Below are 57,288 nucleotides of genomic sequence, written 5' to 3'. Positions count from 1 at the left end.
ATCCGGGCGAGGTCTTCAAGCTGGTACCGTTCGCCCGGCGGAACCATGGTCGTGGGCGATCTGACCGGCGTCGGCCGGGACACCAAGGAATTTAGCGACCAGAATAAAGGAAAGCAGCGACGCCGGAAGCTTAGGATCATTGCCGCTCGTTGGGTCTGCGGCCTCGTCAGGCGCTTTCGCAATCGCAATGGTCATGACCCCAACTTCACACCCAGCCAGAACATCCGGGATCTCATCCCGGAACCATGCAGGATTTGCTTGGCTCGGCTAATTCATCCACTCGCGCAGATCCAGACAACAACTTAACCACGGATAACACGATCGCTTACATCTGAAGCTCGTTCGGGTGCTCAGCGACGTGTCAGGTGCCCGGGAGGGCCTGGACTATGATGCGCCTGGCCGGATCGACATGGCGCTCCTCACGCGATTTCTACAATTCGACGACTACGAATTCTACCTGTGCGGCCCAGCCCAGTTCACTCAAGCATTGTATGATGGACTGCGAGAGTACAACATCGCGGACGGCAGAATCCACGCCGAGCCGTTCGGGCCCTCTTCGCTGAAGCGGACCGCCGATCTCGGCGCGACGGTGCCTGCGAACGAGACGATGAAATCCTGATTTGCTCCGCCGTGCCTGCAGAGCTGGCGGGGCAAGACGACAATCGAATTCAACTCGCCCTTTGAGGGCGGCGCTTCTCAACACCGGAAGACCGCCGCATCCCACGCAACAGTCTCTTTCTGAGTTTCGCCATCCAAACACGCAGCACATCGATCACCCTCAACGCACGATCAAAGGAGAATTGAAATGTCTCGCCCCCCGCTGCCGCCATTCAACGAACAGAGCGCCATCGAGAAGGTCCGATTGGCCGAGGATGGCTGGAATAGCCGCGATCCCGCCAAGGTCGCGCTGGCTTATACTGTCGACACCCACTGGCGCAATCGTGCGGAGTTCGCCAACGGCCGCGAGGAGGCACAGGCCTTTCTGACCCGCAAGTGGAATAGGGAGCTCGATTATCGATTGATCAAGGAGCTCTGGACGTTCGCCGGCAACCGCATTGCAGTGCGCTTTGCCTATGAGTATCACGACGACAGCGGCCAGTGGTTTCGTGCCTACGGTAACGAGAACTGGGAATTTGCTGAGGATGGCTTGATGCGCACACGTCACGCGAGCATCAACGAACACCCAATCTCCGAATCCGAACGGAAGTTTCGTTGGCCGCTGGGCCGCCGGCCCGACGATCATCCGGGGCTGAGCTATTTCGGCTTCTAGCAACTCAGAGCGTTTTCTCGATCTCAAGCTCACCGATGAAGAGATTGCCAGGCTTTCGCCGCTTCGCCTGCCGCTAACGCACAAGCGCCTCGATATCGCCTATGGCAGCAATGAGCTCCCGGCAATCGTCTGCGATTCAATCAACCATCCTCGAGGCGCTGCGACGCCCTGACGGCATTCTGGTGGAGGCTGCCGGCCGGCTGCTGGACTAAAAGCGCGAAAACAACCCCATGCACAGTAGGAATGTCGTTGTTTCCAAAGACAAATCCACATCGTTTCTGAAGGCGGATCCACGTCAGGCAAATTCACCTCGCGTGTGGCTTTGACTCGTCGGGCAAAACAGGGGCAGAATGCCATCATCGCCTCGACTGTCCCGTCCTCGCATCAAGCCAGACCTGTTCTCCCGCGACCCGGACCGGATAGAGCCGCAACGGCGCACTTGGCCAACCCGAAGAGATGCAGCCGTCGTGCAGATCGAACGATGCTGCGTGACGGGGACAAAACAGCTGGCCTGCCGCCACGTGCCCTAAACTAAGGTCCGCCTGTTCGTGCGGGCACGCGCGCTCGCACGCGGCGACCTCGCCATCGTTCCAGATCACGAGCATGTCGAGCCCGGCCACGCGCACGCAAACGATCGTCTCTGCCTTCAGCCGATCCAGATCACAGACCGCGATCCACCCCGGTTCGTCTGGACGGACCGTCACATCATCCACCAAGATAGGCCTTCCGCACATGCTCGTTCTCGATCAGCTCGGCGCCGGCCCCGGACAGCACGATGCGGCCGTTCTCGAGCAGGTAGGCGTGATCGCACATGTCAAGCGCGGCGAACGCGTTCTGCTCGACCAGGAGCACCGTGGTGCCGGCATCGCGGATGCGGCGGATGATCGCAAAGGTCCGCTCGACGATGTTGGGGGCAAGCCCGAGCGATGGCTCGTCGAACATGATCAGCCGCGGCCGCGACATCAGCGCGCGCCCGATCGCGAGCATCTGCTGCTCGCCGCCGGACAGCGTGCCGGCGGCTTGCCGGCGCCGTTCGGCAAGCCGCGGGAATTCCGCATAGATGCGATCGCGATCGGCTGCGATCTCGCCGGAGCCGCTGCGCAAGTAAGCGCCCATGTCGAGATTTTCCTCGACACTCATGTGCGGGAACACCCGCCGCCCTTCCGGGCAATGCGCGATCCCGCTCGCCAGCACGCGTGGCGGCCGGGCTCCCGTGATGTCGAGGCCATCGAAACGCATCTGACCGGAGCGCGGCGGCACCAGACCCGAAATGGCCCGCAGCGTGGTGCTCTTGCCGGCGCCGTTGGCGCCGATCAGGGCCACCAGCTGACCGGCCTTCACATCCAGCGAGATGCCGCGCAGCGCGGTGACGCCGCCATAGCCGCACACCATATCGCGGATCTCAAGCACGTGCCGCCCCATGGCCGAGATAGGCCTCGATCACGGCCGGATCGTTGCGAATGACCTCGGGCGTCCCCTCGGCGATGATGCGGCCGTAGTTCAGCACCACGATGCGGTCCGAGACCGTCATCACCATCGGCATGTCGTGCTCGACCAGCAGGATCGTGATGCCGCGGCCGCGGATGCCGCGGATGAGCTCGACGAACCGGTGCGTCTCCGAGGCATTCATGCCCGAGACCGGCTCGTCGAGCAGCAGCATCGAGGGTTCCGCGGCGAGCGCGAGCGCGACGCCGACCAGACGCTGTTCGCCATAGGAGAGCGAGCCGGCCGCATCGTGGGCGCGGCGTTCAAGGCCGACCCATTCCATCAGCTCGCTTGCGCGCTGTCGCAGCTTGCGCTCAGAGGCGCGTGCGCGCGGCAGCCCGAGGATGGCATCGACCAGCCCGACCCTGCCCTGACGATGCAACCCGATCAGGAGATTGTCGTACACAGTGTCGTTGGGAAAAACGCTGGTGCGTTGGAACGTCCGGATCAGGCCGAGATCGGCGATCTGATGCGGCTTCAATCCGTTGAGCGCGGTGCCCTGATAGGTGACGCGCCCGGCGCTGGGCTCCAGGAAGCCGGTCATGACGTTGAAAGCTGTGGTCTTGCCGGCGCCGTTCGGCCCGATCAGACTGAGGATCTCGCCCTCGCCCACAGTGAAACTCATGTCGGAGATCGCGACGAGGCCGCCGAAGCGCACCGCAACCTGCTCGATCGTCATGGCGACCGTCATCACACCCGCTCCTTGACGCCGGTCTCGGCGAGCGCGACCGGTGCCAGCGGTGTCTTCCCGCTTCGTCTTGCGGCAAAGCGCTGGGCCAGCGACGGAACGATGCCGCGCGGCAGCACGAACAGAATGGCGATCAGCACGCCGCCATAGGCGATCCACTGCCCTTCGGGGGCCATGATTGGACGCAGCGCGACCGGCAGCAGCCCGAAGATCAGGCCTCCGACGACGGGACCGGCCAGCGAGCCCTTGCCGCCGCTGATGACCATGATCACCATGGTGACGGTGTTGATGAAGGCAAACACTTCGGGATCGATGATCCGGATATAGTGGGCATAGAGGCTGCCGGCCGCGCCTGCGATCGCGGCCGATATCACCGCCGCCAGCGTCAGCGTCCTCGTCACGTCGATGCCGACGGAGACCGCCAGCGTTTCATTCTCCATCAGTCCGCGCATCGCCCGGCCGAAATGCGAATGAACGAGGCGCGCGATCAGGAGATAGGCTATCAGCCCCACCGCCAGCACGAGGTAATAGTTCTGCAGCTTGGTGCGCAGCGTCAGCTCGCCAACGCCAGCCAAAGGCAGCGCAATCGAGGGAACGTTGGTCAGCGCCAGCGGCCCTTGCGTCAGTTCGACCCAATTCAACGCGACCAGCCGGACGACCTCGGCAAAGGAGATCGTCACGATGACGAAATAGGCGCCGCGGACGCGGAACGAGAGCAGCCCGACGAAATAGCCGCACGTTCCGGCGAACAGGATCGCGAGCACGAATCCCAGGATCGGCGGCCAGGGCTCATGAACCAGCCGGAAGCCGCCGGGCAGCCCGATGTCGAAGCCGAGCGATGTCAGTGCGCTGACATAGGCGCCGATGCCGAAGAAGGCGATGTGACCGAGACTCAGTTGGCCGGTGAAGCCGAGCAGCAGGTTGAGACTCATCGCGCCGATGACGAAGATCCCGGTCGTGATCAGCGCATTCAGGAGATAGGGATCGCGCAGCCAGAGCGGCACCGAAGCCAGAGCTGCGACGGCAAGAATGGTGAGAGCTGCCCTCATCCGACGCGCTCCGAGCGTGCGAACAGGCCGGTCGGCTTAAAGATCAGGACTGCGATGATAATCACGAAGCCCATGGCGTCGCGGTAGCCGGACGAGACATAGCCGGCGCCAAGCTCCTCGGCCAAGGCCAGGATGAAGCCGCCGATCACCGCTCCCGTGATGTTGCCGAGGCCGCCGAGGATGACGATGGCGAACGCCTTGACTGCGGCGAGGTCGCCCATCTGCGGGAAGATCACATAGACCGGCCCGAGCAGCGCGCCTGCGGCAGCCGCAAGACTGGAGCCGATGGCGAAGGTGGAGGTGTAGATGAGATCGACATTGACCCCCATCAGCGACGCCGTGTCGTGGTCCTGAAACGTTGCCCTCATCGCACGGCCAAGTCTGGTCCGGTTGATCAGCAGGTAGGTCACCAGGATCAGGAATGCCGCCGCTGCCAGCACGAACAGGCGCAGCCAGGACACCGAGACCGGTCCGAGCACCAGCGGGGCCTCGGGAAACGGCGTTGCCACCGATTTCGCGACGCCGCCCCAGATCCACAACGCGCCCGATTGCATCGCGATCCAGGCGCCGATCATGACCAGCATCGTGGTGTCGATGTCGGAGCCGCGCAGCGGCCTCAGCAGTGTCAGCTCGATGGCCGCACCTAACAGCCATCCGGCCAGCACGGCGACGGGCAACGCCAGGAAGAAGTTCAGCCCGAGCTGATGCACCACGATGAACATGATGTAGGCGCCGAACGTGTAAAGCACGCCATGCGTGAAGTTCACGACGTTCATGATGCCGAAGATCAGCGTGAGCCCGATGCCCAGCAGCGCATAGGTGCCGCCGAGCACGAGCATGTTGACCAGATGCTGTAGAAACTCGCTCAAAGCCGTTCCCGAATGACCCGTAGTAAAGCAGGGCTATCGCACATGACAGCGCGAGGCTGCCGGATGAGCTCGGCCTGCATGGTTCGAGACGCCCGCTTTGGCGGGCTCCTCACCATGAGGGTCTAATATCTCGCCGCAAAACGCGACCTCATCCTGAGGGCCCGCCGTAGGCGGGCGTCTCGAAGGATGGGCCGCAGGCAAGCTGCCCGCCGCGCTTTTCTTCATATGCGATAGCCCTGCGTAGTAAGGCGAGAGTGGCGATGTGCCGCCCTCGCCTGTGACTGGCCGACACTAGAGCGTCTTCATCTCGACCTTGCCCTCGTTGATCTCGATCAGATAGACGTTCGGCTGGCTCTGCCCGCTTTCCTTGCCTTCGGGACCGGATTTGCGGAACACGATGTCGCCGTTGAGCCCCTTCAGCTTGATGTCCCAGAACGCAGCCTTGATCGCCGCGGGTTCGGCCTTGCCCGCCTTCTCGATCGCGGCTGCCACGGTGCGGATACCGTCATAGCCGCGGAAGCTCTCGGTGCAGCCGGCGAACTCGAAGCCGCGCTTCTTCCATTCGGCAATGAAGTAGCTAGTGGCTTCCGGGTTCGGCGTCTTGTCCGGGAACCACGGCAGGAAGGTCGTCAGATGCATGGTGCCGTTGGCCGCGGCTCCCGCCTGCGCGATGATCTGGTCCGGGTTCTGCGAGCCGCCGGTGGTGATGATGCGCTTCTTCAGCCCCAGCGCGGCCGCCTGCTTGAAGATCAGCGTCAACTGATCGACCGCGGTGGTGACGATGACGGTCTCCGAATCCGAGCTCTTGATCTTGGAGAGCTGCGCGCTCATGTCCTGCGCGCCCTGGTCCATGGTCTCGACCAGGCCGATGCTGATGCCCTTGTCCTTCATCATCTTGCTGAAGTCCTCGGCGGTGCCTCGGCCCCAGTCGTTGTTGATGACGAGGAAATCGACCTTCTTCAATGCGAGCTTGTCGACGATTCCCTTGAACGCCGCGGCCTCGACCGCCGAGGGCGGCGAGATGCGGAAGATGAAGGGATTGCCTGTCGTGGTGATCTTGCCCGAGGACGAGGTCTCGACCACCATCGGCGTTTCGTATTCGATCAGCTTCGGCATCACGGCGAGCGTCAGACTCGACCCCCAGGCGCCCATCAGGACCGGCACCTTGTCGCTGGTGATGAGCTTTTCGGCAACGGCGGCCGCTTCGGTCGGATTGCTCTTGTTGTCCTCAATCACGAGCTCGATCTTCTTGCCGAGAATACCGCCCTTGGCGTTGATCTCGTCGGCAGCGATCTTGGCACCATTGACGACGTAGGTGCCGGACGCCGCGAACGCGCCGGTGAGCGGTTCGTTGACGCCGATCTTGATGGTCTGCGCCGCGGCCGCGCCGGCGAACAGGGCTGCCGCCAGCGCGACTGCCGGAACAAGTCCGAGTGCTCGTGTCATTCTGTCTCTCCAAATCCCACGCTGTTGATCTCTGGGCAGTCCAAGCTTCGTCACTCTGCGGTGTGTGAACACACCGATCCGTCATCCCGGCTCGCCCCTGCGGCCAAAGAAGCGCGCGACCCGGGCGCGCAAAATGTCGGAGACAATCGACCAGCCGCTGAGCTCCGCCGGGGCCAACTGCCCCGGCGACGCACCCGACATGTGCCGGTCGAGATTGTCCGCAAAATCCGCAACCAGCCGTCTGGCGAGATCGCGCACCAGGCCGGGACGGCCGACCTGCGCGAGCATTCCCGTGAGCGCGTAGCCGATCGACAGTTCGACCGCGGTCGCCGTGCCGTCATCGATCGGCAGCAGGCGATAACGGATCTCTCCCTGCGTCGCCGAACGGCTACGCCGGTCGGTGCCGATGCCAACGATACGGCCGGACAGCTTCGCGGGATCGCGTTCGACACGCGCGGCCCCCTCGAAGACCGCCGCGATCGGCCCGAGCCTGACGCGGATCGCACCTTCGACGCGCTCCCGGCTCGGCGGCGCCGTCAGCGACACGCCGGGCAGGCAGGCGGCGATGCCCGCGATGTCATCGAACATCGCAAACACTTTTGCCGGCGCGTAAGGCAGCGTGAAGCGCTGCTCCAGAACGGTTGCAGGAGTGAAGTCCGGAATGACAGCCGGGGCGATACCGTCCGACGCCGCCGCGAACTCCTGCCGCACAGGCCGCAGCGGCTGTTCGTTGCCGCCAGGCGCAGCCCACCCCGAGCCGGCGGGACCAAGGATGGTCCGGCCGCCACCCGGTTGCGGCGCGATGTTGCGCGCGCGCCGCGTCTCGATCACCGATTGCACCGCCCGCACGATCCCGACATAGCCGGTGCAGCGGCAGAGATTGCCGCTCAGGCCGACGCGGATCCGCCGCTCGTCAGCATCCGGCAGACGCAGCACCAGATCGCGTGCGGAGACCAGCATCCCCGGGGTGCAATAGCCACATTGCAAGGCGTGCTCCCGGGTGAAGGCGGCACGAAGCTCGACCGTGACCTCGTCCTCGTCGAGGCCTTCGATCGTGGTGATGTCGGCGCCCTCGCAGGCGACGGCATAAGTGATGCAGGAGCGCGCCGGCACGCCGTCGAGCAGCACGGTACAGGCGCCGCAAACGCCGTGCTCGCAGCCGAGATGGGTGCCGGTCAAGTCGAGCTTGTCGCGGACGAAATCGGCAAGACTGGTGCGCGGCTCAGCCAGCACCTCCACCGCACGCCGGTTGACGTTGAGGGCGATGCTGTTCATGCCGCAGCCTCGTGAACGGCACGTTTCAACACGCTCACATGAATATGCCGCTGTACGGCGTCGCCGATGCCGGCCTTCACAAGCAGGATATCCGCGACGCGGGCGTCAAAGCGCTGCTTGTAATCGGCTGCGACGCGCCCGCCGAACAGCTCCCCCGCATCGGTCACGACGATCGGCGGCGTGTCGATCGCACCGATCACGATGCGGGCGGTGGCGGCGGCCGGATCGACCAGGACCGCGCCGATGGCGTGCGCAAACTCGCCGGTCTTGCGGCAACTCTTGGCATAGCCCCAATGCGCCGAGCCGGCTCGCGCCGGCACATGAATGGCCTCGACGATCTCGCCGGCCTGCAGCGCCGATTCGAGGGCGCCGACCACGAACGCCTCGATGGCCAGCGTGCGTGCGCCGGCAAGGCTGCGCAGCGTCAACCGCGCCCCCAGAGCTGCGAGCGCCGAGACCCAGTCCGCGGCGGGATCGGCATGGCTGAGCGACCCGCCGATCGTGCCGCGGTTGCGCACCGCACGATAGGCGATGTTGGCGGCAACGCCGCGCATGGCGCCACACGTCACATCCGGCGTACGCCCGTCCTCGATATCGGCATGCGTGACCAGCGCGCCGAGCACGAGCTCGTCGCCGCAAATCTCTGCCCGCTTGAGGTCGGCAAGGCCGGAGATGTCGACGACCAGCTCCGGTTGCACTAGCCGTAAGTTCAGCATCGGCCCGAGCGATTGGCCACCCGCGATGATCTTCGCCGATCCGTTCGCCGCAAGCATCGCCAGCGCCGCGTTGAGATCGCGTGGACGCTCATAGAAGAATGGCGCGGGTTTCATGCCGCATTCCTTTCTGCGGCGCGCGCGGCCAGTACCGCCTCGACCACGCGGCGTGGCGTAATCGGAGACTGCATCATCTCGACGCCGAGCGGCCGCAGCGCATCGTTGACGGCGTTGGCGATCGCGGCAGGCGGCGCAATCGCACCGCCCTCGCCGATACCTTTGACGCCGAACTGCGTGTAGGGCGACGGGGTCTCCATGTGGTCGAGACGCGCCGTCGGAACTTCGGTCGCGCCGGGAAGCAGATAGTCGGCAAGCGTCGTCGCCAGCGGCTGGCCGGAGGTATCGAACGGCATCTCTTCGTACAGCGCCGTGCCGATCCCCTGGGCGAGGCCGCCATAGATCTGGCCGTCGACGACCATCGGGTTGACCAGCACGCCGCCGTCCTCGACGATCACGTAGTCGAGGATCTCGATCTCGCCGACATCAGGATCGACAGCAACGACGGCGGCATGCGCGGCATAGCTGAACGTGCCGCTGTCGCGCACGGGCTTGTAGCCCTGGGTCACTTCCAGTCCGCCGGGATCGACGTCGGCTGGCAGATCCTGCGGGCGGCGATACCAGGTATGGGCGATCGCCTGGAGGCTGACGCTGCCGTTGACGCCGCGCACCTCGCCATTCTGCAACACCACCGAGGCCGGGTCGTGCTGCAACAGTTTGGCGCCGATGCGCCTCGCACGTTCGCCGAGCTCGCGGCAGGCGGCCGCCACCGCACCGCCCGCCATGACCATCGAACGCGAGCCCCAGGTGCCGGTCGAATACGGCGTCATCGCAGTATCGCCGAGGATGATGCGCACCTTTGCGACGTCTATTCCCAGCATCTCATGCGCGACCTGCGCGAGCGTCGTCTCCATGCCCTGTCCGTGCGAATGCACGCCGACGCGCAGCTCGAGGCCGCCGTCCGGCGTCAGGCGCGCCGATGCCTGCTCATGGCCCGGGACCATCGGAATGCCCCAGCCGGCATACACCGACGTGCCATGCGCTGCCTGCTCGCAATAGATGGAGACGCCGACGCCGATCCGGCGGCCGTCAGCCTCACCCTGGCTTTGCTTGGCGCGAACGGCAGCCACGTCGACCGCGGCGAGCGCGCGCCGCATGGCTTGCGGATAATCGCCGCTGTCGAAGTGCTTCCTAGTGATGTTGTCGAACGGCATCTGCTCCGGCCGCACCAGATTGCGCAGCCGCACTTCGCCGGGTTCAAGACCAGTCTCCGCCGCCACGAGGTCGAGCATCAATTCCAGCGCGAAGCACACGCCGGTGCGCGCCACGCCGCGATAAGGCAGGATCGGACACTTGTTGGTGGCGACCGAGAAGGTGCGGCAACGATAGGCCGGCATCCGATAGGGGCCGGGCAGGATGCTCGCCACCTGCGCGGCTTCGAGGCAAGCCGAGAACGGATAAGACGAATAGGCGCCGGAATCCACCGTCGCCTCGCAATCGATGCCGCGCAATGTGCCGTCGCGATCGGCATAGACCGTGATCCTGTAGTGGTGCTCCCTGCAGTTGGAGCTGGCAACGAGATGCTCGCGGCGATCCTCGATCCAGCGCACGGGATGGCCGCAGCGCATCGTCAGCCAGGACAGGCAGACCTCTTCAGGCAGCAGAATTCCCTTGTGTCCAAATCCGCCGCCGACATCGGGCGAGATGACGCGGATCCGGCCCTCCTCCATGCCAAGGCATTCAGCAAGGCCGCTGCGCGTGATGTGCGGCATCTGGGCTGCGGAATGCAGCGTGAGCTGATCGAGCCGCCCGTCGAAGCTCGCGACCACGCCGCGGCCTTCAAGCGGCGACATGCATTGCCGTGCGGTCGAGATCTCGCGCGTCACCTTGATCGGCGCGTCCAGGGCGGCGGAGATATCGACCTCGTAATTGGTTTCGAGAAAGACGTTGTCGCCCCAATGCTCGTGCACCAGGGCCGAGCCCGGGTCGCGCGCCTTCAGCATGTCGTAAACCGCAGGCAGTTCCTCGAGGTCGAGCGTCACCGATGCCGCAATGTCCTCGGCCTCGGCCCGAGTCGGCGCGACACACATCGCGACGAGCTCGCCGACCTGGCGCACCTTGCCGGAGGCCAGCATCGGCTGCTCCGAGATCTTGAAGCCCGGAAGCGCCGATATAGCGCGGATCGGGCTGACACCGGAAATATCCGCCGCCGTGAAGACGTTGCCGCGATAGCGCTCGGGCACGTCGATGCCGCGGATCCGCGCATGCGCCAGCGGACTGCGCACGAAGGCGACGTCTTGAAGACCCACGACGCGAATGTCGGCAACGAACTGGCCGCGGCCGCGCATCAGCCGGTCGTCCTCCTTGCGCGGCAGCCGTGCGCCCACGCCCTGCCCAGACCCGCCAGAAGGAAACTTTCGCTCGCTGCGCACGCCGGCGCTCTCCTTCAAATGGGCCTACGCCGCGACAGCCTGTGGCAAGATCGGCGCGACCGCGTCAAACCGCGTGCCGGCGCGCAGGCAGAACGCCGGCTGAAGCAGACGCTCGGCGATGACTTCGTTCTTCTCGTTGTCGCGCAGCACGAAGCGGCCGTTCCGTTCCGTGAGCACGGAGATGTCCGCATCCCGGCCGATCTTGAGCGCGCCGATCTCCTCGCTGCGGCCGAGCATTTTGGCCGGATTGGAGGTGACCATCGGCACCACTTGCTCGAGCGACAGGCCGAGCGCCATCATCGAGCTCATTGCCTGGACCAGGCTGAACTTGGCCTGCCCGGCAAAGGGATGGTTCTCCTCGTCCTCGTGCTCGTCGGGAGTCCCGGCCGGCGCGGGCACATGGGTGTTGTAGCCGTGAATGTCGGCGCCCAGCGTGGTCGGAACGATGCCGGCGGCAATCGCTTTCTTGGCGAGGCGATACGAAAAATGGCTGCCGTGACCGACGTCGACCTTCAGGCCGCGATCGAGTGCCGCCTGGATCACCGGATGCACCTCGCCCTCGCGATTGACGAAGCCGCCGGGATGACGCGTGAACGGATGCGCGAGGATGTCGCCCTCGCGCAGCAGCGGAATCACGCGGGTCAGGATGGTGTCCGCGTCTTCACCATTGGCGCCGCTCTCGGGCAGACCCCAGAGCTGGCCGAAATGCACATAGACCGGCAGATCGGCGCGCCTGCCGATCTCCGCCGCCATCTCGATGACGCGAATGCCCCAGCGCGCGAAGCCGCCGATCTCGGCATGAGCCTTGATGCCGCGCACGATATCGAGATTGGCCATCGCCGATTTGACGGTCGCATCTATGTCGACGCCGTCGGGACTGTAGAGCTTCGGATAGTAGTGCCCCTCAAGTCCGCCGACGAGATAGGCGGACAGAAAGGCATAGACGCGCGAGGTCGCCTGCTCCGCGATGAAATGACGAAAGCCAGGCAGCGTCATGCAGGATGGACCACCCTGATCGACCAGCGTCGTCACGCCCGACTGCACACCGACCATGTCGGCGTTCATGCCAAAGCGGCCGGAAACATATTGATAGACATGCGCGTGGGTGTCGATCAGCCCGGGTAGCACGAGCTTGCCGCCGACGTCGACCACCTCCCTGGCGCTGGTCGGCAGAATGTCGGATGCGACCGCCGCGATTTTGCCGTTACGGATGGCGACGTCCCTGATGCCGTCCACGCCGGACGCCGGACAGATCACGCGGCCGCCTCGCAGCAGAAGGTCGAAGCTGGCAGTGACGGACATGGCGCTGACGGACATGACGCTCTCCTCTACTTCCGCAGGCGGGTGGCTCCGCCCGAATGCGAAGCATGCTTCGTATTTTGACAGGAGCAAACTTCGTGCCATCATCGGATGGTGGCGAGCGCACTCGAATCGAGCTAAGCGCGGCGGAGTTACAGGGCTGGGAGGGCGTGCAGTGCGGCAAGCAAAGAAACGTCGCAGCGGGGGCAAGCATCGCCCCTGGCCATTGTCCCAACGTCCCGGCTATCTGATCCGGCGGCTGCACCAGATTCACGTCGCGCTGTTTCAGGAAGCATGCAGCGCGTTCGAGGTCACACCACTGCAATACAGCCTGCTCTCCGCATTGGCGGTGCGCAAAACCGCCGATCAGACCACTTTGGCGGCCGATATCGCGCTGGATCGGACGACAACGACCGGCGCACTGAAGCGGCTCGCCGTGCGCGGCCTGGTCGAGCGCGCCGTCAACAAGGACGATCGCAGGGCGCGATTGTGCCGGTTGACGCCGGCAGGCGCCGCCCTGCTGGTCAAGATCGAGGGCCCGGCGCGAGAGGCGCACCGCGCGACGCTCGGTGATTTGAGCGTGCGGGAACAAACATTGTTCGTCGAAATGATGCAGCGCATCGTCGCCGGCAACCCCAGCCGCGACAACGCTACTGCCCTATTCGATTAGCCGCCGACATCACGCGGCTGCCGCACTTTTGAGTTGGGCTGCCCAATTTATCATCGTACCGCTGCCCGCCGACGTAACACCGCGGACTTCATGCGGGCCCGCAGCCGGGACGCAAATGCCCCACGCCATGGTCCAGCGAAGCGGCACGTGAGGTTGGCCGGCGCTTGAAAATTCAGGCGCAATCCGATGTCGCACCGGCACCATCAAGCGGCCGCACAAGCCCTGCTCCGGCAAGTCGGCGCGCAATGGCACGATTTATGCTGCGACGATACGAAGCGTGCTTCGTATTGGGGGATGATGTCATGACGGATTCCGAACTTCGCGCCGACGTTCACAGCATCGAGCCAATTCCTGATGCGGACCGGGACTCGACGGGACCGCAGCAGATGTGGATCTGGGCGGGAGCCAATATTGCTCCGGTCAACTGGGCGCTCGGCGCCCTCGGCATCATCCTCAAGCTCGGCCTGATGGAGACGATCGCGGTCATCGTGCTCGGCAACATCGTCGGCTGCGCGATCTTCGCCGCCTTCACCGTGATGGGGCACAAGACCGGCGTCAACCAGATGGTGCTCAGCCGATCCGCGTTCGGCGTCCGCGGCGCCTACCTGCCAAGCATCCTGATGTTCGTGATGACCTTGGGCTGGATCGGCGTGAACACCTACTTCCCGGTGAAGATTTCGATCGGCATCCTCGGCCAGTTCGGCGTTCCCGACACCTGGCTGATCGAGATCGTCATCATCACGGTGGTGATGGCCGCTCAGGTCCTGATCGGGGTCTACGGCTTCTACGCGATCCGCACCTTCGAGAAATACACGGTGCCGCCGACTATCGCCATCATGGTGCTGATGAGCATTTTGGCGTGGACCCGGCCGGGTGTCGTCAATTGGGGACTGGCAACGTCGCTGCCGCCCGGTGCGCACCTTGCGATGCTGACCCTGCTCACGACGGCGATCGGTGTCGGCTGGGGCATTTCCTGGGTCACCTGGGCTTCCGACTATTCGCGCTTCGTGCCGAAGAACGTGCCTGCGAAATCCGTGTTCTGGTACAGCTATATCGGCATGTTCGTGCCGACGGTCTGGCTCGGCATTCTCGGCGCCACCATCGCCTCGACCACGCTCGACACCGATCCGGCCAAGATGGTCAGCGCGGTGTTCGGCGGTCCGGTCAGCATCCTGGTCCTGCTGATGGTGCTGCATGGCCCGATCGCCACCAACATCCTCAACGTCTACTCGGCGACACTGGCGGCCCTGAGCGCGGGGCTCAAGTTCTCGCGGTTCTGGCTCACGGTTATCGTCGGCATCGCCGGCTATCTGGTCACGCTGTACTTCATCTTCGCGCCGTCTTTCGCCAAGGCGTTCGACAACTGGATGATCAGCCTGCTGCTGTGGATGAGCCCGTGGGCCGGCGTGGTGCTCGCGGACTTCTTCGTCAAGCGGAAGGGCAAGATCGACGTCGCCGAGCTTTATCGCTCGCCCGAGACCAGCGCCTATGGCGACATCAACTGGGCCGGCATGATCGCCTTCCTTGCCGGTCTCGTCGCCGGTTGGCTGGTGGAAGACGGCCTGGTCGGCGCGCTGCAGGGACCGATCTCGATCAACTTGCTCGGCGGCGCCGATCTGAGCTGGCTGTTCGGAATCGGGGTCTCGGGCCTCGTGTATCTTGGGCTGAGCAAGCGTGTCACCTCGCCGTCCTCGATCGTTGCGAGCGGCGCTGGACGGTGAAGGCGGATCATGGACTTCGTGCTTCGATCCACGCCCGGAAACGTCCAGTGGGGACTGTGGGATGGACGGCTCAAGCCGGTACTCCGGATCGCATCCGGGGACCGCGTCACCATCGAAACGCTGTCGGGCGAGCCGGACGATCTGCCTGATTCCTCGCTCGGCTTTGACATCGTGCCCGGACATGCCGACGTGCTGGCAAGCACGTTTCGCGGTCCGGGCCCGCATCTGCTCACCGGACCGATCCACATCGAGGGCGCCGAGCCTGGCGATGTCCTCGAGGTGCGCGTGCTGAATATCGAACTGCGCTGCAATTGGGGCTGGAATCTCCAGGTCCCCATGCTCGGCACGCTGCCGGAGGATTTTCCCGAGCTCCGCCGCATCCACATTCCGCTGGACCGCGCACGCAACGTGGCCAAGCTCCCGTGGGGACAGGAGCTGCCGCTCGCCCCGTTCTTCGGCAATTTCGGCGTCGCACCGCCGCCGGCATGGGGCCGGCTGTCCTCAAAGGAGCCGCGGGCCTTTGGCGGCAACATGGACAACAAGGAGCTCGGTGCGGGCAGCACGGTCTATTTTCCGGTGTTCGTGCCGGGCGCGCTGTTCTCCGCGGGCGACGGTCACGCGCTTCAGGGCGACGGCGAAGTCTGCCTGACCGCGATCGAGGCCGCGCTTACCGGCACCTTCGAATTCCATGTTCGCCGCGATCTTCGCCTCGCCTCGCCGCGCGCCGAAACGGCGTCCGACTGGATCACCATGGGGTTCGATGAAGATCTCGATGATGCGGCCAAGGCGGCGCTGCGCGACATGATCGCGCTGATCCGCGAGCACAGCGGGCTCGGTGCGCAGGACGCCTATACGCTTTGCTCGATCGCGGCCGACCTTCGGGTCACACAAATGGTCGACGGCAACAAGGGCATCCACTGCGTCCTGGCAAAATCCCGCATGCCCTGATCGCTCGGACGATGGCTAGAACTGCACGGCTGTTCGACAGATGCGGCATCATCGATAAATCAGCCAGCTTAGCCATCCACGGCTGCGATCCGGCAAATAGACGGCAGGCAAAGTTCCGCAGCAACGTGTCGAGCCCAATCAGATCAAGCTCGACTTGCCGCGGCTCAGCACTTCGCCCGCACCCTTGTCGCCGACGATCTTGCCATGCTCGCACACCACGCGGCCTCGCGCGATCGTGGTGATGGGCCAGCCGGTGACCTCCAACCCTTCCCAGGGCGTGTAGTCCGAGCCGTGATGCAGGTCGGTCTGCCGGATCGTCTTGGTCAGCTTAGGATCCCACAGCACGATATCCGCATCGAAGCCGACGCCGATCGAGCCCTTGCGCGGATAGAGGCCGTAGATGCGCGCATGGTTGGTCGCGGTCAGCTCGACGAATTTCTGCAAGCTGATCCGTCCCTTCGAGACGCCTTCCGAGAACAGGATCGGCAGCCGCGTCTCGACACCGGGAATGCCGTTCGGCACCCAGCGAAACGAGGTGCGGGAATTCGGCGTCAGCTTGCCCTTGGGATCGTCGTAGCGAAACGGACAATGGTCCGACGAGAAGGTCTGGAACACGCCGGTGGTGATGCCTTCCCAGATCGCCTGCTGGCTTTCGGCATCGCGCGGCGGCGGCGAGCAGACGTATTTGGCGCCGCTGATGTCCATGTTCAGGCCCTTCATGTCGTCGGCCGTGAGCGTGATGTATTGCGGACAGGTCTCCGCATGCACCGGCAGTCCGCGCTGCTGGGCCCAGCGCACCTGCTCCATCGCCTCGCGTCCGGAGACGTGAACGATCATGATGGGAACGCCGATCACTTCGGCATGGCTGATGGCACGATGCGTCGCCTCGCGCTCGACCGCCTGGGGCCGGGACAGGCCGTGATAATACGGCGCGATGTGACCTTCACGCTCGAGCTTCGCGGTGAGGAAGCGGATGGCATCGTAGCCCTCGCAATGGACCATGACCAGCGCCTCCTCGCGACGCGCGACTTCGAAGACCTCGAGCAACTGCTTGTCGCTAAGCACGAGGTCGTCATAGGTCATGAATACCTTGAACGAGGTGTAGCCGTCCTTGACGAGGGCCGGCAGCTCTTGCCCGAGCACGACCGCGGTGGGATCGGAGATGATGAGGTGGAACGCCGTGTCGATATAGCACTCGCCCTCGGCAAGCTTGCGGTAGTTCTCGACGCAGGTCCGCAGCGAGGTGCCCTTCTCCTGGAGCGCGAAGGGCAGCACCATAGTGTTGCCGCCGGCCGCCGCCGCACGCGTCGCCGAGGCAAAATCGTCGGCCATCACCACGTCGGGGCCTGAGGCTTGCGAGATGTGGACGTGGCTGTCGATCCCGCCCGGCAGCGCCAGCAGCCCCGTCGCGTCGATCTCGCGCGCCGCGCCCTCGATGCTGTCGGCAATGCTGACGATGCGGCCGTCGCGGATGCCGATATCCGCGCGAAACTCGTCGCTGGCCGTCACGATGGTGCCGCCGCGAATAGCAAGATCAAGCTGCGTCACTGATGTCTCCGTCACTTGACGACTGGCATTGTCTGGAATATCCGGCCCCATTCCGCAAGAGCCGCAATATCGCCGCCAGCGAGGCCGAGGGTCCGCCACAGCGTGACCGCCACCGAATCGAGCACGGCGATATCCAATTCCCGCTCCAGCGAGGCGGCCAGCGCGGCCCCGTCGAGATTGGTACAGAGGATGACGACGGCATCGGCGCCCTCCGCCGCTACCGCGCGGATCATGCCGGCGATCGTCGCAGGTGCAACCTCGCCGAAGGAGAAATTGTCGCGCAGTCCGAGATGCCGGTCCGCATGCAGAGCGATGCCCTCCTCGGCCCAAACGTCGCCGATACGCCGCTGTACGTCGTCCGTATAGGGCGAGACGACACCGACCCGTTTGGCGCCGAGCGCGCGGGCGGCTTCGATGCAAGCGAGCGTCGAGGTCGTCGCAGGCACGCCTGTGCGCGCCGTGATCGCCTCACAAAGACTCCTGTCGCGGGCGATGCCGAGCCAGCTTGCGGACGTCCCATTCCAGGCGATGGCATCGACCTTGGCGTCCGCCAGCAGATCCGCCGCTGGCAGCATCACCGAGGCATCGAACTGGTTCAGCGCCGCCGCATCGAGCGCAATCTCGGTGACACGGAAACGCGAGAAATGTGCGGTGATATCAGCCACGTCCCGCAGCATCGCGCTGGTGACGGGCTCCAGCACTGAATTGGAGGATGGCGTGATCATGCCCAGACGCTTGCCCATGGCGTACCCTACGACGCCTGTGCAAGGCGCGTCGACTCCTCCCGGATCAAAGCCAGGATGTGGCGCTTTGCGTCATTGAATTCGGGACTGGTGATATCGCGCGGGCGCGGCAGGTCGAAATTGACGGCATCGCGGATCCGGCCCGGCCGCTTCGTCATCACCGCGATCTTGTTGCCGAGCACCAGCGCCTCGTCGACGCTGTGGGTGACGAACACGATCGTGCAGCGGCGCTTCTGCCAAATCGCCACCAGCTCCTCCTGCATTTCGAGCTTGGTCTGGGCGTCCAGCGCCGCGAACGGCTCGTCCATCAGGATGACGCTCGGGTTCATCAGAAGCGCACGGGCAATGCCGACCCGCTGGTTCATGCCGCCGGACAGCTCGGAGGGATGATGGTGCTCGAAGCCGCGCAAGCCAACGAGATCGATGAATTCCATGGCGCGATGGTGCCGCTCGGCCTTCGACACGCCCTTGAGCTTGAGATGGAAGGCGACGTTGTCGATCGCCGTCAGCCATGGCATCAAGGTTGGCTGCTGGAATACCACGCCGCGATCCGAGCCCGGCCGCTCCACCTGTCTTCCACCGACTAGCGTACGCCCGGATGTCGCCTGCTCGAAGCCGGCGACGATGTTGAGCAGGGTCGACTTGCCGCAACCGGACGGGCCGAGCAGGCAGACGAAGTCATTGGCTTCGATGTCGAGGTTGATGTTGTCGAGGGTCAAAAGATCGCGGCCGCGCCGCTTGTCGGAAAACACCTTGACGATGTTGCGAAGCTCGATTGCCGCCATCAGCCATTCCTGCCTTGCACGGTGGTCGTCGTTTGCCAGCGCAGTGCGCGAGCCATGATGGCCTTGAGGCCGAGGTCGGAGAGATAGCCGAGCAGCCCGATCGAGATCATCGCCGCGAGCACGATATCGTAGCGCAGGAAATAGTAGGAATCCCACAGCACATAGCCGAGGCCGCTTTTGACCGCGACCATCTCGGCAGTGACCGTCAGCATCCAGGCCGATCCGACTGCGATGCGAAGACCTGCGAAGATCGAGGGCAGCGCCGCCGGCAGCACGATATCGGTGAGCATCTGCCGCTCACTCGCTCCCATCATCGCACCGGCGCGCACGAGATTATGGTCCACCGTCTTCACGCCATGAATGCTGTTCATCAGCACGGGAAAGAAGGCGCCCAGGAAGACGAGGAAGATCGCAGGCTTGTCGGCAATGCCGAACCAGATGATCGCGAGCGGAATCCAGGACACCGGCGGAATCGGACGCAGCATCTGCAGAGTCGGCTCCAGCGTTTTCTCGAACAGACGCGACCAGCCGATGGCAACCCCGGCGAGGATTCCAAGCACGCTCGCCAGAGCAAAGCCGCCGAACACGCGCAAGGCGCTGGCGAGCGCGTCGCGGAGCCAGTGTCCCGAATAGGTCTGCGTGGTCTCGTCGAAGCCGAACACCCAATCGCCGAGCGCATGCAGCACCGCGCTTGGCGCCGGCAACAGCGCCGGCGGCAGCATGCCGCTGCGGGCGACGGCTTCCCAGGCCGCGATCAGCAGCGCAGGAACGACGACGCGTTCGAGCCCCTGACGCGCGCGGGCAAGCCGAAACGCCGGCTTGGCCGGCAAGACGTCAATAGCCGAGGTCATTCTTGGATTTTCCAGTCGCCTGCTCGATGAACGAATAGTCCATGTTCTTCTCCGCTTCCGCGGAGATGTCCTTCGAGATGTATTTGAGGTCGCGCATCATCGCGGCGATCGCGAGGGTCTGGGCACGATGGATCGCAGGATCCGGCGCGGCATTCTTGAGCGCTTCGGTCGCCACCGTCTTGTCGAGGCCGGTGAGCTTGTTGATGACCTCGATCCACGGCGCCTTGTCGGCGATCAGCTTGTTGTCGAGCTCGACCACGGCAGTGACGATTCCCTGGACGCCAGGGCGCTGGCTGGCAATGACGTCCGAACGGGTGACGATCAGGTTCGTCAGATTCCCCGCAGCCTGGTCGTAGGGCAGCACGAAATGCTTGCCTGCGCCGGCAAGCCGGACCTGCGAGGCGAACGGCTCGACCGTGCAGATCATGTCGACCTCGCCGCGCTGCAACGCCGCGAGATGGTCGGACGGATTGGGGATGTTGATGAACTGGATGTCCTTGTTGGGATCGACGCCCTGCTTCAAGAACGCGCCGCGCATGTGGATATCCTGCGCGTTGCCGCGGGAGGCCGCGACCTTCAGCGGCTGGCCGTCGCTCTTGGCTTTCGCGACGGTCCCCTTGAAGGCGGCCCAGTCCTCAGGCGGAAGGTTCAGCTTCGCGGACGAGAGACATTCCGAACCGCCATTGATCTGGCCGGACACGGCGACGACGTCGAAGCCCTTGTCGAGCGCAGTGATGTAGTGGAGGTAGGTGACCTGCGCGACGTCGATGCTCCTCGACACCAGGGCGGTGAGGACGTCATTGCCCGAGTTGAAGCCGGTGGCTTCGACCTCGACATTCCCAGCCATGCCCGGGATCAGCGACATCGGCAGGCAATGCGCGCATTTGGCGAAACCGAGCTTGATCTTTGCGGCCTGCGCGGAGCCGAGATGGCTCGCGCCGAACATCGCCGCCATCAACACGAGGCCCAGTCGCAGGATCGTCCGCATCGCTTACTCCGTTTCGGGAAAAGGCGCGAGGGTCTCGCGCGTGTCGCGAGATCATCAGCCGCCATTTGCGGCGGTGCAACGAGTTTCTGCATGCTGCATACAATTTGCGCGTTGTGCTATTGTTTTCAGCCAGATGCGTCAGTATTTTGGGCAAGCCAATGGAGCTGAAACGGGTAAGATGAATTTGAGCGGTGAGGCACGCGTGCAGCAGAAATCGGAAGCGCCGAGAGGGCGAAAACCGCCCAAACTCAAGCGGATGGGTCTGCACGAGCGCGCGGCTGCGCGGATGAGAACGATGATCATCCGAGGCGAACTGGCGCCGGGATCCCAGACCCAGGAGACCAAGCTGTCGAAGTCGCTCGGTGTGTCGCGCACCCCGCTGCGCGAGGCGATGAAGGTGCTGGCGGCTGAAGGACTGATCGAGCTGCGCCCCAACCGCAGCCCGCGTATCGCCGATATCGCCGTCGACAGTATCTCGGAATTGTTCGAGGCTCTCGCCGGTATCGAGCGGCTTGCCGCCGAACTCGCCGCGGAGCGCGCTACCGACCGCGATCTCGCCCGCCTGCGCACGCTTCAGACCCGCATGGAAGGTCATCACCGCAGCGGCAAGCTCGACGACTATTTCGCCATCAACGGCGAGATCCACAGCATGATCGTCCGCATGGCGCGCAATACGCCGCTGCGGGAGGCGCATGAGACGCTGATCTCCCGCGCCGAACGCGCGCGCTATCTGGCGCTCGGCGCCGACCGCCGCTGGAGCAATTCGGTCGACGAGCATGCCGATATTCTGGCAGCACTCGAAGCACGCGACGGCGAGGCGGCCGGACGTCTGCTCGGTGCCCATGTGCACCGTACCGGTACCGCCCTGCTCGAAGTTCTCGCCACGTCGAACCTCAAGCGAACGGCAGCGTGACAATGCAGCTGCTCCTACTCAACCCCAACACCAGCGCCGAAGTCACCCGGCTGATGACGGACGTCGGGCAGCGCGCAGCTTCGCCCGGCACCGTGCTGGTCCCCTGCACCGCGTCCCGCGGCGTGCCCTACATCTCGACGCGGACCGAGGCCCAGATCGGCGGGGCGATCGCGCTGGAAATGCTGGCCGAGCAGCATCACGAGGTCGATGCGGCGATCATCGCCGCCTTCGGCGACCCCGGCCTCTTCGCTGCGCGCGAAACATTCGACATTCCCGTGGTCGGCATGGCGGAAGCCGCGATGCTGACGGCCTGCATGGCCGGGCGCCGTTTCGCCATTGTCACGTTCGCGCAGGCGCTAGGGCCCTGGTACGAGGAATGCGTCCGTGCTCACGGGCTGTGGGAGCGCTGCGCCGGCATCCGCATGCTCGACACGCCGTTCCAGGCGATCTCCGAGGTCGGCACCGAGAAGGAGGACCTTCTCGTCGCGCTCGCGCAGCGCGCGATCGTCGAGAATGAGGCCGACGTCCTGATTTTCGCCGGCGCGCCGCTCTCGGGCCTTGCCGAGCGGGTTGCCGACCGGGTCCCCGTCCCCGTCATCGATCAGGTCGTCGCCGCCGTGAAGCAGGCCGAGGCGCTGCTGGCGCTGCGCCTGCGCAAGGCGACGGCGGGCACGTTCCGCCGCCCCGGGGCCAAGCCCACCACCGGTCTTGCCGAGGCGCTCGCCGCCCGGCTCGAACATCGCAACAGTTGATCAGGCAGGCGGCCGGCGATGCGAAAACCCCAGCGTCTGCTCGATGGTCCGGCCAAAGGAAAACAAGCGGGATTCGCATCCCGGCGGCGCAATAATCTGGATGCCGAACGGCAGCTCATTCGCCCCGCGGTGCGTCAGGACCGGAAAACCGACCAGCGAGACAATGAAGGTAACAGCGAGATAGTCGATCGGCGTGTCCAACGTCGTGCCGTCGATTGCCGAGACATCGCTGACCTCGTTCGGCCAGGGGAAGACGGACGCTGCCGGCGCAACCAGGAAATCGGCGCGGGTGAACAGGTCGCAGAAGCTGCGGTAGATCGCAGTGCGGCGGCGCTCCGCATTGAGATAATCTTCGGCCGAGAGCCTTGCGCCCGCCTCGATATTCCAGATCACGGTGGGCGTGAGCTCGTCGCGACGCGTCTTCAGCAACTCACCAAAACTGTTGGCGATGTGTGCGGCACGCAACGTGCGGAAGGTCCCGATTGCACCGCCACAATCGGGCGACGATTGCACAATGTCGGCAACGCGCGCCAGCGCCTCGCAGGCCATCGCAAACCGTGCCCGAACGTTGCGGGCAACCGGTGCAACGCCGAAATCGGGCGTGACGGCGATCCGGGCATGTCCTGCGCGTGTTCGATCCCCGCCGAAGCTTCTGGTCGAGAGCGGATCATGCGCATCGGCTCCCTCACACACCGACAACGCAAGCTCGAGGTCGTCGATGCTGCGGGCGAGGAAGCCGTGTGTGGCCAGCATGTCCCAGCCCAGCGGGCGACGCGGCGATGGAATGCGACCCGGTGTCGGCCGGATCGAGGCGACATCGCAGAAACTCGCGGGCGTGCGCACGGATCCGCCGAAATCGGTGCCGTGCGCCAGCGGCACCATACCGGCCGCGACCGCGACGGCGGAGCCGCCGGACGATCCGCCGGAGGTCAGCGCAGGATCGAACGGATTGCGGGTCGGTCCGCACAATCTGTTGGTGCAGACCGCACCGAAGCCGAATTCGGGTGTGTTGGTCTTGCCCAAAATGATCGCGCCGGCGCGTCGCAGCCGCGCGACCAGGAGATCTTCTTCCGGTGGCACGTGGTCACGAAACAGAACCGAACCATAGGTGGTCGTCAGCCCCGCGGTGTCGGTGAGGTCCTTGATCGCGACGGGCACGCCATGCAGCGGTCCGGCCGGCGCGGACGCCGCGTCACAGATTTGCGCCGCACGGCGGGCGCCCTCAGCGTCGACCGTCACGAATGCTGCCAATCGCGCGTCCTGTTCCGCGATCCGTGCAAGGTGCGCCTCGACGGCGTCGCGCGAGGACAGCTCGCCCCTGGCAATGGCGCGCGCAAGGGCTGTGGCGGTGAGGTCGCAAACCGATCGATCCGATGTCATCGTGCCACAATGCCAAAACGCGCAGCGAAAAGCGACGGGCACGGGCACGAGACTTGCTTTCTTCCTCGGGAGAACGGGGGGCAACATCATGGCTGAAACGCAAGGCGGCCGATCGCTCGTGGTCGACGCCGTCACTCACCGCTATCCGAGCGGCGCGCTCGCGGTCGAAAACATCAATCTCGACATCAAGGGCGGCGAGATCATCGCCCTGCTCGGCCCCTCCGGCTGCGGGAAGACGACCTTGCTGCGGATCATTGCCGGCTTCATCGCGCAGAGCCAGGGACGGATCATCATCGGCGACGACATCGTCGACGCGCTGCCGCCGAACCGCCGCGCGGTCGGCATCGTCTTCCAGAACTATGCGCTGTTTCCCCATCTCACCGTGACAGAGAACGTCGCCTACGGCCTCGCCGCCCGCGGCATCGACAAGGCGACGCGCCAGCGCGAGGCACAACGGCTGCTCGAGCTGGTGCAACTGCCGTCGATGGCCGAGCGGCTGCCGCGGCAGCTCTCCGGCGGCCAGCAGCAGCGCGTCGCGCTCGCCCGGGCGCTGGCGATCAAGCCGTCGATCCTGCTGCTCGACGAGCCCTTCGCCGCGCTCGACAAGAACTTGCGGCTCGACATGCAGATCGAGGTCAAGCGGCTGCAACGCGTCTCGGGCATCACCACGCTGATCGTGACGCACGACCAGGAAGAGGCGTTGTCGATGGCCGACCGCGTCGCGGTGCTGAGCCACGGCAAGCTCGAACAGTTCGGATCGCCCTCGGATGTCTACGACCGTCCCCAGACGCTGTTCGTGAACACCTTCGTTGGCTCCAGCAACCGCATGCCCGGAGTCGTCGTGTCGGCGGATCGCACGGCCGCCAAGGTACGCCTCGATGCCGGCGCGGAGATCGTCGCACGGCCCGCGGGCGGCGCGCTCAGCGAAGGCGGCCGCGTCACCGTCTGCATCCGTCCCGAACATCTGCAGTTCGTCGGCGACGAGACCGGCTTTGCCGGCGTGGTCGGCATGTCGCTGCCGCTAGGGGCCACCGTCGTCCATGAGGTCACGACCGCCGACGGCTCTGGGGTAAAAATCTCTCAGGCGCGCATCGGCGAGACACGCGCACTGGAGAACGGCGCCGCAGTGCGCCTCGCACCGCTCGCGCCATCGCTCGCCAACGCCTTTCCTGCAACGCTTTAGATCCAGTCATAGTCCACAGGGAGTTCGACATGATCCTCAATCGCCGAAGCCTAATGACGACCGCACTCACACTCGGCGCCATGAAGGCGTTTCCCGGGCTGAGCTTCGCCCAGGCCCGCCCGCTTGTGTTTGCGACCTTCACGGGAAGCTGGGAGGAAGCGCACAAGGCCGTGCTCGTGCCGGCCTTCCGCAAGGCGAACGCCGATGCAGCGATGGTGCTCGACCCCATGCTCTCCGTCGACCAGATCGCGAAGGTCAATGCCGCCAAGGCCAATCCGCCGATCGACGTCATGTTGCACGATCCCGGCCCCGCCCTCGTCGCGATCGGCCAAGACCTCGTCGAACCTTATCCGGTCGAGAAGAGCGCCTACTACAAGGAACTGATCAGTGAGGCACAAGAGCCGATGGGCCCCGCCCCGTTCTTTCAGGTCGTCGGCCTCACCTACAATCCGGAAGCCGTCAAGACGCCGCCGACCTCCTGGGCCGACCTGTGGAAGCCGGAGTTCAAGGGCCGCGTCGGCATCACCAATCTCAACTCGACGCTCGGCACCGGCTGGCTGGTCGAGATCGCCAAGATGCGCGGCGGCTCGGAGGCCAATGTCGATCCCGCCTTCAAGGCGATCGAGGAGCTGAAACCCAATCTCGCGGCCGTGGCCGCCAATCCCGGCGCGCTCGCAACGCTGTTCCAGCAGGGCCAGATCGACATCTCGCCCGGTAATTTCAACGCTATCCAGATTCTGAAAGCGCGCGGCGTGCCGGTCGAGTTCGTGGCGCCAAAGGAAGGCGCCATCGCCTTCAAGACCACGATCCACATCGTCAAGAATTCGCCAAACCGCGAGCTCGCCTTCAAGCTGATCGAGGCGGCACTGACGGCCGAGGTGCAGACCACGCTGATGAACCCGCCCTATCTGATCGTGCCGACCAATTCCAAGGTGACGATGGGCGGCGAAATCGCGCGCGTGCTGGCCAAGGACACCGCCGAGCTGAAGCAGAAGTTCGTGTTCCAGGACTGGAAGAAGATCAACGAGCAGCGCTCGGCCTGGATCGAACGTTTCAACCGCGAGATCAAGATCTAGCACCATGGGTACAGCACCGGCATCGCGGGATGTGACGTCCTACGGCATGGGATTGGCAGCACCGCTGGCGCTGTTCTTCCTGGTCTTCTTCGTCGCGCCGCTCCTGCAATTGCTCTGGCTCTCGCTGCACAACGACACGGCCGCGCTCCATTGGGGGCTCGGCCAATATTTGCACTTCCTCACGGACCCTTTCAGCCTTAGCGTGCTCGGCTCGACGCTGCTGCTCGGCGCCGAGGTAACGCTCGTCTGTCTCGTGCTCGGCTTTCCCATCGCCTGGCTCTATCAGCGGGTCGGGCCGCGGCTTCAGACCATCATCATCCTGATCGTGCTGTTGCCGCTTCTGACCAGCGTCGTGGTGCGCACCTTTGCCTGGATCGTCATCCTGGGCCGCCAGGGCATCATCAACGCGACGCTGCAATCGCTCGGCATCATCGATACACCCCTAAAGCTGCTCTACACCCAGTTCGGCGTGGTCATCGCGCTGGCGCAGGTGCAGATGCCGCTGATGACACTGCCGCTGATCACTGCGCTTGGCCGGATCGATCCCAACCTCGATGACGCCTCCTGCTCGCTTGGCGCCGGGAGCTGGCGAACCTTCTTCAGGATCGTGCTGCCGTTGTCGCTGCCCGGCGTGATCGCCGGATGCACGCTGACCTACGCCGCCGCGATCACGGCCTTCATCACGCAGTCGCTGATCGGCGGCGGCCAGATGCTGTTCATGCCGATGTATCTCTATCAGCAAGCGTCGACTCTCCAGAACTGGCCCTTTGCATCCGCGATCTCGATCATCTTCCTGCTCGCCGTGCTTGCGGTCGTCTCCGTCTTCACCACGCTCGGCCGCATGTCGCGGGGCTACGGAGGCGCATGATGAGCGGACGCAAGCGTACCCTGGAGGCGATCAGCTTCGAGTTTGTCATTACCGTGGTCGCGGTGATCGCGCTGATCATCATCATCGCTCCTTCGCTCGTGGTACTGATCGTCTCCTTCACGAGCGGTTTCTCGCTGCGCTTCCCGCCGCCCGGCTATTCGCTGCGCTGGTACGCCGAGCTGTGGAATGCCTGGCAGCTGCACTTCGCGGCGAAGAACAGCCTCATCGTCGCACTATGGGCGACTTGCTTGTCCGTCGTGCTCGGCGTCGCGGCCGCGCTTGCGATCTCGCGGTCGCGGACGCTGTCGGCCCGGCTGCTCGATTCCCTTTTCATGTCGCCACTTGTTTTGCCGGCGCTGGCCTTCGGCCTCGCCGCCCTGATGCTGTTCTCGCTGGTCGGCCTGCCGGTGTCGCCGCTGACGCTGGTGATCGGCCACACCGTGGTCTGCGTTCCCTATGTCGTGCGCAATACGGTTGCCGCGCTCGCCCAGCTGGAGCCGACCCTGCTCGAAAGCTCGGCGGTGTTAGGGGCCAGCCGCCTCTACACGTTCCGTCGCATCGTGCTGCCGCTGATCCGGCCCGGCATCATCGCCGGCGCCTTCATCGCCTTCATGTCGTCCTTCGACAACGTGCCGGTCTCGCTGTTCCTGCGCGATGCCGCGACCGACATGCTGCCGATCCGGATGTGGCAGGACCTCGAGGGCAAGCTCGACGTGACCATCGCAGCCTTGTCGGGTGTGCTGATCATCGCCACCGTCGCGCTGGTCGCGGTGATGGAGCGCGTCACCGGACTATCGCGGCGGCTGACCAACTGATCAGGCGCCGCGGAACAGCGAATAGCCCCAGCGGGTGAATTTCAGCGGCAGGTGGAAATGCTCGTCGATATCAGTGATGCGGAAGCGGAACGGCGTCACGGTAAGAAAGCCGGCGCTGTCAGCAAAGAACTCGCCGAGATGAAACAGCACCTCGTACACGCCCGCCGTGACGCCGGCACCGTGCGCAACGGGATGATCCAGCACGCCGTTTGCGCCGAGCCGCCCCTCGGCGATGCGCAGCTGTTCGGGGTCGATCCGCCAGATCTCGATGCGCAGGCCCTGCGCGGGACGCCCGCTCGCCACGTCGACTGCGTGAATGGAAATGCCGCCTGCCACCTTGCCGTTCCTCCTATGAGCGAGCGGCCATGGTAGACGGAAACACGGCCGTTCGGCCAGCGCCCGCGCTGCTGCCGGCCCTGGGGGCGATGACCTCGCTTCAGGCGCTGGTCGCGCTCGCTTTGTTCGCGCCCGGCGTGGTCGCGCCCAGCGCCCGTATCGAGGTCTGGCAGCTCTCGATGTTCTCATGCGCGGTCTTCGCCGTCGGTATCCCCGCCTCGTTCTGGGGCGGCAGCTTCATTGCCCGCCTCGGCTCGTTGCGGATCGCGAGCCTGTGCGCGGCAGCGATCGTCGCCTGCATGGCGCTGGCTTCGTTCGGCTCGACGGCCGCCTTGCTGGCCGCGGGCCTCTGCCTCGGCCTTGCCTTCGGACCGGAGACGCCGGCAAGCGCGGCGCTGTTGGCGCGGCTCGTGACCGCCGAGCGCCGCGTCTTCGTGTTCTCGGTGCGCCAGACCGGCAACCAGATCGGCGCCGTCTGCGGCTCGCTGGTCCTGCCCGCGATCGCGATCTCGCTCGGACCGGCCTGGTGCTACGCAGCGGTCGGCGCATGTGCCCTGCTGGCTATCCTGTGGTTCGAGCAACTGAGGCTTGCCTACACTGGCAAAGTCGTCGCTCCTCCGGAACTCGGTCTTCGCGCGCGGCTGGCGCTGGTGACTGCGGACCGGCGCATCGCGATGCTGGCGCTGGCGTCGATGCCTTTCAGCGCGATGCAGGTATCGCTCAATACGGTCTTCGTCACGCTGGGCACGCGCGAGCTCGGGCTCAGCCACATCGAGGCCGGCATGGCGCTCGCCTGCGCGCAAACGGGCGGCCTGATCGGCCGGCTCGGCTGGGGCCTCGTCGCGATGCGCCTCAATGCCTCGCGCATGGTGCTCATCGTCATCGGTCTCGGCATGGCCTTCTCTGCCGCGGTGCTCGGCCTCGATGGCGCATCGCTCGGTCGCACCGGCCAGTTCGCGATTGCGGCGCTGTTCGGCCTGACGGCGTCGGGCTGGAACGGTGTCTTCATCGCCGAGATCGCTCGCCTCGCCCCGCAGGACCGGATCGGCGAGACCACCGGCGCGGTGCTGACTGCATCCTATGCCGGCCTGCTGGCTGCGCCGGCGCTGGTGTCGATCCTGGATGGTGCGGCCAGTCTTGGCGCCGCGTTCTTCGCCTTGGCCTGCCTCGCGCTGTGCGGCACATTCGCGCTGATCTGGGGGAGCCATGACAAAGCCGGTAAATAGCGCACGCGGGATTGCGGCCGATGTAACGGCCGGACGAACGAGCGCGGCCGAAACCGCCAAGGCCGCCCTCGGACGCATCGAGGCTGCCAAGCCGCTGAACGCAGTGGTGACGATCGACCCCGCACGCACGCTTACCGATGCCGCGGCGGTCGACGACCGCCTGCGCGCTGGCGAGACGATGCCGCTCGCCGGCGTCCCCATCGTCGTCAAGGACAACATCTGGACCGGCGGCTGGCGCGTGACGCAGGGCTCGCGCCTGTTCGCTGATTTCGTCGCGCCGCAGGATGCGATTGCGATCGAGCGGCTGCGCAGAGCCGGTGCCGTCGTCGTTGGGATCGGCGCGACGTCCGAGTTTGCGTGCAAGGGCGTCACGACGTCGCCGCTGTTCGGTCCCACCCGACATCCCCTGAATCCGGAGCTCACGCCGGGCGGCTCGTCGGGTGGTCCGGCAGCGGCTGTCGCAGCCGGCCTCGTGCCGCTCGCGATCGGTACCGATGCTGGCGGCTCCAGCCGCAGGCCGCCGGCCCATGTCGGCGTCGCCGGCTTCAAGCCGTCTTATGGCGCGATCCCCTACGGGCCAGGTTTCGCCGAGCCGTTTTTTGGCCTCTCTGTCATCGCACCGATCGCCGCCACCGTTGCCGATATCACGCTGGCGTTCGAGGCCATGGCCGGTGTCGATCCGCGCGACCCGGATTCCGCTCTCATCGCCCGAGATGCCGATGACATCGCCGGCCCGCGCATTGCGTTCTCGCCGCGTCTGGGACTCGACGTCGCAGTCGACGACGTCGTCGCCAATGGTTTCATCTCTGCCGTGGAGCGCCTTTCCGCCTCCGGCTTACGCATCGCGCAGCGTGATCCCGTCTGGCCGGCCGGCGCGACCGAAGAGGCCATCATGCCGCTTCAGCACGCCGGCCTCGCTGCTCTCCATGGCGACCCCTTCCGCCAGGATCCGACCGTGTTCGACCCTGATATCGCCAGGCAGATCGAGCGCGGACTCTCCTGGTCGGGCGCGGACGTTGCGGCCGCGCTGGTTGCAAGCACCGCGATCGCCAATGCGTTCGCGGCCTTCTTCACCGAAATCGACCTGCTGCTGGCACCGACCGTCCCTTGCGTTGCCTGGCCGCTGACACAGCTTGGTCCCGACATGATCGGCGGCCGCCCGGCGAGCCCGCGCGCACACGCCGTGTTCACGCCCTTCGTCAATCACGCCAGATTGCCGGCGATCTCGATTCCGTGCGGGACTGACGCGGCTGGCCTTCCTTTTGGCCTCCAGGTGATCGGCCGGCGCGGCCAGGATCGCACTCTGCTGCGAGCCGCACAGCACATCGAGACCATGTTGCGCACATTTGCGAAGTAGAATTGGAAGTAGAAATCGGCGATACGAACGAGACTAATGGCCGGCTCGAATGCACTTGCTTCGGCGCCGTATGAGACGGCAGCAATGCCGTGCCGCCCCGCTCAAAACGCCCGCACAGAATGGTAGACGCGGCCAAGATAGATCAGGTTCTCCGTCAGGCCGGAGCTCTGCAGCGCGACAACGCGGCAGAACAATACATCGTGCGTGCCGACCGTGACGACATTCGCTATCTCGCAATCGAAGGCAGCTGCGCTGTCGGCGAGAACCGGTGCACCCGTCGCGAGCGTCGACCACACCGCCGCCGCGAACCGTTCCCTGGCGGGCACCTTGCCACCAAATAGCCGTGAAAGTCGCTCCTGCCGAGTCGATAGCACGTTTACACACACGACGTTGTTGCCCGCCACGCTTACATGCGCCGAGGATGCGCGGTTCATGCACACCAAAAGCGTCGGCGGATCGTCGGTGACGCTGCAGACGGCGGACGCAGTGAAGCCGGCGCGACCTGCGGGACCATCGGTCGTGACGATGCTGACCGCGGCGCCGAGACGCGCCATCGCATTGCGATAGTCCACTTGGAAACTTTCCGTCATCCCCCCGACTCATGTCGCGCAGTGAATGACCGCCTGGCGAGCTCAACCTCTCGCAACACTTGCACTAAGACAGACGCGCCGGCGGCAACATCGGCTGGCTCGGCCCATTCGTGCTCCACATGGCTCGCTCCGTCGCGGCACGGAATGAAGATCATTGCCGCCGGACAGATCTTGGCGAGATGACGGGCATCGTGACCGGCGGCCGAGAGAATGGCCATGGTGGGATGCCCCTGGTCATGCGAGGCCCGCGCGATGCTTGCCTGCAGCTGCGGATCGAACGCGTTCGACGGCGCATCGACCAGCGGCGTCACCGTGACCGTGCAAGGAGGAGCGTACTCGCGGCAGAGAGCTGTAATGCGGACACCGGCTGCGGTGAGCGCCGCATTCTCCGGATGACGCAGATCGATGCTGAAGCTGACGCGCGACGGCACCACCGACGGTGCATTCGGCATGACGGCCACCCGACCGATAGTAAATTTGATGTCGGTGTCGATGGTACCGATCTCGGCATGGAGCGCTGTTGCGATCCGCGCAAAGGCGGCGAGCGCATCCCGCCTCTCCTGCTGCGCGAGCGTACCTGCATGTCCCTCCGCACCCTCGACAACCACCTGAAACGTCTTCTTGCCCTGGATGCCGGTGACGACGCCGATCGTGCAGGCGGCCGCCTCCAGCAGCGGTCCCTGCTCGATATGCAATTCGAGATAGCTCTCCACGGCAAAGCCGAGCGGCCTGTGCGGCAGATCGCGAAAAGCCTGATGGAGACGATCGAGCGCTTCACCAACACTGACGCCGTCTGCATCCCGCGCGGCGCGAATTGCCGCCACGTCGCGCTCCCCGGTAAAGGCCTCCGAGCCCATCATGCCCGGGGCGAAGCGTGAGCCTTCCTCGTTCATCCAGGCGACGACAATGACGTCGCGCGCCGGCTTGTCGCCTTGCTCGGCGAGCGTGACAGCCGCCTCGAGCGCCGCCATCACGCCGGCCGCTCCGTCGAATTTTCCGCCGGTCGGCTGGCTATCGAGATGGCTGCCGAGCAAGAATGGCGGCGCGGCGCGATCTTGCCCCGCCAGTGCCAGAAACAGATTTCCCGCGGCATCCGTCGACGGCGTCAACCCCGCTTCGAGGGCCCAGCCGATGACGCGGCGCCAAGCAGCGATTTCACCATCGCTTAAGGCCTGACGATTGACGCCGCCGGCCGGCGTCGCCCCAATCTCGGCGAGCGCCATCAAGCGGGTCCAGAGCCGATCGGCGTTAATCAGGGGCTGGCTCGTCATCGATCTGCTACTTCGTGCGCATGATCTGGCCCGGCAACGCGCGTGGATCACGCGGCTGCCAGCGTCCGGCTTCGACCTGGGCGATGAACTCGGCGAGTAGCGCGTTGAACGCTGCCGGCTCTTCCAGATTGAGCGTGTGACCGGTCTTGGGGAATACCGAGAGGCCGCAGGCCGGAATAGTCTTCTTCAGGAAGATGCCGGGCTGGAGACAATGATCGTCCTCGTCGCCGACGACCACCAGCGTCGGCACCATCATCGTCTTTAGACCATCCTCGAGGTCGTAAAATGACGGTCGCCGCGCCTGGACGCCGCGCATGGTGTTGCCGGCGCCGCGATCGGAATGGGTCGCGAGTCGATCGGCGAATTCCCGCCAGCCACGCGGATCCTTGTTCTGGAACTGGACGCGGCTCGCGCCGAGCGCATAGATCCTGGAGAACTCCTTGGCGCCCTGCTTCTCGAAATTGTCGGCAACTTCGAGCGAGACGCCGCGAAAATACTCCTCATATTCCTTTTCGCAGCCGTAGCCGGCGCCGGCCACGGTCAACGACAAAGCGCGCTCCGGCGAGCGCAGACCGAAATGCACCGTGCAGAATCCACCCATCGACAGGCCGACGATGTGCGCCTTCTCGATCTTCAGCGCATCGAGCACGGCGACCGCATCATCCGCAGCGAGCGCCTGCGAATACGCCTCCACGCTGTCAGGCACATCCGACGGCGGATAGCCACGTGCGGCGTAGGTGATGCAGTGATGGCGCCGGCTGAAATAGCGAAGCTGCGGCTCCCAGCTCGCGTGATTGCCGCCGAATTCATGAATGAAGAGGATCGGCGTACCCTCGCCCGCCTCTTCCACATGAAGCTTCACGCCGTCCCTGGTCGTGATCATTGTCATCGGCATCATCCTAGAATTGCGGCGGCAGGTCGTTGAGCGTGCGCGCTTGCACGACCATGTCCGGCAGCAGCGTGCAAAACTTGTCGACCCAGGACGGCGGCACGGACGTGCTGATCTTGACGAAACGGTCGCCGAAACGCTGCGTGTGGTAGGTGCCCTGGCGGATCATGATGCCCTGACGGCGATAGCACTCGACCAGCGCCTCGGGACGGATGCCCGCCGCGATGGTCTCCAACACTAGAAAGTTTCCGTGCGACGGCATGATCGGCAGCGCCAATCCGTCGATCGCGGCCGCCGCCTCCTGGATCATCGCCTTGTTGGCCCGGTCAGTGCTGCGGACCTTCTTCATCCACTCGGCCTTGACGGAGAGGCCCGCCTGCGCCGCGCGCTGGGCGATGACGCTCGCACCGAGGACGCTGGTGGAGGTCTGCGCCAGCTCCTCGAACAGAGCTGGCGCGGCGACCAGAGCACCGATCCGCAGGCCGGCAAGCCCAAGCCATTTCGAAAAGCTGGTCGAGACGACCGCCCCTTCCGGGGCCACGTGAAGCGCCGGCGTGTGGCCGTCGGCGAAATCACGGTAGGTGCAATCGTGCACCAGCAGCGCGCCGCAATCGCGCGCGATCGCGGCAAAGCTCTCGATCTCCTCGCGGGTGTAGCGGATGCCGAGCGGATTGTTGGGATCGACGAGATAGATGATCGCGGTGCGCTCATCGACATTCGCCTTCAACGCCTCGGGCGTCAGGCGGTAGTTGCAGTCCGGATCGTAGATCGGAATCTCGATCACCTCCGAGCCCTGCTGACGCGCGAACAGGCACGGCCATTTCCAGGTCGGATCGGTCGTCACCAGCGTGGTGCCGGGCCTGCAGCGCGCGCGACAGATCATCGCCAGCGCGTTGACGCCCCCCTCGGTCACCAATGCCTCTGCGCCGGGCGTGCCGAGATCGGCGACGATCGCGGCGCGCAGCGCCTCGAAGCCGAGCGGCGGGGCATAGGCATTGAACTCGCCGGCCTCGATCGAGCGCAGCATCGCTTCGCGCACGGCGGGATGGCTCTCGATATGATTGGTGTTCTGGCCGAGCCAATAGAGTCCCGGCGTCGCCGAGAGCTCGTCGAAATAGCGGTTGCGGATCAGTGCCGCGGATTGAGGCTTCGACATCGACGCCTCAGATCACCGAGCCGCGCGCGGCAATGCCGCCGTCGATCGTCACCACGGTGCCGGTGATGTAGCCGGAGCGCGACGAGGACAGGAAGGCGACGAGATCGGCGACTTCCTCCGAGGTTGCCGGCCGCTTGCCCGGATATTTGTCGAACAGTTCCTCCCAGCGGCTTTCATCGCCGAGCATATCGATCGATTTGCGCTTCATGATCTTGAGCATGCGATCAGTCGCGACAGGCCCTGGGTTGACCGCGACAACGCGCACCCCGTGATCGAGGCTGCGGCCACCAAGCGCCTTGGTGAAGGACATCAGCGCCGCATTGCCGGTCGAGCCCGCGATATAGCTCGCGTCCCAGTTCTCGCCGGAATTGCCGATGATGTTGATGATGACGCCGTCCTTGCCCTTCATACGCGGATAATAGAGACGCGACAGCGTGATGTAGCCGAACACCTTGAGATCGAAGCCGCGCCGCCATGCCGCATCATCGAGGACTTCGAGCGAACCGGCCGGGATGTCGCCGGCATTGTTGACGAGGATGTCGATGTCGCCGACCTCGGCCGCGAGCTTCTCCATCGCAGCCGTGCTTGAGAGGTCGAGTGCATGGATCGTGATCTTCACGCCGTGCCGGGCTTCCAGCTTCCGCTTGGCCTGGAGCATGGCCTCGCCGTTGCGGGCGGCGAGATGCAGGTGGCATCCTTCCGCGGCGAAGAGATCGGCCACTGCAAGTCCAATTCCTTTCGATGCGCCGGTGATCAGGGCGGTCTTGTTCGTCAGCTTAAGGTCCACTCCGGGTCTCCAGGATGCAAGCTAGATATACACGATCTAGCAATTTGCATACCAAGCGACTGGAAGGTCATTCGAAGGCGGCAAGGAAGTCCAGCAAGTTGTCGCCGAGCAGGTTGACATGATCGCGCATCGCGCTGTGCGCCCGCTCCGGATCGTGCGCCAGGATCGCCCGCATGATCGCCTCGTGCTCGCGAACGGTGTCGGCAATTCGGTTCGGCATGCGCGTCACCCGGCGGCGATACGCCGCCACCTGATTGCGCAGCTTGCGGGTCTGCTCGGCCAGGAAGGTGTTGCGTGAGGCCTCATAGATCGCCTCGTGGAATTCCTGGTTGATGTCGTAGAATACGTCGATGTCGCCGGTTTCGCCTGCCGCCACAAGCTGCTGGTGTACCTTGCCAATTTCAGCTCCCCAGGCCAGGGAGACGCGCCGGGCGGCGAGCCGCGCACAGAGCCCCTCGAGCTCCGCCATGACCTGGAACATCTCGATCAGCGCCTGCGCCTTGATGCTGCGGACCGTCGCGCCCTGCCGTCCGCGCAACTCGACCAGATTGTTGGCCGCCATGAGGCGGAACGCCTCCCGCACCGGCGTGCGCGAGACGCCGAAACGCTGGGCGATCTCCTGCTCGTCGAGCCGACTGCCCGGTTCGAGGTGCCCCGCCGCGATCGCCCCTTCGAGCTTCTGACGCAAACGCTCGGCGAGCGTCATGCCGGGGCTTGCCTCCAGGGATTCGTGCCCATTTTTCACGCGTCCGCCTCCGCTATGTGCACCAATATCCGCCATCATGTTTCTCCGATAACAATATATGTATACAAAATAGCTTCGTCATTCCAGCGAAACAGCTGATTTCCTTCTCGGACTCGCACGACTTGAACGCATTCGCTTCAGAGGCTCGCAAGTCTTATGCCTGATTTGCCCAGAAATCGCACTGGCACACGAGTTGCTAAGAGATTTCGAAGCGGTCCGCTTTCGTATGCGAATGGCCGCCGCCATTATACAAGGACATCCCGGTGCAGGCTGCTCGCCTCCCCCATCCCGGACCGACCACCGAAGCACTGCAAGCTCACCCGAAGCCTGAGCCGCTGCTTGAACTGCGCGCGGTGAGCAAGACCTTCGGCCTCGTCGCTGCACTCTCGGGGTTCGAGGCGAACATCGCCCCCGGCGAATTTGTCACCGTCGTCGGCCCGAGCGGCTGCGGCAAGAGCACCCTTTTCAACATCGTCGCAGGATTGGAAGAGCCAGATGCCGGCGGCATCCTGCGCTTCGAGGGCAAGAGCTGCCATGCCGCCGACCTGCTCGGCCGCGTCTCCTTCATGCCGCAGCGCGACCTCTTGTTTCCTTGGCGCAACGTGGTGGACAACGCCATCCTCGCGCTCGAGGTCGAGGGCATGCCGCGCGACCAGGCACGCACCAAGGCGCTGAAGATGTTGCCGGAGTTCGGGCTGGCCGGCTTCGAGAAGCAATACCCCAACCAATTGTCGGGCGGCATGCGCCAGCGCGTCGCCTTGATGCGCACCTTCCTGTTCGAACGCGACCTGATGCTGCTCGACGAGCCGTTCGGCGCACTCGACGCGCTGACGCGGGCGATGATGCAGCGCTGGTTGCTCGACGTCTGGCAGAAATACCGCCGCACCATCCTCTTCATCACCCATGACGTCGACGAGGCGATCTTCCTCGGCGACCGCGTGCTGGTCATGACGGCGCGCCCCGGCTCGGTGAAACTCGAACAGGTCGTCGAACTCCCCCGCCCGCGCCGGCCCGAGATCGTCACCTCCCCCGAATTCGTGCGCCTCAAGCGAACGCTGCTCGATGCGATCGAGGAGGAGAGCATGAAGTCGTTCCAATCCTCCATCGCGCAGGAGAGGACGCCGTGAACGCGATGTCTGCGAGAGAACCGCCAGCCAAGCCGCGCGGCATCGAACCAGCCGAGTGGGATGCCCGAATCAAGCTTGCGGCCTGCTATCGCATGGTCGCCAAGCTAGGAATGGACGACCTGATCTACAATCACATTTCCTTGCGCGTTCCCGGCCATGAGGATCAGTTCCTCATCAATCCCTACGGACTGTTGTTCGACGAGATCACGGCGTCGAGCCTGGTGAAGATCGACACCAAGGGCAACAAGCTCGACGACACGCCTTATGCCGTCAATGTCGCCGCCTTCGTGATCCATGCAGCGATCCACACGTCGAACCACGACGCGGCCTGCGTGCTTCACACCCATTCCGACGCGAGCGTTGCGGTCTCAGGGCAGGAGAACGGCCTGCTGCCGCTCAGCCAGTTCGCGATGCGCTTCTACGACCGCCAGGCCTTCCACGATTACGAAGGCGTCGCCATCGATCTCGACGAGCAGGTCCGCCTGGTGCGCGACCTCGGCCCGCACAAGGTGATGCTGATGCGCAACCACGGCATCCTCACCGTCGGCCGGACGCCCGGCGAGGCCTTCATGCTGCTCTACTATTTCGAGCGCGCTGCGCGGATCCAGCTCCAGATGCAGGCGGCGGCCGCAGCCGGCGCCAAGCTGGTGATGCCGCCGCACGAGGTCTGCGAGAAGGCCGCCCGCCAGTTCTGGGAATTGAAGGGCGACATCCTCGTGCCCGGCGAACGCGAATGGCCGGCGCTGATGCGCCAGCTCGACCGCACCGATCCTTCCTATCGCAATTGATTTTCACCGCCTGGAGTATGTCATGTTGAGCCGCCGCCACGCCTTCTCAGTCCTCTCCGCCATCGCGCTGGCGACCGGCTCTCTGTCGGTGCAAGCGGCCGAGCCGCAGAAGGCGAGCCTGCGCCTGAAATGGCTCCCACAGGCCCAGTTCGCGGGCTTCTACGTCGCAGCGGCCAAGGGCTACTACAAGGCCGAAGGCATCGACCTCACCATCAATCCCGGCGGGCCCAACCTGCTCACCGAGAACCTGGTCGCGACCGGCGCCGACACGTTCGGCCTCTCCGGCGGCACCGACAGCGTGTTCGCGGCTCGCGACAAGGGACTCCCGATCGTCTGCATCGGCGTATCGCACCAGATCACCCCCTTCATCTTCGTCACCCGCAAGGAAGGGCCGGTGAAGACGATCCAGGACTTCAAGGGCAAGACCGTCACCACCTGGTTTACCGGTGCCAACCACGTGCTGAACGGCATGCTGGCCAAGGAAGGCATCAAGCCGGATGAGCTGAAGATCCAGCCGCAGCAGGTTTCGGTGACGCCCTTCGTCGACGGCAGCGTCGATGTGGTCACGGCGACCTATTACAACGAGTTCTATACCATCCAGTCACGCATGCCGAAGGACAGCCTGAAGACCTTCGTTGCCGAGGACTATGGAATCACCTTCCCGCGCGACACGCTGATCGTCGCCGAGGCAACCGCCAAGGAGAAGCCAGAGCTCGTCAAGGCGTTCCTGCGCGCTTCGCTCAAGGGCTGGAAGGATGCCTTCGCAGATCCCAAGGGCACGGTCGACACCGTGATGGCCGCAGCCCCGACGCTCGACCGCGCGCAGCAGGAGTTCATGCTCACCGAAGTGAAGCGCCTGATGACCGCCGGCACGGCGGCGAAGAACGGCATGCTCTGGATCGATGCCGACGCGGTCAAGACCGCCCACGATTTCTTCCTGAAGTACGGCGTCATCTCCAAGCCGCTCGATCTTGCCGCCGCGTATGATGCAAGCTTCATCCAGAGCGTTCCGCTGGCGGACCGGCTGCCGTGAGCAGCCCTTCGGCGACATCGCTTGGTAAGAGCGGCGTTGCTGCGCAGCGCATCGCGATACCGGCTCCACTGCGCAAGCTGATCCGGCTCCTGCTCGGCCTCGCCACCGCGGCGGTGATCTGGGAAGGCGCGGTGCAGCTGTTCGGCATCCGTCCCTATTATCTGCCGCGCCTCAGCACGATCCTGCTGGCGATCGCGGCCACACCCCGCGCCTATGTCGACGGCTTCCTGCGTACGCTCACCGAAACGCTGATCGGCTTTGCTTCCGGCGGCGCGTTTGGCGTGCTCATGGGCGTCGCGTTCTTCCGCGTCCGCGCGCTGCGCGAGATGGTGTTTCCGATCTTCGTGGTATCGCAGACCATTCCCGTCATCGCCTTTGGCGCGCTGGTGGTGCTGTGGTTCGGCAACACCCTGCTCGCCAAGGCGATCATTGCGTTCTATCTGACCTTCTTTCCGGTGACGGTGAACACGCTGCTGGGCCTCGAAACCGTCGATCCGAAGCAGGTCGCCCTGATGCGCAGCTTCGGCGCCTCCAATCGCCAGCTCCTGCTCCGCTTGCAGCTCCCAACAGCACTGCCACAGATATTCGTCGCGCTGCGGCTCGCCGCATCGCTGAGCCTGGTCGGGGCCATCGTCGGCGAATGGTTCGGCGACACCACCGGGCTCGGCGTGCTGCTGCTCCAGGCCATGTTCACCGAGAATGTCGTCGCGATCTGGGCCGCCCTGCTCGCCGCCGCGCTGCTCGGCACCGGCTTCTATGCGGTGGTCGCCGCGGTCGAGCGTCGGCTCGTGTTCTGGAGCGCCGAGCAATGAGCCGCGCGCTTGTCTCACCGTCGCTCGCCGTCCAGCGCGGCATCCTGGGCGCCGTCCTCCTGGTCGCGTGCTGGGAAGGCGCGTCGCGCGGACTGCATCTGCCGGCCTACGTTCTCCCCGCGGTCAGCGACATCCTCGCAGGCCTCTGGTCCAAGCGCGCAACGCTCGTTGACGCCGCCGGCTACACCCTGCTCGAAGCGCTGGTGGGCTACGGGCTGGGCTGCCTGATCGGTATCGGCCTCGCTGTCGCAATCGCATTGGCTCCGGCGCTGCGCGCCGCGATCCTGCCGCTCGCGACCGCGATCAATTCGGTGCCCGTGGTCGGCTATTCGCCGCTGATCCTGCTCTGGTTCGGCATCGGCGTCAGCTCGAAGATCGTGATGGTGGCGATGGCGGTGAGCTTCACCATCCTGCTCTCGATGCTGGCCGGGCTCGACCATGTCGACCGCCGCGCCGTCGACCTCATGCGCAGCTTCGGGGCAAGCCGCTTCGGGGTGCTGTGGCGATTGCGCCTGCCGACCGCCCTGCCGCTGCTGCTCGCCGGCATGCGCGTCTCGACGGTGCGCAGCGTGATCGTAGCGATCGTCACCGAGATGCTCGGCGCGCATGGCGGACTCGGCTGGGTGATCTACCAGGCGGTGCTCCAGATCGACTTCGTCCAGGTCTGGGCGGCGATCTTCGTCGCATCCGCCGCGAGCCTCGCCTTCTTCGGCCTGATCGGCTTTCTCGAACGCAAGATCCTGTTCTGGACATGACGCCATGAAACGGCAGATGCATCTCGGCCTGTTTATCCTGGGGACCGGCAGCCACGTCGCCGGCTGGCGCTACCCCGGCGCGGTCGACAGTTTCCAGGATTTCGCGGCGATCCAGGAGATTGGCCGAACCGCCGAGCGCGGCAAATTCGACCTGATCTTCATGGGTGACAATCTCTATGCCGATGCCGCCGCCCACCCCTCCTACACGCTACGGCTGGAGCCGCTGACGATGCTCGCCGCGCTCGCGACTTCGACCAGCCACATTGGCCTCGGCGCGACGGTCTCCACCACCTACAGCGATCCGTTCTCGGTCGCGCGCGTGTTCGCCTCGCTCGACCACATCTCCAGGGGTCGCGCGGCGTGGAATGCGGTGACGACGGCCAATCCGGCCACAGCTGCGAATTTCGGCACCACCCATCCCGACCACGCCCGCCGTTACGAAATGGCCGGCGAATTCCTCGACGTCGTCTGGGGCCTGTGGGACGGCTGGGCCGATGATGCCATCGTCGCCGACCGCGCCAGCGGCCTCTACATCGATCCGGCGAGGCTCCGCCCGATCGACCATGACGGCACGTTCTTCAAGGTGAAGGGCCCGCTCAACATCGGCCGCAGCCCGCAAGGCCGCCCCGTCGTGCTCCAGGCCGGCGGCTCCGAGGCAGGACAGGCTCTCGCCGCGCGCACCGCCGACATCGTATTCTCGGTGGTGCAGGACATCGAGGAGGCCAAGGCTGGTTACACGTCGTTGAAGACGCGACTGCCGTCGTTCGGCCGCAAGGCCGACGATGTCACGGTGCTGCCGGGCGTGATGCCCGTCGTCGGCCGCACCGACAAGGAAGCGTTCGAGAAGCTCAACGTGCTCCAGAGCTTTGTCAGCGGCAGCAATGCGCTCGCGATCCTGTCCGACCGCTTCGGCCGGGACATGTCGGCCTACGATCTCGACGGGGGTATACCGGACATCGCGCCATCGGACAGCTATCACAGTTTCGCAAGCGTCATGCTCGCCAAGGGGCGCCGCGAGAACATGACGCTGCGCGATCTCTACAATCTCACCGCCGCCGCCCGCGGCCATTGGGTGCTATGCGGCTCGGCCGAGCGCATCGCCGATACGCTCCAGCTCTGGTTCGAGGAACACGCCGCCGACGGCTTCAACGTCATGCCGCCCTATTTCCACGAAGGGTTCGAGGATTTCGTTGAACTCGTCGTACCCATCTTGCAGGAGCGTGGGCTGTTCCGTGCGGACTATGAGGGGACGACGTTGCGGGATCACCTCGGCCTTGCGCGGCCGGCCAATCCGTTCTTCCAGGCCTAGCCTACACTGACGATTCGCAAGGCGCGCTCGAGCGCCTGCAACTCGCCTCGCGGATTGCCCATGGCTGCTCGAGTGCTGCTCGAGTCGACGGCGGGGGCAATTGTCGATGGCATGGTGCGGCGAACGCTGCGCCGAAACCACATGGAAGCCACCGAATGAACACCAGGAGCCGCGGCCTTTGTTTGAGCCGCAGCCACGCAACCGAGTTCTTCAAGCCCTAATCGAGAGGATGCGGGTCTGTATCAGCGCAAGTGCTCTACGGGCACTGAAGTCGGGACTGGCAGGCATTAAGATTCAAAGTCTTCGCTGCTCGGCGAACGTTCAAGCAAAATAGGGGTGTATCGGGCAGATCAGTTACAGACCTCGACGTTGGCATCGACGTGAGGGCCGCCGCCGCCGCGATATACGAGGTGGCAGCCGGGCTTGACCGGACGGCAGAGGAGGTCGTTGCAAAAAATCTGGCCACTGCCTCCCGAGGCGCGACCGGCACCGGCCGCCGCGGTTGCGGCCGCGCCGCCGGACTGACGACGCTGCCGTGCGGGACGGTCATCACCATCGTCGCGCTTGGCGGTTGTAGGCTTAGCCGGCCTGGCGGCGCGCTTCTTCTCGCATTCATTGTCATCGTTTAGCGCATAGCCGTCGCCGCAGACGATCTTGGTGCATTTGTCGCCATCGGCCTTGAAGCCGTGCTCGCAGACCAGCGGGCAGACGCGCGACGGCTTGGCCTTGACGGTATCGAGCGCGTCGGTGCTCGCCATTTTCACGTCGAGCTTGGTGCCGGCGTAGCGATTGAACTGCGACAGCGAGCGCTGCGACGACGTGGTCCAGTTGCCATCCGCCGTGCCTGAGAAGCAGCCGACGCGGCCGAGCTCGGTCTGAACCGAGCGGTTGAGATCGGCCGCCGCAACCGCGGGCGTCAACGAAGCAACGGCGGTACCGGCGGAGCTCGCCGTGCCGGCCGGCGCAGCATTCGGCGCCGCGGCAGCGAGGTTGACGCGCTGCTGTTCGGCCGCGGCCGCCTGCTGCTGCGCCTGCTCCTTGGCCTTCTGCGCGGCGAGCTGCGCCTGCTCGGCGGCTTTCGCATCTGCCGCGGCCTTGGCCTGCGCATCCTTCTGCGCGCCGAGAGCAGCAAGACGATCGCGCTCGGCCTCGGCCTGCTTGGCTTTGTCGATCGCCGCCACATGCGCCTGTTCCGCCCCGATCTTCTCGAGCTGAAGCTTGGCGAGGCTCGCATAGAAGCCGTCGGGATGTTGGGTGAGGAAGGCGTCCCACGCCGGCCTGTTGCCAACCTGGAGCGCGAGCTCGTAGTCGCGGCGGATGTCGGCCTGCGGGTTCGGCGCGGACGCAGCCGCAGCCGTCACCTTGACCGGCACCAGCGGCACGTCGTCGCCGCCGAGCGATCCATACACGAACGGCTCCTGCTTGTTGGCCGTCGACTTGAGCACGTCGTCGCGCACGAAGCCGAAGGCGCGGCGGACATCGAGGCCCGGCGTCGTCAGATGCTTCGACAGCGCGACGGTGAAGGGGCTGTTGGCGCCGTCGCCGTCCTGCGCCGTGAAGCCGGCCTTGGCCGAATAGGCAATCAGCGTGTTGGGGCTGGTGGGCTCGACCTGGGCCAGGCCGCGGCCGATGCTGCGCGAAGCGATCGTGCGCTTCATGGTCTTGCCGAATGGATTGTCGCGGCAGGCATCGAGGATCACCAGGCGAAGCTGCTTGGCCGGCTCGACAGCGACCAGAACGCGGTCGAGCGAGAGCGCCTCGTCATAGACGTCGGTGTCGCGCTCGAGCCTGGCATCGACCGGGATCAGATAGTTCAAGCCTTCGACCTCGATGCCGTGCCCGGCATAGTAGACCACCGCGATGTCGGCATCGCGGGTCGTATCGGCGAAATCGCGCAGCACCCGCCGCGTCTCCAGAGCCGACAGGTCGTGCCGCGAATCGACGACGTCGAAGCCGGCCTCCTTCAGCGTCCTTGCCATCACCGAGCCGTCATTGACCGGGTTCGTAAGCGAGGGCGCGTGCTGATAGGCCGAGTTGGCAATCACCAGCGCGACGCGTTTTCCGGCAAAAGCAGGTTCGGCGCCGAAGAGCAGTGCGGCAGCGAAGAGAAGCGGACAAAGTCTGAGCAGGTTGCGCATGACTGGCCTTGCTAGCAGGATCCGGATCGACCGCTGTGATCGAGGTCACGAAGAGCCTTCGCTTTGGAACCCATTCTGTTAGTCTCGCCAACGCCGTAGTGGTTCGCTCACAAGAACTCCATCACGCCGTGGTGGCACCCACCTTAACTATGGAACCCGGCCGGAGGCCATTCAGCGCCAGGTGAAGATGAGAAAACCATGCAGCGACTGGCGACTGCGCTGCCAGATCGAGATAGCAGATTTAGACGGAGAACGAGGCCGGCGCTTCGCCAGCGCAACGCCGGCGCCACATTTCATTGAAAGCCTTTTCGATGTGTCGCGTCATGCCGACAGTATCGAAGAGGGGCCAAGTGGACCGATGTGTCGCCAGCTTGCTCTTGAGGGCGGTTCGAAGCTCGGAATCGTGCGCGATCCGAAGCGCCAAAGCCTCATATTCGTCCAGCGATCGCGTTACCAGCTCAGGAAGCCCGACAGCATTGAGGAGACTGGCTGCAACACGTCCCGCAAAGGCGGTGCCGAGGCAGGTCACGACCGGCAAGCCAGTCCAAAGAGCGTCGCTGGCCGTGGTATGGGCGTTGTAGGGCAATGTGTCCAGGAACAGATCGGCGAGCTGGTGGCGCGCCAAGTGTTCGTCGGCAGCGACGGGTGGCGCGAACACGATCCTCTCGGCGGCGATGCCGCGCGCGACCGCTTCACGCCTCAGGTTCTCCCTGGCGATCGGGTCGCCATCAAGCAGCCAAAGGACGCTGCCCGCCGTCTTGGCAAGCAGCCTCATCCAGACATCGAACAGCAAGGGCGTGATCTTGGACGTTCGGTTGAACGCGCAGTAGACGAACGCATCATCCGCCAGTCCGACCTTGTTCCGGGCCGGCGCATTTGGCAGGAGCGGTCGCCTGGCGTCAGTGGCCTGATAGCTGCTGGGAAGATAGATCACCTTCTCGGCGTAATGCTGCTGCTCTGCTTCGGGAATGACGATCCGGTCCGCCATGATGTAGTCGATATATGAGGCGCCCATCGTGCCGGGGAAGCCGAGATAGTTGACCTGGATGGGAGCCGGCCGGCGCGCAAGGATTTTCGGCCGCGCACCGGTGGTGAAGCCTCCCAGATCGACGAGAACCTCAATGTCGAGCTGGCGTATCAGCCTGACCACGTCCTCGTCGGGAAGATGGCTGACGTCTTCCAAGCGTTCGAATGCTGCCTTCAGGCGGTTGCGCATCTCGCTGCGGTCATCCGGTCCGTAGGAGATGGCGCTGATGTCGAAGCGCTCGCGGTCGTGCTCCTCGAAAACTCCGGCCATCAAATTCGCGGTGGCGTGATTACGAAAATCGGCAGAGATGTACGCGACCCGCAGCCGGGAAACCGGCAACGGCGTTCTGGGGATCGCGGCACCTCGTTCCGAAGCGACCTTGGCGACAAATGTCTTCGCACAGGTCAATTGGTGTGCGGGAGACGACGAGGCATGAAAGAAGGTGAGCGGGTCGATCGCCACGCCGGATTCGACGGCCTCGTCCAGGGCGGCCTGTTCACGTTCGAAACTGCGCCAGTCGGCACGCTGCCGCCTGTAACCAACCAGCTTGCTCAACGCGAACGGGAAGGCCTTGTCCAGCGCGACGGTTCTTTCGAGCGCTCCGATCGCTTCGTCGTGTCGGCCCATCTGGGTAAGGACCTCAGACAACAGGAAATGGTTGTGCGGATTCGACGGTGCAAGGTCGACGGCACTTTGGTAGCTGTCATGCGCTTCGCCGAGCTGACCGAGCTGCTGGAACGCACTACCGCGGTTTGCGAACGCTGCGCTCGATGGCGCGATCGCAATGGCGCGATCAAACTCCGCGATCGCACCGTGGGGCTCCTTCCGTGCAAGCAGGATCGCTCCGCGATTGAGATGCGCATCGGCGAAGTTCGGCGACAGGGCAATCACTTTCGCAAGCCAAGCGAGCGCATCGTCTGTCTTGTCCAATGCACGCAGCACGTTGGCATAGTTGAAAAGAACGTCGGGATTGCCGGGGTCTGCGCGGGTAGCCTTCTTGAGCAATGGCTCGGCGTCCGCGAACTTGCCGCGCTGGGCGTGCAACAGCCCCAGCATATGGAGCGCGACGGGATGCGTTCTGCTTCCCTTCAGGATGGTCGTGTAGGCCCGTTGCGCATCCGACAGATTGCCCGAACGGTGCGCCGCAATTGCCTGGTCCAGAATAGCCGACGGATGGAGTGAGGAGGGGGCCGAAGCTCCCTTGTTGCGGCTTTGCTGCGACATATGATTGGGTTTGATTGGGTTTCTGGACCCCGATGACGGGTCTGTTTTTGTGAACTGGCGAAAAAACTCTAGTCGCCTTTGCTGGGGAGGACAACGGCCGCGCCGCTCACGCTTCAAGGCACGAAACTACCGCGCGGGCGCCGAGATTTCGCGCGACAATATCGATGCCGGCCACCTCGATTGGCTGTTCGATCCCTCCCCAGTAACACCACAATCCTAGGACTGGCCAATGTCGGCCCAGCTCGCCGCGGCAGCCCGTCCAGCGTGGTTTCCCATCTCATCTCGAGAATGATGCATTTCCCCGCGGCAACTGCAGTCGCTCGCAATGCGGACCTAGCGCTGACGCGGAGCGCGGTCTGGACGAGACGGCCCTGGCGCATAGGGGTTCACCAAGCACATGGCGGGAAGGCCCGCAGCGGTCGCTTTACACTCTTCCCAGGAACTGTATTGGCACCAGATTGTGGTGCTACCGCCCCACTCCCACCTCTGGAGGCAAATCGGATAATTGCCGCTGAACTGTTGAGCCGCGGCTGGAGCGAGCGCAGACATTGTAATGCAAGCTATGACGAGAAAAGGAAGCGCGCGCATCATGTGACTCCGAGGATTGGCGGATCCTAACAGAGCTACACCCTTCGCGCGACAAGGGGGTTCATGGTGACCCGCAAAAAAGTAGACCCCCAGCGATTTCGCTGGGGGTCTTTTGATGTCGGCTCAGGACTGGTTTTTAGAAGGTACGCTGAGCGCGGAGGAGCATTTCGATCGAGTTCTGGTCCTTCAGCTCATAAACAGCTGCCGGCTTCGCAGCGGTCGCAATGCCCGGGCTCGCGATTGTGCCCGAATACTTCTGGTCCAGATGCGAATAGCTCAAGTCCGCCGTGAAGGTCAGGCCCTTGACCGGGGTCCACGCGGTGTTGATGCCGACGGCCGCGAAGTTGAAGTCCGGATTACAAGTAGCACCCGGGAGCGCGATAGCAGCGAAGTTGCCGCAAATCAGGGCCTTGCCCGTATCGCCGTACTTCAACTGAGCATACGCACCGTAGATGCCGGTCACCCAATTTGGATTCCAGTTGTGGGAATAACCACCCCGGAAGCCCCAGGTCTTGACGGTATCGATGCCGGTACCAACGCCGAAGACGCCGTCAGAAAGACCGGCGAAACCGGTGCTCTGATACGCGCCGATGCCGCTACCGCTGAACATGAAGAAGCTCTGCGGGAACAAGCTCTGGAAGTTGTAGCGAGTCGCGCCATCCGTGTAGACAGCCTGCAAGTTGATGCTGTCGCCAGCTCCGGTCGGGATGTTCTTGATGGACAACGCACCCTGAACCGCCCAGCCCCACTTGTCGGTAGGATGGCCTGTAGGTTCGGTCGCACCGTAGTAAGCGGCATGGAGCTCATGCGCGACAGCCGAGACCTGGGCCAGACCCCAGGCCTGATCGACGCGAACCTGACCGACGATGTCAGGAGAACGCGTGCCACCCCAATCGTTGTTACCGTAGACGCCCGTCACGAACGCAGCCCCAGCAAGAGCCGGCGTGGCAAATGCCGTGTTCCAGAGGTTCGACTGGCCATTCGCCGACGTCGTCTCATCCTGCAACGCGAGCGAACCGGTGATGCCCTGGCCGAAATCAGCCGTATAGGCAACCTGGTTCACGCCGGTCACGTGGTTGCTGCCGCCCGGAAGCGTATCAGGACCGCCAGCCGGATAGCTCTGCCACGGGGTGTCGAAGATCGAAACCGTGCGACCGAAGGTGAAGCCAGCGAACTGGATGAACGCATGGTAGAGGCCGAGCGAGGCGGAACCGGTCGAGAACGCCGAGGGATTGCTGCCGGTGACCGAAGTCGTATCCCAGCTGAAGATCAGATCGGCGTAAGTGCGAACCACACCATACTCGGTCGCAGTGCGCGTATCGACGTTGAAGTCGAAACGAGCGCGGCCGGAATAGTAGTTGGTCAGACGGTTGTTCGACCCAGCGTTCGCGCCTTGCCGGAAGTTATAGTCGCCCGCGCCGCCAAGGATCGCGTCAGCGCGCAGATAACCGCCCAGCTTGATGCAGGTGTCGGTGCCCGGCATATAGTAGAATCCGGCACCATACAGGGAGCAGATTCTCACGTATTCGACCGCTTTGGCCTTCACGGGAAGATCGGCTGCCTGGGCTCCGCCAGCGGCGACCAGACCCGCCACTGAGCCGAGCAAAAGGCTCTTAAAGTTCATGTTAACCTCCAAGTTTGCTCTCCAGGGAAGGTCACTGACCGGACGGCCAATTCCCCGCTCCCCCTCTAAATCACCGCTAGAGCCGATCGCGTCTTCGGACACACCCGCATGAACGCGAGGGACTTAAGCGAAAGACTTAGACGGGACGACCTCGGGATGCCCCCCTCCGTCGCACCGGGATAAGAAACGATCGGACCTGATCAATCAATGATCGATTGCCTCGGTTTGGGCGGGGAACGGCCGTTTTTCAAGAATTGTTGCACAAATATCACGATCGCTTGAGGCAAAAGCATGCGTCTAAGCTATTGAAATACTTATTCTTTTTAAGCGAGCAGAGAAGATTCGGCCGGAGCCGACCAAGGGTACGGTCTGGGGCTCGTTGCAGGCCCAACCTGTGTGCGGCGACGAGAACAGCCGGACCGAAAGCCATTTTGTGATGAGTCGCGAACTTGGTTCACTATCGTGATTTGTGGGCCGACATTCCGGCATCTATGCGGAGCTCACCCACTATCGCTCACGGCCAATTGCGCGCTCCTGAAGGCGGGCGGCCCGCTGTGCCGCCGGCGCGGGTAACAGAGCGCTTCAAGCTGCGCTCACCCGACCACGCAGCGCCGCCCGAGCGGAGCTTCTTTCCGGATGTTCGGCATCGTTGCCGAATTCCACGGCGCGCGGACACAGATTCGGGGGGCTTCAGAAAAATGCTATTCGGCCCGGCAAAGGCGAGGATCCCACCGGCCGCTAATGTCCTGAGTTGCCGTGTAGATGTCCGACAAGTCCAAACAAATCCGACGCACGCAGGTAGTGGCCCGGGGTGCGCATCGCCTACGATCTCGACGTTACGGCAGATTGTCTCGCAGGAAAATGTCGATCCGGATGCGCTCCTGGTCGGAGCTGATTGGCTCGCCCGAACAATGCGCGATCAGAACGCGCGCCGCAGACCGTGCTTCGTGGCCCGGATCCTGGTTGATGATCGCATCAAGGGTGCCGCGGACCAGGAAGCGCCGTGTGTACTGGGTCAGCTCATGGGCGATCCAGACCACCTCGCGGCCGCGACCCGAAGCCTCCAGCGCATCGGCGATGCCGCGGTTTCCAGCGCCGCAGCAGTAAATGCCGCGGAGATCGGTGTGGCGCGCCAGCAGCGCGGCAGTTAGCTCCCGCGTGCGCTTGCTGTCGTCACGGCCCTCAATCACCGGCAGCGCGAGCAGGTTCGGGTACTCGCTGGACAGGATCTGGTTGAAGCCGAACTGCCGCTCGGTGTGATCGCGCAGCGCCAGCGACCCCGCGATGACGGCGACTGTCCCGTCGCGGCCGGCAAGGAAACGTCCCATCAGCGTTGCCGCAGTTCGCCCCGCGGCTGGGTTGTCGATACCGACATAATGCAGGCGGCGCGAGCTCGGCGCGTCTGACACCAGGGTCACAACGGCGACCCCGCGCGCGGCGAGCTCGTCGATCGCGGCGCGCACCCTGGGATGGTCGAGTGCGATGACGGCGACGCCCTGATAGGCCGGCGACAGGTTTTCCAGCGCGCCGGCGAGCACGTCCGGATCGAACACGTCGACACGGAGGATATCTATGAAGCCGCGCTGGCCGGCGAGCCAGTCCGCGGTGCGCTGCACCTGCTCGGTCAGGTTGGTCATGAAGCTGTTGCTGCCGGCAGGCAGCACGAAGGCGAAGCGGAAGGTCTGCCCGCGCGCAAGCCGCGCGGCAGCAATGTCGGCGCGATAGCCGAGTTTCGCCACCGCAGCCTCGACACGCGCGACCGTCTTGGCCCGGACGCCCTCGCGCCGGTTGACGACGCGATCGACGGTCGCAAGCGAAACGCCCGCCGCGCGCGCGACGTCCTCGAGCGTAGCGCGGACCGCTGGCTGCGTCGCTGTCATTCGCGCGCCGCCCACAGCATGCCGCGGGTCATCAGCGTACGGATCTCCGGTACGTCGAGCTCGTAGGCGCGATGGCCGAGCGAGGAATAAAACACCCTGCCCGCGCCGTATCGCTTCTTCCAGACCACTGGCATCACCACGCCCTCGATCCAGGATGCGTGCTCGCCGGTGAAGGTCGTCGTCGCCAACACCTCGTTGGCGGGGTCGACATGCATGTAGTATTGCTCGGAACGATGCTCGAAACTCTGCAGGCCTTTCATGATGGGATCATCCGGCTTCGTCACATCGACCTTGTAGTCGATGATGTTGCCGGGATGCGCGACCCACTGCCCGCCGCACAGGAACTGGTAGTCGACGGAATCGCGGAACGCATCGCCCATGCCGCCATGGTGGCCGGCGAGCCCGACGCCGCTTTGCACCGCGGCGCAGAGATTTAGCGCCTCCGCCTTCTCGATCTTCGACATGGTGTAGATCGGGATGATCAGCGACAGATCGTGGATAGCGGGATCGGCGAACGCTGCCGTCGTGGTCTCGATCCGCACCTCGAAGCCTTCCGCCTTCAACCAGCCGCGGATCATCGAGGCGCAGAGATCCGGATCGTGGCCCGGCCAACCGCCCCATACAATCATTGCTTTACGCATGTGTCTGTCCTCAATCGATCTGTCCGGTTTCGCATCCGGCCGGCAGCATCGCCGGCCGCTCGACGCGGCTCTCGATCTTGACGCGCCGCCCTTCGTCGGCGGAGGTCTGGAACGCCTCCATCACCTCCAGCACATGGAACGCGAGTGCGCCGCTGGCACGATGCGGCCGGTTGTTCAGGATCGCGCCCGCCATATCGGCGACGCCGATCGAGCGGAACTCGCCCTCAACGTGGCCGTGCGTCAGCGGCACCGTCTCCCATTCGCCGCCAGTCTTTGCGATCTGCACCTCGCCGCCGAACCGGTTCGGGTCCGGCACCAGCAAGCTGCCCTTGTCGCCATAGATCTCGATTGGCGCGTGCCGATGCTTCGGTACATCAAAGCTCATCGCGATCGAGACGACGGCCCCGCTCTCGAACTCGAGCATTCCCGCGACATGGGTCGCAACCTCGACCGGGATCAGCGTGCCGTTCATCGGCTGGCTGGTGACCAGGCGCTCCGACTTCGGACGCGCGGTCGAGCCCATCACGCTCGCGACCGGGCCGAGCAGTTGCACGAGATCCGTGATGTAGTACGGGCCCATGTCAAGCATCGGCCCTCCGCCGCGCAAGTAATAGAATCCCGGCGCCGGATGCCAGCGCTCATGGCCGGGACAGCCGAAGAAGGCGCTGCCCGCCACAGGTGTGCCGATCGCGCCGTCGTCAATCAGCTTGCGCGCGGTCTGGTGCCCGCCGCCAAGGAACGTGTCGGGCGCGCAGCCGACGCGCAGGCTCTTCTGCGCGGCGAGATCCATCACCTTGCGGGCCTCCGCGACGTTGATGCCGAGCGGCTTCTCGGAATGAACATGCTTGCCGGCGTTCAGAACCGCGAGGCTGACGTCGGTGTGGGCGAGCGGCACCGTGAGGTTGATGACGATCTCGACGTCATCGCGTTTGAGCAATTGATCAACCCGCATCGCTGGCAGCCCGAAGGTGGCGCCCTGCCTCTCTGCGACATCGCTGCGCATGTCGGCGAGCGCCTTGATCTCCATGACCGGGAAGCGCTGGGCCGCCTTCAGATAGGCGGTGCTGATATTGCCGCAGCCGATGATTCCGACGCCTACTTTTCGCATTGTGATCTCCGTGAGGTACCGCTCATCCCTTGACCGCGCCTGCGGTGAGACCGGCGACGATGTGCTTCTGCGCCAGAAGGAATAGGATAATCGTCGGCAGGATGGTGAGCGTGATGAAAGCCAGGATCAGATGCCACTCGGACGAATACTCGCCTTGATAAACCATGATGCCGAGCGGCCAGGGGTAGAGCGCGTCGGTATTGAGCATCACCAGCGGCAGCAGATAGGCATTCCAGCTGTTGACGAAGGTGATAGTCCCCACGGTCGCCAGGATCGGGCGGGACAACGGCAGCGTCACGTAGCGGAAGAATTTGATGTAGCTGCAGCCGTCGACCAGTGCGGCCTCGAGCAGTTCGTACGGAATGTCCTTGAAGAAGCGCCGCAGCAGCAGCACGCTCATGGCGAGGCTGAAGGCCACCTGCGGCAGGGCAACGCCAAAATAGGTATCGAGCAGCCCGAGGTCGCGCACCTTGATGAAGAGCGGCAGCACCGCGGTCGCCGCCGGAAACAGCAGGCCGAGCGTCAGATAGCTCAGCAGCATCGAGCTGCCGTAGAACTTGATATGGGCGAAGGTGAACGCCGCCATCGAGGCAACGACCAGGGTCAGCGTCACCGTGAGCGTCGAAATGACCAGCGAGTTGCGCAAGAGTTGCCAATAGCGCGCGGAGAACAGGATGTCGGCATAATTCTGCCACTCCCAGTGTCGGGGCAGGCCGAATGGATTGACGCGCAGTTCGCCGAGCGATTTGAAGCCGCCGAGCAAGGTCGCGAGCAGCGGCACCAGCACGAAGATGGAAACGACGGCGAGGAACGCCGCCTTGAACAGCACCGCGGAATCGAACGGCGCAGGAGTGGTCTCCACATTACTCATCGCGCATGAACCATCGCTTGTAGGTAATGGCAAAGGTCACGCAGATCACGAACAGGATGACACCGATGGCGCTGCCGTAGCCGACCCGCATGCGGGAGATGCCGTTATTGTAGAGGAAGCTCACCATCGTGTTCGAGGAGTCCGCAGGTCCGCCGCGCGTCAGCGGCATGACGAGGTCGAATAGCTGCAGCGAGCCGACGATGGCGAAGAACACGGAGAGCCGGATCGTCGGATAGAGCAAGGGGATGACGACGTGGCGGAGGGTTTGCGATCGCGTCGCGCCATCGATGCGCGCGGCCTCGATCAGGGTCTTGTCGAGACTTTGGAGTGCCGCAATGAACAGCATCATATGGAAGCCAAAGTACTTCCAGACGACCACGATCAGCACGGCCAGCATCGACGTGTCGGTCGAGGCGAGCAGGTGCGGTGGCTCGGCGCCGAAGGCGCGCCAGACCGAGGCAACCAAGCCGTAGTCCCCGTCATAGACGAAGCTGAAGATCAGCCCGGTCGCGATCTCGGCCAGTATATAGGGCATGAAAAACAGCATTCGCAGCGCCATCGCGCCGCGGAAACGCTCCGCCAGCATCAAAGCCAGGGTGAGCGCAAGCGGCAGCTGGATCGCAAGCGAGACAGCGATGATCAATCCGTTGTTGCGCAGCGCGAGCCAGAAGGCGCGCGTCTCCAGCACGAAGAGGTAATTGTCGAAGCCAATCCAGTTCGTCGGCCTGCCGAACCCGTTCCAGTTGAAGGCCGAGTACCAGGCCGCCTCACCGACCGGCAGCACCACGAACAGCGTGAACAGCACCAACGCGGGTGGCAGGAACAGGATCAGGACCGTAAAGCGGCCGTCCCAGCGCGGCCCGCGAACTGCGAGCGGCAAGAGCGATGCAACGCCCATCGCCGGCGAGCCCGCAATCCGCCGTGACACTGTCAGTTACCCTGCTTCCACGCCGCTTGGATCGCTTTGGCGGCGTCCTGCGGGCTCATGCTGCCGCCGGCGATCTCCGCGGTGACATCGTTGACGACGCGACCGACGGAGGGACCGAGGCTCTGGTCGTAGAAGTTCTGGTGGTAATTCGATTTCGCCAGATTGGCCGCGATCAGCTTCATGAAGGCGTTGTTGAGGCCGGCATCGGCGCCCTGCACCACGGGGATGATGAAGTTGCTTGCGGCAAGCCGCGTCTGCACGTCCTTGGAGACGAAGTATTTCAGGAAATCGACCGCCTCCTTTGGCGAGTCCTTTGTGATCAGCCAGCCGGTGATGCCGCCGAGCGTATCGGTCGGCGCGCCCTTGCCGCCGGCCACGACCGGAAAATCGAACCAGCAGATCTTGTCTTCGCTCAATCCAACCTTGTCGGCGGCGAGCGCGCGCTGCAAATGATAGACTGTGCTAATCGCAAGCGTCATCGCCGCCTTGCCGTCACCGAAATAGCCGACGGCCTGAGGGTTTTTGAAACCGAGGAAGCCGTTTTGGAACGGCTGGAGATCAACGAGCTGCTTGAACAGCTCGCCGGATTTTTGGAAGGTCTCGCCGGCGAAGCCGCCATTTTCGCCGCGCAGCGCTGCGTCGAACGCCGCCTTGCCGCCAATACGTACCGCAAGATGCGTCCAGTAGAAGTGCAGCGGCCATTTGTCGGCGCCGCCGACCACGATCGGCGTCACGCCCGCTGCCTTCAGCGTTTTCACCGCGGCGAGTAGATCGTCCCAGGTCTTGATCCCTGCAGGATCGACCTTGGCCTTGGCCATCAGCTCCTTGTTGCAGAGGAAGCCGACCTGCGAGAGCGCGGTGGGCAGGCCATAGACGCGGCCATTGCGCGTGAACGCGGCGAGCGCCGCAGGCGTGAGGCTGTCGCTGTAACCCTTCACCTGATCGGTGATGTCATCGAGGACACCAGCTTCGATCTGGGTCTTCAGGACACCGCCGGCCCAGCTGTAGATGATGTTCGGCCGGTCCCTGGATTGCAGGATGGTCGGCAGCTTAGCCTTGTAGGCCTCGTTCTCGAGGAACTGCATCTCGACCTTGACGCCCGGATGCGACGCCTCATAGGCGCGCGCGACCTCCTCCCAGATCTTCACTTGGGCCGGATTGACCTCGATGTGCAGCCATTTCACAGTCGTGTCGGCTGCAGCGACGCTGATCCCAAGCAGGCATGCGGCAGCGGCGAGTCCCAGCTTCCCGAGCAGTCTCATCACATCCTCCCGACCGGCTTCTATTCTTTGGCTGCAATCCTGCCTTCACTTTTTGAGGTGCGCAACTAAAATTCTGATATGCACACCTCACTTCGGGAGTGCTGAGGTCGCTGGGGCCTCCGGGAGAGTTGGACGCACCAGCAGCCGGCCGCGGTGCTCGCCACTGAACACCTCCTTGACCGGCGCCTTCGCCTGCTTTTGCCGGCGCCTTCGCGGCGCGGCGACGAGATCACGGTCAGGACCAGGTGAACTTCACCCCGTGCGCGAAGCGGTCGCGTCGATTATTCTGCCGGAGGGATGGACGCGACCTGGAAGATTTCCGTTCAATGCACCGGCGGGATCAAGGCATGCAAGATGCCCGGCTTCCAGGTTTGACGCGCACTATCGAAGGCCGCAAAATCATGGTCGAACTGCCAGTAGGCCCATGCCCAGCCAAGCCGGTCCGCGCTTCGCGCCACGAACGACAGATATCTCATCCGGCTGTCGGATGGAGCCCGCTCGTACACTCCGAACTCGCCGAGATAAATGGGGCGTTTTTCTGTTTCGGACCAAATACGCATCTTCTCGAAATCGGCGGTAGCCTTCCGTTCGTCATCCGCAGTGCCCCAATCGAGCGGCCCGATCCGCGAAAACGTTCGGGACCACGGCGCGCCCTGATGCGTGAACCGTATCGGCGCGTAATAGTGGAACGTAACGATGAGGTTTCTGTCGTCGGGCGGCAGAACCAACTCCTCGACAGGCATTTCATCTACATTGAGAACGGCAGCAATGACCGTCCGCCCGGGGTTGGTGCGGCGGATGATTCCTAGACATTCACTGAGAAGCGCATTCCAGTTGGCGGACGTCATTTGTCCGCCCGGCTCATTGAGGACCTCGAAGGCAAGCGCCGGATATCTTCCGGCATAGCGCTCGGCGATTTGCCTCCAGAACGCCTTGAGCTTCTCAGCGCATCCGGACACGTCGCGCTGGCAAATATGGGTATCGTGCTCGTCAAGGATAGGGGTGAGGTTCCGAGCAAGAACTTCTTCGATAACGGCATCCAGCCGCCTCAAGACGATCTCATCCAGCACATTCTCTGACCCCATGAACTTGAAGCCGAAGAAATTGATCCGAACATGCGAGAACTCGGCCTCTCTGATTGCAGTGAGGTTGTCCAGACGAAATGGCGCGTTCCGGCCCCCTTCCCAGACACCGTCGTAGCCAAGGATGTTGATGCCGCGCCCCAATTTTCCCGGGCCGAGCGCGGGACCCGGCCCAGCCGCGTAGGATTGTGAGAAGAGCGTGACGACGAACATTGCCACAGCGAGACCAAACGCTATCGGCCAACGAGCACGAGTGCAGGTCATCCTGTTTCCGTTCATGATTGCTGCAGGTCTTCCTGTGGCACCGGCCTGCACACCGCGAAGAAGATTGCCACGAGAAGCACCGACGTGAACATCGTCGAACGAAGGAACATCGTCTCCGTGAAATTGGTCTGAAAGCTGAGGACGACAAATCCGATGATGAGAGCGCAGTGGAAACGATTGATCGCCCGTGTGGCAATCAAATAGAGAACCTTGTTCGAGAACAGAAAGACGCTCGTGGTGAACAGCAGGTATCCAAATAATCCCGTTTCAATCGCTATCGCGATGTAGCCGCTGTGATAGTTGTCGAGCACCCAGCCATGGCTCTGCTCGAAATAGTCGTAGACTGACGGGAGCGTCCAGAACCCGTTGATGCCGAAGCCCAGCAGCGGCGCATCATTGAAATGGCTGATGGCGTACTGCCAGATGAAGGTCCGCTCGGTCAGATCGATGGTCGCGTCGCCGAGATGGATGGAATCGTATCCTGTCACATAGAAATACAGGATCAAAAGGGCGGCCAGGATGCACATGACGAATGGCAGCACCGCGTAAAGTCTCATGCAGCGGATCGACCATAGCGAGGAAACAAGCAGTCCACCCGCGGCCAAGGCGACGGCACCGGCGCCTCGCGATTCCGACGCGATGACGC

At 64.2% G+C, this 57,288-nt stretch carries 54 protein-coding genes and 1 pseudogene; 19 read left to right on the top strand and 36 right to left on the bottom strand.

Annotated elements, in window-relative coordinates; genetic code table 11:
* Positions 1-15: 15 nt before the first annotated feature.
* Positions 16-195, bottom strand: coding sequence for a cysteine peptidase family C39 domain-containing protein (locus FXV83_RS45395; protein WP_187435796.1), 180 nt, complete (start codon positions 193-195; stop codon positions 16-18).
* Between the two features lie 136 nt (positions 196-331).
* On the opposite strand from FXV83_RS45395, the pseudogene FXV83_RS09890 reads away from it, so the two are divergent.
* Positions 332-586 (top strand): annotated as a pseudogene (locus FXV83_RS09890) (FAD-binding oxidoreductase); the annotation flags it as partial.
* Positions 587-805: 219 nt separating this feature from the next.
* Positions 806-1,270, top strand: coding sequence for a nuclear transport factor 2 family protein (locus tag FXV83_RS09885; RefSeq protein ID WP_148738990.1), 465 nt, complete (start codon positions 806-808; stop codon positions 1,268-1,270).
* A 356-nt stretch (positions 1,271-1,626) separates the two neighbouring features.
* Here the strand turns inward: FXV83_RS09885 and FXV83_RS09875 are convergent, their stop codons facing one another.
* From FXV83_RS09875 to FXV83_RS09830, 10 genes are all read right to left on the bottom strand, one after another.
* Positions 1,627-1,983 carry a Rieske (2Fe-2S) protein gene (locus FXV83_RS09875; RefSeq protein ID WP_235939362.1) on the bottom strand — a complete coding sequence of 119 codons (357 nt, stop codon included), beginning with the start codon at positions 1,981-1,983 and terminating at the stop codon, positions 1,627-1,629.
* Complete coding sequence (locus FXV83_RS09870; RefSeq protein WP_187435795.1) at positions 1,976-2,680, bottom strand: ABC transporter ATP-binding protein; 705 nt, start codon at positions 2,678-2,680, stop codon at positions 1,976-1,978. The genes FXV83_RS09875 and FXV83_RS09870 overlap by 8 nt, the downstream gene beginning before the upstream one ends.
* Positions 2,673-3,446, bottom strand: a complete 774-nt coding sequence (locus tag FXV83_RS09865) for an ABC transporter ATP-binding protein (RefSeq protein ID WP_187435794.1) — start codon at positions 3,444-3,446, stop codon at positions 2,673-2,675. The genes FXV83_RS09870 and FXV83_RS09865 overlap by 8 nt, the downstream gene beginning before the upstream one ends.
* A complete protein-coding gene (locus FXV83_RS09860) occupies positions 3,446-4,492 on the bottom strand; it encodes a branched-chain amino acid ABC transporter permease (protein ID WP_148738986.1) in 1,047 nt (348 codons plus the stop codon). Before FXV83_RS09860 ends, FXV83_RS09865 begins: the two co-directional genes overlap by 1 nt.
* Complete coding sequence (locus tag FXV83_RS09855; RefSeq protein WP_187435793.1) at positions 4,489-5,361, bottom strand: branched-chain amino acid ABC transporter permease; 873 nt, start codon at positions 5,359-5,361, stop codon at positions 4,489-4,491. The genes FXV83_RS09860 and FXV83_RS09855 overlap by 4 nt, the downstream gene beginning before the upstream one ends.
* Before the next feature lie 291 nt (positions 5,362-5,652).
* Positions 5,653-6,807: an ABC transporter substrate-binding protein gene (locus FXV83_RS09850; protein WP_187435792.1), complete on the bottom strand. Its 1,155-nt coding sequence runs from the start codon at positions 6,805-6,807 to the stop codon at positions 5,653-5,655.
* Positions 6,808-6,888: 81 nt separating this feature from the next.
* Positions 6,889-8,082, bottom strand: a complete 1,194-nt coding sequence (locus FXV83_RS09845) for a xanthine dehydrogenase family Fe-S subunit (protein ID WP_148738984.1) — start codon at positions 8,080-8,082, stop codon at positions 6,889-6,891.
* Positions 8,079-8,912, bottom strand: coding sequence for an FAD binding domain-containing protein (locus tag FXV83_RS09840; protein WP_148738983.1), 834 nt, complete (start codon positions 8,910-8,912; stop codon positions 8,079-8,081). Before FXV83_RS09840 ends, FXV83_RS09845 begins: the two co-directional genes overlap by 4 nt.
* Positions 8,909-11,302, bottom strand: coding sequence for a xanthine dehydrogenase family protein molybdopterin-binding subunit (locus FXV83_RS09835; RefSeq protein WP_148738982.1), 2,394 nt, complete (start codon positions 11,300-11,302; stop codon positions 8,909-8,911). The genes FXV83_RS09840 and FXV83_RS09835 overlap by 4 nt, the downstream gene beginning before the upstream one ends.
* 6 nt (positions 11,303-11,308) lie before the next feature.
* On the bottom strand, positions 11,309-12,586 hold the full coding sequence (locus FXV83_RS09830; RefSeq protein WP_148739000.1) for an amidohydrolase/deacetylase family metallohydrolase: 1,278 nt from the start codon (positions 12,584-12,586) through the stop codon (positions 11,309-11,311).
* Between FXV83_RS09830 and FXV83_RS09825 the strand changes: the two genes are divergently transcribed.
* The 3 genes from FXV83_RS09825 (at position 12,585) to FXV83_RS09815 (ending at position 15,922) form a co-directional block, all read left to right on the top strand.
* Positions 12,585-13,253 carry a MarR family winged helix-turn-helix transcriptional regulator gene (locus FXV83_RS09825; RefSeq protein ID WP_347341043.1) on the top strand — a complete coding sequence of 223 codons (669 nt, stop codon included), beginning with the start codon at positions 12,585-12,587 and terminating at the stop codon, positions 13,251-13,253. The genes FXV83_RS09830 and FXV83_RS09825 overlap by 2 nt on opposite strands.
* Positions 13,254-13,555: 302 nt before the next feature.
* Positions 13,556-14,974 (top strand): cytosine permease, encoded by a 1,419-nt coding sequence (locus tag FXV83_RS09820; RefSeq protein WP_187435791.1) that lies wholly within the window; start codon positions 13,556-13,558, stop codon positions 14,972-14,974.
* 9 nt (positions 14,975-14,983) lie between these two features.
* Positions 14,984-15,922 carry an acetamidase/formamidase family protein gene (locus FXV83_RS09815; RefSeq protein ID WP_148738980.1) on the top strand — a complete coding sequence of 313 codons (939 nt, stop codon included), beginning with the start codon at positions 14,984-14,986 and terminating at the stop codon, positions 15,920-15,922.
* A gap of 138 nt (positions 15,923-16,060) precedes the next feature.
* Here FXV83_RS09815 and hydA read toward each other — a convergent pair whose 3' ends face one another.
* Genes hydA through FXV83_RS09790 form a run of 5 tightly spaced genes read right to left on the bottom strand, consistent with a single transcriptional unit; the run spans position 16,061 to position 20,837 of the window.
* Entirely contained in the window at positions 16,061-17,521 is a 1,461-nt protein-coding gene (hydA, locus tag FXV83_RS09810) for a dihydropyrimidinase (protein WP_148738979.1), read from the bottom strand.
* Positions 17,482-18,213, bottom strand: coding sequence for a maleate cis-trans isomerase family protein (locus FXV83_RS09805; protein WP_148738978.1), 732 nt, complete (start codon positions 18,211-18,213; stop codon positions 17,482-17,484). The genes hydA and FXV83_RS09805 overlap by 40 nt, the downstream gene beginning before the upstream one ends.
* An 8-nt stretch (positions 18,214-18,221) precedes the next feature.
* Entirely contained in the window at positions 18,222-18,998 is a 777-nt protein-coding gene (locus FXV83_RS09800) for an ABC transporter ATP-binding protein (protein WP_148738977.1), read from the bottom strand.
* Positions 18,998-19,849 (bottom strand): ABC transporter permease, encoded by an 852-nt coding sequence (locus tag FXV83_RS09795; protein ID WP_148738976.1) that lies wholly within the window; start codon positions 19,847-19,849, stop codon positions 18,998-19,000. The genes FXV83_RS09800 and FXV83_RS09795 overlap by 1 nt, the downstream gene beginning before the upstream one ends.
* Positions 19,833-20,837, bottom strand: coding sequence for an ABC transporter substrate-binding protein (locus tag FXV83_RS09790; protein ID WP_148738975.1), 1,005 nt, complete (start codon positions 20,835-20,837; stop codon positions 19,833-19,835). The genes FXV83_RS09795 and FXV83_RS09790 overlap by 17 nt, the downstream gene beginning before the upstream one ends.
* Positions 20,838-21,039: 202 nt before the next feature.
* Here FXV83_RS09790 and FXV83_RS09785 point away from each other — a divergent pair, with 202 nt between their 5' ends.
* Together FXV83_RS09785 and FXV83_RS09780 are read left to right on the top strand one after the other, a co-directional pair.
* Positions 21,040-21,750, top strand: a complete 711-nt coding sequence (locus FXV83_RS09785) for a GntR family transcriptional regulator (protein WP_187435790.1) — start codon at positions 21,040-21,042, stop codon at positions 21,748-21,750.
* A 2-nt stretch (positions 21,751-21,752) separates the two neighbouring features.
* Positions 21,753-22,502 (top strand): aspartate/glutamate racemase family protein, encoded by a 750-nt coding sequence (locus FXV83_RS09780; RefSeq protein ID WP_187435789.1) that lies wholly within the window; start codon positions 21,753-21,755, stop codon positions 22,500-22,502.
* On the opposite strand, the gene FXV83_RS09775 is transcribed toward FXV83_RS09780, so the two are convergent.
* Positions 22,503-23,882, bottom strand: a complete 1,380-nt coding sequence (locus tag FXV83_RS09775; RefSeq protein ID WP_148738972.1) for an amidase — start codon at positions 23,880-23,882, stop codon at positions 22,503-22,505.
* 88 nt (positions 23,883-23,970) lie between these two features.
* Between FXV83_RS09775 and FXV83_RS09770 the strand changes: the two genes are divergently transcribed.
* Genes FXV83_RS09770 through FXV83_RS09755 form a run of 4 tightly spaced genes read left to right on the top strand, consistent with a single transcriptional unit; the run spans position 23,971 to position 27,824 of the window.
* On the top strand, positions 23,971-25,065 hold the full coding sequence (locus tag FXV83_RS09770) for an ABC transporter ATP-binding protein (protein ID WP_148738971.1): 1,095 nt from the start codon (positions 23,971-23,973) through the stop codon (positions 25,063-25,065).
* Between the two features lie 29 nt (positions 25,066-25,094).
* Positions 25,095-26,141, top strand: coding sequence for an ABC transporter substrate-binding protein (locus tag FXV83_RS09765; RefSeq protein ID WP_148738970.1), 1,047 nt, complete (start codon positions 25,095-25,097; stop codon positions 26,139-26,141).
* A 4-nt stretch (positions 26,142-26,145) separates the two neighbouring features.
* Positions 26,146-27,009 carry an ABC transporter permease gene (locus tag FXV83_RS09760; RefSeq protein WP_148738969.1) on the top strand — a complete coding sequence of 288 codons (864 nt, stop codon included), beginning with the start codon at positions 26,146-26,148 and terminating at the stop codon, positions 27,007-27,009.
* A complete protein-coding gene (locus FXV83_RS09755) occupies positions 27,009-27,824 on the top strand; it encodes an ABC transporter permease (RefSeq protein WP_187435788.1) in 816 nt (271 codons plus the stop codon). Before FXV83_RS09760 ends, FXV83_RS09755 begins: the two co-directional genes overlap by 1 nt.
* Here FXV83_RS09755 and FXV83_RS42560 read toward each other — a convergent pair whose 3' ends face one another.
* Positions 27,825-28,160, bottom strand: a complete 336-nt coding sequence (locus FXV83_RS42560; protein ID WP_187435787.1) for a hydroxyisourate hydrolase — start codon at positions 28,158-28,160, stop codon at positions 27,825-27,827.
* A gap of 29 nt (positions 28,161-28,189) precedes the next feature.
* On the opposite strand from FXV83_RS42560, the gene FXV83_RS09745 reads away from it, so the two are divergent.
* Positions 28,190-29,386 (top strand): MFS transporter, encoded by a 1,197-nt coding sequence (locus FXV83_RS09745; protein ID WP_187435786.1) that lies wholly within the window; start codon positions 28,190-28,192, stop codon positions 29,384-29,386.
* The gene (locus FXV83_RS09740; protein WP_148738965.1) at positions 29,367-30,743 is read left to right on the top strand and encodes an amidase; all 1,377 of its coding nucleotides are present in this window, start codon (positions 29,367-29,369) and stop codon (positions 30,741-30,743) included. The genes FXV83_RS09745 and FXV83_RS09740 overlap by 20 nt, the downstream gene beginning before the upstream one ends.
* A gap of 101 nt (positions 30,744-30,844) precedes the next feature.
* On the opposite strand, the gene FXV83_RS09735 is transcribed toward FXV83_RS09740, so the two are convergent.
* The 6 genes from FXV83_RS09735 to FXV83_RS09710 all read right to left on the bottom strand — a co-directional run bounded on the left by FXV83_RS09735 (position 30,845) and on the right by FXV83_RS09710 (position 36,142).
* The gene (locus FXV83_RS09735; protein ID WP_430648930.1) at positions 30,845-31,297 is read right to left on the bottom strand and encodes a flavin reductase; all 453 of its coding nucleotides are present in this window, start codon (positions 31,295-31,297) and stop codon (positions 30,845-30,847) included.
* Between the two features lie 32 nt (positions 31,298-31,329).
* Complete coding sequence (locus FXV83_RS09730; protein WP_148738963.1) at positions 31,330-32,604, bottom strand: Zn-dependent hydrolase; 1,275 nt, start codon at positions 32,602-32,604, stop codon at positions 31,330-31,332.
* Positions 32,605-32,611: 7 nt separating this feature from the next.
* Positions 32,612-33,493, bottom strand: coding sequence for an alpha/beta fold hydrolase (locus tag FXV83_RS09725; RefSeq protein WP_148738962.1), 882 nt, complete (start codon positions 33,491-33,493; stop codon positions 32,612-32,614).
* A 10-nt stretch (positions 33,494-33,503) separates the two neighbouring features.
* The gene (locus FXV83_RS09720; protein WP_148738961.1) at positions 33,504-34,649 is read right to left on the bottom strand and encodes a pyridoxal phosphate-dependent aminotransferase; all 1,146 of its coding nucleotides are present in this window, start codon (positions 34,647-34,649) and stop codon (positions 33,504-33,506) included.
* A 7-nt stretch (positions 34,650-34,656) separates the two neighbouring features.
* Positions 34,657-35,436, bottom strand: a complete 780-nt coding sequence (locus FXV83_RS09715) for an SDR family oxidoreductase (protein ID WP_148738960.1) — start codon at positions 35,434-35,436, stop codon at positions 34,657-34,659.
* A gap of 67 nt (positions 35,437-35,503) precedes the next feature.
* Positions 35,504-36,142, bottom strand: a complete 639-nt coding sequence (locus tag FXV83_RS09710) for a GntR family transcriptional regulator (RefSeq protein WP_187435785.1) — start codon at positions 36,140-36,142, stop codon at positions 35,504-35,506.
* A 302-nt stretch (positions 36,143-36,444) separates the two neighbouring features.
* On the opposite strand from FXV83_RS09710, the gene FXV83_RS09705 reads away from it, so the two are divergent.
* Genes FXV83_RS09705 through FXV83_RS09680 form a run of 6 tightly spaced genes read left to right on the top strand, consistent with a single transcriptional unit; the run spans position 36,445 to position 42,005 of the window.
* Positions 36,445-37,308, top strand: a complete 864-nt coding sequence (locus FXV83_RS09705) for an ABC transporter ATP-binding protein (RefSeq protein WP_148738959.1) — start codon at positions 36,445-36,447, stop codon at positions 37,306-37,308.
* Positions 37,305-38,096, top strand: coding sequence for a class II aldolase/adducin family protein (locus FXV83_RS09700; RefSeq protein ID WP_148738958.1), 792 nt, complete (start codon positions 37,305-37,307; stop codon positions 38,094-38,096). The genes FXV83_RS09705 and FXV83_RS09700 overlap by 4 nt, the downstream gene beginning before the upstream one ends.
* Before the next feature lie 22 nt (positions 38,097-38,118).
* Entirely contained in the window at positions 38,119-39,129 is a 1,011-nt protein-coding gene (locus tag FXV83_RS09695) for an ABC transporter substrate-binding protein (RefSeq protein ID WP_148738957.1), read from the top strand.
* A complete protein-coding gene (locus FXV83_RS09690; RefSeq protein ID WP_148738956.1) occupies positions 39,126-39,941 on the top strand; it encodes an ABC transporter permease in 816 nt (271 codons plus the stop codon). The genes FXV83_RS09695 and FXV83_RS09690 overlap by 4 nt, the downstream gene beginning before the upstream one ends.
* Complete coding sequence (locus tag FXV83_RS09685) at positions 39,938-40,696, top strand: ABC transporter permease (protein WP_148738955.1); 759 nt, start codon at positions 39,938-39,940, stop codon at positions 40,694-40,696. Before FXV83_RS09690 ends, FXV83_RS09685 begins: the two co-directional genes overlap by 4 nt.
* 4 nt (positions 40,697-40,700) lie before the next feature.
* A complete protein-coding gene (locus tag FXV83_RS09680; protein WP_148738954.1) occupies positions 40,701-42,005 on the top strand; it encodes an LLM class flavin-dependent oxidoreductase in 1,305 nt (434 codons plus the stop codon).
* A gap of 350 nt (positions 42,006-42,355) precedes the next feature.
* On the opposite strand, the gene FXV83_RS09675 is transcribed toward FXV83_RS09680, so the two are convergent.
* From FXV83_RS09675 to FXV83_RS09620, 12 genes are all read right to left on the bottom strand, one after another.
* Positions 42,356-44,143, bottom strand: a complete 1,788-nt coding sequence (locus FXV83_RS09675) for a caspase family protein (RefSeq protein ID WP_148738953.1) — start codon at positions 44,141-44,143, stop codon at positions 42,356-42,358.
* Between the two features lie 241 nt (positions 44,144-44,384).
* Complete coding sequence (locus FXV83_RS09670; protein ID WP_148738952.1) at positions 44,385-46,511, bottom strand: O-linked N-acetylglucosamine transferase, SPINDLY family protein; 2,127 nt, start codon at positions 46,509-46,511, stop codon at positions 44,385-44,387.
* A gap of 216 nt (positions 46,512-46,727) precedes the next feature.
* Entirely contained in the window at positions 46,728-46,982 is a 255-nt protein-coding gene (locus FXV83_RS09665) for a DUF3551 domain-containing protein (RefSeq protein ID WP_148738951.1), read from the bottom strand.
* A 136-nt stretch (positions 46,983-47,118) separates the two neighbouring features.
* Complete coding sequence (locus tag FXV83_RS09660; protein WP_148738950.1) at positions 47,119-48,606, bottom strand: porin; 1,488 nt, start codon at positions 48,604-48,606, stop codon at positions 47,119-47,121.
* Positions 48,607-49,442: 836 nt separating this feature from the next.
* Entirely contained in the window at positions 49,443-50,486 is a 1,044-nt protein-coding gene (locus FXV83_RS09655; protein WP_148738949.1) for a LacI family DNA-binding transcriptional regulator, read from the bottom strand.
* A complete protein-coding gene (locus tag FXV83_RS09650; protein WP_148738948.1) occupies positions 50,483-51,127 on the bottom strand; it encodes a ThuA domain-containing protein in 645 nt (214 codons plus the stop codon). Before FXV83_RS09650 ends, FXV83_RS09655 begins: the two co-directional genes overlap by 4 nt.
* Positions 51,128-51,137: 10 nt before the next feature.
* Positions 51,138-52,235 carry a Gfo/Idh/MocA family protein gene (locus FXV83_RS09645; protein WP_148738947.1) on the bottom strand — a complete coding sequence of 366 codons (1,098 nt, stop codon included), beginning with the start codon at positions 52,233-52,235 and terminating at the stop codon, positions 51,138-51,140.
* Between the two features lie 22 nt (positions 52,236-52,257).
* Entirely contained in the window at positions 52,258-53,106 is an 849-nt protein-coding gene (locus FXV83_RS09640) for a carbohydrate ABC transporter permease (RefSeq protein WP_148738946.1), read from the bottom strand.
* Entirely contained in the window at positions 53,099-54,034 is a 936-nt protein-coding gene (locus tag FXV83_RS09635) for a carbohydrate ABC transporter permease (protein ID WP_148738945.1), read from the bottom strand. Before FXV83_RS09635 ends, FXV83_RS09640 begins: the two co-directional genes overlap by 8 nt.
* A gap of 2 nt (positions 54,035-54,036) precedes the next feature.
* Positions 54,037-55,296 carry an extracellular solute-binding protein gene (locus FXV83_RS09630; RefSeq protein WP_148738944.1) on the bottom strand — a complete coding sequence of 420 codons (1,260 nt, stop codon included), beginning with the start codon at positions 55,294-55,296 and terminating at the stop codon, positions 54,037-54,039.
* 323 nt (positions 55,297-55,619) lie between these two features.
* Positions 55,620-56,642, bottom strand: a complete 1,023-nt coding sequence (locus tag FXV83_RS09625; RefSeq protein WP_148738943.1) for a glycoside hydrolase family 5 protein — start codon at positions 56,640-56,642, stop codon at positions 55,620-55,622.
* Positions 56,643-56,653: 11 nt separating this feature from the next.
* Positions 56,654-57,288, bottom strand: a 635-nt coding sequence (locus FXV83_RS09620; RefSeq protein WP_148738942.1) for an O-antigen ligase family protein, incomplete at its 5' end; no start/stop codon positions are given.

It is taken from the genome of Bradyrhizobium hipponense, assembly GCF_008123965.1.
Classification (GTDB): domain Bacteria; phylum Pseudomonadota; class Alphaproteobacteria; order Rhizobiales; family Xanthobacteraceae; genus Bradyrhizobium; species Bradyrhizobium hipponense.
This window is presented reverse-complemented; position numbering and strand designations above follow the sequence as displayed.

Bases quoted from the DNA above. Each gene is read 5' to 3' on its own strand.
- FXV83_RS45395 (WP_187435796.1), bottom strand. From the start codon at position 195: ATGACCATTGCGATTGCGAAAGCGCCTGACGAGGCCGCAGACCCAACG.
- FXV83_RS09885 (WP_148738990.1), top strand. From the start codon at position 806: ATGTCTCGCCCCCCGCTGCCGCCATTCAACGAACAGAGCGCCATCGAG.
- FXV83_RS09865 (WP_187435794.1), bottom strand. From the start codon at position 3,446: ATGACGGTCGCCATGACGATCGAGCAGGTTGCGGTGCGCTTCGGCGGC.
- FXV83_RS09860 (WP_148738986.1), bottom strand. From the start codon at position 4,492: ATGAGGGCAGCTCTCACCATTCTTGCCGTCGCAGCTCTGGCTTCGGTG.
- FXV83_RS09850 (WP_187435792.1), bottom strand. From the start codon at position 6,807: ATGACACGAGCACTCGGACTTGTTCCGGCAGTCGCGCTGGCGGCAGCC.
- FXV83_RS09845 (WP_148738984.1), bottom strand. From the start codon at position 8,082: ATGAACAGCATCGCCCTCAACGTCAACCGGCGTGCGGTGGAGGTGCTG.
- FXV83_RS09840 (WP_148738983.1), bottom strand. From the start codon at position 8,912: ATGAAACCCGCGCCATTCTTCTATGAGCGTCCACGCGATCTCAACGCG.
- FXV83_RS09825 (WP_347341043.1), top strand. From the start codon at position 12,585: ATGGCGCTGACGGACATGACGCTCTCCTCTACTTCCGCAGGCGGGTGG.
- FXV83_RS09830 (WP_148739000.1), bottom strand. From the start codon at position 12,586: ATGTCCGTCACTGCCAGCTTCGACCTTCTGCTGCGAGGCGGCCGCGTG.
- FXV83_RS09820 (WP_187435791.1), top strand. From the start codon at position 13,556: ATGACGGATTCCGAACTTCGCGCCGACGTTCACAGCATCGAGCCAATT.
- FXV83_RS09815 (WP_148738980.1), top strand. From the start codon at position 14,984: ATGGACTTCGTGCTTCGATCCACGCCCGGAAACGTCCAGTGGGGACTG.
- hydA (WP_148738979.1), bottom strand. From the start codon at position 17,521: ATGGGGCCGGATATTCCAGACAATGCCAGTCGTCAAGTGACGGAGACA.
- FXV83_RS09805 (WP_148738978.1), bottom strand. From the start codon at position 18,213: ATGGGCAAGCGTCTGGGCATGATCACGCCATCCTCCAATTCAGTGCTG.
- FXV83_RS09800 (WP_148738977.1), bottom strand. From the start codon at position 18,998: ATGGCGGCAATCGAGCTTCGCAACATCGTCAAGGTGTTTTCCGACAAG.
- FXV83_RS09795 (WP_148738976.1), bottom strand. From the start codon at position 19,849: ATGACCTCGGCTATTGACGTCTTGCCGGCCAAGCCGGCGTTTCGGCTT.
- FXV83_RS09790 (WP_148738975.1), bottom strand. From the start codon at position 20,837: ATGCGGACGATCCTGCGACTGGGCCTCGTGTTGATGGCGGCGATGTTC.
- FXV83_RS09780 (WP_187435789.1), top strand. From the start codon at position 21,753: ATGCAGCTGCTCCTACTCAACCCCAACACCAGCGCCGAAGTCACCCGG.
- FXV83_RS09775 (WP_148738972.1), bottom strand. From the start codon at position 23,882: ATGACATCGGATCGATCGGTTTGCGACCTCACCGCCACAGCCCTTGCG.
- FXV83_RS09770 (WP_148738971.1), top strand. From the start codon at position 23,971: ATGGCTGAAACGCAAGGCGGCCGATCGCTCGTGGTCGACGCCGTCACT.
- FXV83_RS09765 (WP_148738970.1), top strand. From the start codon at position 25,095: ATGATCCTCAATCGCCGAAGCCTAATGACGACCGCACTCACACTCGGC.
- FXV83_RS09760 (WP_148738969.1), top strand. From the start codon at position 26,146: ATGGGTACAGCACCGGCATCGCGGGATGTGACGTCCTACGGCATGGGA.
- FXV83_RS09755 (WP_187435788.1), top strand. From the start codon at position 27,009: ATGAGCGGACGCAAGCGTACCCTGGAGGCGATCAGCTTCGAGTTTGTC.
- FXV83_RS09745 (WP_187435786.1), top strand. From the start codon at position 28,190: ATGGTAGACGGAAACACGGCCGTTCGGCCAGCGCCCGCGCTGCTGCCG.
- FXV83_RS09740 (WP_148738965.1), top strand. From the start codon at position 29,367: ATGACAAAGCCGGTAAATAGCGCACGCGGGATTGCGGCCGATGTAACG.
- FXV83_RS09735 (WP_430648930.1), bottom strand. From the start codon at position 31,297: ATGGCGCGTCTCGGCGCCGCGGTCAGCATCGTCACGACCGATGGTCCC.
- FXV83_RS09730 (WP_148738963.1), bottom strand. From the start codon at position 32,604: ATGACGAGCCAGCCCCTGATTAACGCCGATCGGCTCTGGACCCGCTTG.
- FXV83_RS09725 (WP_148738962.1), bottom strand. From the start codon at position 33,493: ATGACAATGATCACGACCAGGGACGGCGTGAAGCTTCATGTGGAAGAG.
- FXV83_RS09720 (WP_148738961.1), bottom strand. From the start codon at position 34,649: ATGTCGAAGCCTCAATCCGCGGCACTGATCCGCAACCGCTATTTCGAC.
- FXV83_RS09710 (WP_187435785.1), bottom strand. From the start codon at position 36,142: ATGACGCTCGCCGAGCGTTTGCGTCAGAAGCTCGAAGGGGCGATCGCG.
- FXV83_RS09695 (WP_148738957.1), top strand. From the start codon at position 38,119: ATGTTGAGCCGCCGCCACGCCTTCTCAGTCCTCTCCGCCATCGCGCTG.
- FXV83_RS09685 (WP_148738955.1), top strand. From the start codon at position 39,938: ATGAGCCGCGCGCTTGTCTCACCGTCGCTCGCCGTCCAGCGCGGCATC.
- FXV83_RS09680 (WP_148738954.1), top strand. From the start codon at position 40,701: ATGAAACGGCAGATGCATCTCGGCCTGTTTATCCTGGGGACCGGCAGC.
- FXV83_RS09675 (WP_148738953.1), bottom strand. From the start codon at position 44,143: ATGCGCAACCTGCTCAGACTTTGTCCGCTTCTCTTCGCTGCCGCACTG.
- FXV83_RS09665 (WP_148738951.1), bottom strand. From the start codon at position 46,982: ATGCGCGCGCTTCCTTTTCTCGTCATAGCTTGCATTACAATGTCTGCG.
- FXV83_RS09660 (WP_148738950.1), bottom strand. From the start codon at position 48,606: ATGAACTTTAAGAGCCTTTTGCTCGGCTCAGTGGCGGGTCTGGTCGCC.
- FXV83_RS09655 (WP_148738949.1), bottom strand. From the start codon at position 50,486: ATGACAGCGACGCAGCCAGCGGTCCGCGCTACGCTCGAGGACGTCGCG.
- FXV83_RS09650 (WP_148738948.1), bottom strand. From the start codon at position 51,127: ATGCGTAAAGCAATGATTGTATGGGGCGGTTGGCCGGGCCACGATCCG.
- FXV83_RS09645 (WP_148738947.1), bottom strand. From the start codon at position 52,235: ATGCGAAAAGTAGGCGTCGGAATCATCGGCTGCGGCAATATCAGCACC.
- FXV83_RS09640 (WP_148738946.1), bottom strand. From the start codon at position 53,106: ATGAGTAATGTGGAGACCACTCCTGCGCCGTTCGATTCCGCGGTGCTG.
- FXV83_RS09630 (WP_148738944.1), bottom strand. From the start codon at position 55,296: ATGAGACTGCTCGGGAAGCTGGGACTCGCCGCTGCCGCATGCCTGCTT.
- FXV83_RS09625 (WP_148738943.1), bottom strand. From the start codon at position 56,642: ATGACCTGCACTCGTGCTCGTTGGCCGATAGCGTTTGGTCTCGCTGTG.